This is a genomic window from Cognatundibacterium jejuense, assembly GCF_014284255.1.
Taxonomy (GTDB): Bacteria; Pseudomonadota; Gammaproteobacteria; order Burkholderiales; family Burkholderiaceae_D; genus Undibacterium; species Undibacterium jejuense.
In genome coordinates this window covers 1-57,671 of sequence record NZ_JACOFV010000021.1, presented here as the reverse complement: position 1 = coordinate 57,671, position 57,671 = coordinate 1, and the positions used below count along the sequence as shown (strand labels likewise).

50 protein-coding genes and 1 tRNA gene (1 of these 51 running past the window's edge) are annotated in these 57,671 nt (G+C 46.4%); 30 read left to right on the top strand and 21 right to left on the bottom strand.

The genetic code is table 11. From position 1 onward, the window contains the following. A protein-coding gene (locus H8K32_RS18430) for an alpha-1,6-glucosidase domain-containing protein (RefSeq protein WP_343068077.1) crosses the window boundary here: on the bottom strand, positions 1–907 show its 5' portion. Its footprint begins 1,952 nt before the window's first position; the window shows 907 of its 2,859 coding nt (coding positions 1–907); it begins with the start codon at positions 905–907; its stop codon lies beyond the left edge, outside the window. Positions 908–1,157: 250 nt separating this feature from the next. Here H8K32_RS18430 and H8K32_RS18425 point away from each other — a divergent pair, with 250 nt between their 5' ends. Together H8K32_RS18425 and H8K32_RS18420 are read left to right on the top strand one after the other, a co-directional pair. Beyond that, entirely contained in the window at positions 1,158–2,180 is a 1,023-nt protein-coding gene (locus tag H8K32_RS18425; RefSeq protein WP_343068076.1) for a glucokinase, read from the top strand. 25 nt (positions 2,181–2,205) lie between these two features. Continuing rightward, positions 2,206–3,852 carry an alpha-glucosidase gene (locus H8K32_RS18420; RefSeq protein ID WP_186914027.1) on the top strand — a complete coding sequence of 549 codons (1,647 nt, stop codon included), beginning with the start codon at positions 2,206–2,208 and terminating at the stop codon, positions 3,850–3,852. A gap of 57 nt (positions 3,853–3,909) precedes the next feature. Here the strand turns inward: H8K32_RS18420 and H8K32_RS18415 are convergent, their stop codons facing one another. After that, the gene (locus H8K32_RS18415; RefSeq protein WP_186914026.1) at positions 3,910–4,569 is read right to left on the bottom strand and encodes an energy-coupling factor ABC transporter permease; all 660 of its coding nucleotides are present in this window, start codon (positions 4,567–4,569) and stop codon (positions 3,910–3,912) included. A 187-nt stretch (positions 4,570–4,756) separates the two neighbouring features. Here H8K32_RS18415 and H8K32_RS18410 point away from each other — a divergent pair, with 187 nt between their 5' ends. The 6 genes from H8K32_RS18410 (at position 4,757) to H8K32_RS18385 (ending at position 11,411) form a co-directional block, all read left to right on the top strand. After that, complete coding sequence (locus H8K32_RS18410; RefSeq protein WP_186914025.1) at positions 4,757–5,152, top strand: rhodanese-like domain-containing protein; 396 nt, start codon at positions 4,757–4,759, stop codon at positions 5,150–5,152. A 136-nt stretch (positions 5,153–5,288) separates the two neighbouring features. Next, the gene (locus H8K32_RS18405; RefSeq protein WP_186914024.1) at positions 5,289–6,209 is read left to right on the top strand and encodes a glutaminase; all 921 of its coding nucleotides are present in this window, start codon (positions 5,289–5,291) and stop codon (positions 6,207–6,209) included. Positions 6,210–6,666: 457 nt separating this feature from the next. Next, positions 6,667–7,740, top strand: a complete 1,074-nt coding sequence (gene hflK / locus H8K32_RS18400; protein WP_222613187.1) for an FtsH protease activity modulator HflK — start codon at positions 6,667–6,669, stop codon at positions 7,738–7,740. Then, the gene (gene hflC, locus H8K32_RS18395) at positions 7,737–8,627 is read left to right on the top strand and encodes a protease modulator HflC (RefSeq protein ID WP_186914023.1); all 891 of its coding nucleotides are present in this window, start codon (positions 7,737–7,739) and stop codon (positions 8,625–8,627) included. Before hflK ends, hflC begins: the two co-directional genes overlap by 4 nt. Positions 8,628–8,699: 72 nt before the next feature. Beyond that, complete coding sequence (locus H8K32_RS18390) at positions 8,700–9,932, top strand: NRAMP family divalent metal transporter (protein WP_222613186.1); 1,233 nt, start codon at positions 8,700–8,702, stop codon at positions 9,930–9,932. Between the two features lie 36 nt (positions 9,933–9,968). Beyond that, on the top strand, positions 9,969–11,411 hold the full coding sequence (locus H8K32_RS18385; RefSeq protein ID WP_186914022.1) for a TerC family protein: 1,443 nt from the start codon (positions 9,969–9,971) through the stop codon (positions 11,409–11,411). 11 nt (positions 11,412–11,422) lie between these two features. Here H8K32_RS18385 and bamE read toward each other — a convergent pair whose 3' ends face one another. Continuing rightward, the gene (gene bamE, locus H8K32_RS18380) at positions 11,423–11,941 is read right to left on the bottom strand and encodes an outer membrane protein assembly factor BamE domain-containing protein (protein ID WP_186914021.1); all 519 of its coding nucleotides are present in this window, start codon (positions 11,939–11,941) and stop codon (positions 11,423–11,425) included. A 281-nt stretch (positions 11,942–12,222) separates the two neighbouring features. Here bamE and H8K32_RS18375 point away from each other — a divergent pair, with 281 nt between their 5' ends. Both H8K32_RS18375 and H8K32_RS18370 read left to right on the top strand, forming a co-directional pair. Beyond that, on the top strand, positions 12,223–12,774 hold the full coding sequence (locus H8K32_RS18375; RefSeq protein WP_186914020.1) for a DUF2799 domain-containing protein: 552 nt from the start codon (positions 12,223–12,225) through the stop codon (positions 12,772–12,774). Between the two features lie 154 nt (positions 12,775–12,928). Then, positions 12,929–14,041, top strand: coding sequence for an HAF repeat-containing protein (locus tag H8K32_RS18370; protein ID WP_186914019.1), 1,113 nt, complete (start codon positions 12,929–12,931; stop codon positions 14,039–14,041). Positions 14,042–14,141: 100 nt separating this feature from the next. On the opposite strand, the gene aqpZ is transcribed toward H8K32_RS18370, so the two are convergent. The 5 genes from aqpZ to mutL form a co-directional block, all read right to left on the bottom strand. Beyond that, on the bottom strand, positions 14,142–14,828 hold the full coding sequence (aqpZ, locus tag H8K32_RS18365; protein ID WP_186914018.1) for an aquaporin Z: 687 nt from the start codon (positions 14,826–14,828) through the stop codon (positions 14,142–14,144). A 208-nt stretch (positions 14,829–15,036) separates the two neighbouring features. Beyond that, entirely contained in the window at positions 15,037–17,724 is a 2,688-nt protein-coding gene (locus tag H8K32_RS18360) for a polysaccharide deacetylase family protein (protein WP_343068074.1), read from the bottom strand. A 545-nt stretch (positions 17,725–18,269) separates the two neighbouring features. Continuing rightward, a tRNA-Met gene (locus tag H8K32_RS18355) sits at positions 18,270–18,346 on the bottom strand. Between the two features lie 107 nt (positions 18,347–18,453). After that, positions 18,454–19,401 (bottom strand): tRNA (adenosine(37)-N6)-dimethylallyltransferase MiaA, encoded by a 948-nt coding sequence (miaA, locus tag H8K32_RS18350; protein WP_186914017.1) that lies wholly within the window; start codon positions 19,399–19,401, stop codon positions 18,454–18,456. Between the two features lie 75 nt (positions 19,402–19,476). Beyond that, the gene (gene mutL, locus H8K32_RS18345) at positions 19,477–21,378 is read right to left on the bottom strand and encodes a DNA mismatch repair endonuclease MutL (RefSeq protein WP_186914016.1); all 1,902 of its coding nucleotides are present in this window, start codon (positions 21,376–21,378) and stop codon (positions 19,477–19,479) included. A 79-nt stretch (positions 21,379–21,457) separates the two neighbouring features. Between mutL and H8K32_RS18340 the strand changes: the two genes are divergently transcribed. Next, positions 21,458–22,105, top strand: coding sequence for a VTT domain-containing protein (locus tag H8K32_RS18340; RefSeq protein ID WP_186914015.1), 648 nt, complete (start codon positions 21,458–21,460; stop codon positions 22,103–22,105). 78 nt (positions 22,106–22,183) lie between these two features. After that, positions 22,184–22,504 (top strand): hypothetical protein, encoded by a 321-nt coding sequence (locus H8K32_RS18335; RefSeq protein ID WP_186914014.1) that lies wholly within the window; start codon positions 22,184–22,186, stop codon positions 22,502–22,504. 59 nt (positions 22,505–22,563) lie between these two features. Here the strand turns inward: H8K32_RS18335 and H8K32_RS18330 are convergent, their stop codons facing one another. Together H8K32_RS18330 and tsaE are read right to left on the bottom strand one after the other, a co-directional pair. Continuing rightward, positions 22,564–24,015 carry an N-acetylmuramoyl-L-alanine amidase gene (locus tag H8K32_RS18330; protein WP_186914013.1) on the bottom strand — a complete coding sequence of 484 codons (1,452 nt, stop codon included), beginning with the start codon at positions 24,013–24,015 and terminating at the stop codon, positions 22,564–22,566. Further along, positions 23,979–24,464, bottom strand: coding sequence for a tRNA (adenosine(37)-N6)-threonylcarbamoyltransferase complex ATPase subunit type 1 TsaE (gene tsaE, locus H8K32_RS18325; protein ID WP_186914012.1), 486 nt, complete (start codon positions 24,462–24,464; stop codon positions 23,979–23,981). The genes H8K32_RS18330 and tsaE overlap by 37 nt, the downstream gene beginning before the upstream one ends. A 79-nt stretch (positions 24,465–24,543) precedes the next feature. Here tsaE and queG point away from each other — a divergent pair, with 79 nt between their 5' ends. The 4 genes from queG to H8K32_RS18305 all read left to right on the top strand — a co-directional run bounded on the left by queG (position 24,544) and on the right by H8K32_RS18305 (position 28,999). Next, entirely contained in the window at positions 24,544–25,626 is a 1,083-nt protein-coding gene (queG, locus tag H8K32_RS18320; RefSeq protein ID WP_390312331.1) for a tRNA epoxyqueuosine(34) reductase QueG, read from the top strand. A 336-nt stretch (positions 25,627–25,962) separates the two neighbouring features. After that, positions 25,963–27,429, top strand: a complete 1,467-nt coding sequence (locus H8K32_RS18315) for an APC family permease (RefSeq protein ID WP_186914011.1) — start codon at positions 25,963–25,965, stop codon at positions 27,427–27,429. A gap of 50 nt (positions 27,430–27,479) precedes the next feature. Next, positions 27,480–27,962, top strand: a complete 483-nt coding sequence (locus H8K32_RS18310) for a CreA family protein (RefSeq protein WP_186914010.1) — start codon at positions 27,480–27,482, stop codon at positions 27,960–27,962. Between the two features lie 173 nt (positions 27,963–28,135). Next, positions 28,136–28,999, top strand: a complete 864-nt coding sequence (locus tag H8K32_RS18305) for an HDOD domain-containing protein (protein WP_186914009.1) — start codon at positions 28,136–28,138, stop codon at positions 28,997–28,999. Positions 29,000–29,076: 77 nt separating this feature from the next. Here the strand turns inward: H8K32_RS18305 and H8K32_RS18300 are convergent, their stop codons facing one another. Further along, positions 29,077–29,271, bottom strand: a complete 195-nt coding sequence (locus H8K32_RS18300; protein ID WP_186914008.1) for a hypothetical protein — start codon at positions 29,269–29,271, stop codon at positions 29,077–29,079. Positions 29,272–29,699: 428 nt separating this feature from the next. Here H8K32_RS18300 and H8K32_RS18295 point away from each other — a divergent pair, with 428 nt between their 5' ends. Beyond that, positions 29,700–29,864: a hypothetical protein gene (locus H8K32_RS18295; protein WP_186914007.1), complete on the top strand. Its 165-nt coding sequence runs from the start codon at positions 29,700–29,702 to the stop codon at positions 29,862–29,864. Positions 29,865–30,113: 249 nt separating this feature from the next. On the opposite strand, the gene H8K32_RS18290 is transcribed toward H8K32_RS18295, so the two are convergent. Continuing rightward, positions 30,114–30,926, bottom strand: coding sequence for a hypothetical protein (locus H8K32_RS18290; RefSeq protein ID WP_222613185.1), 813 nt, complete (start codon positions 30,924–30,926; stop codon positions 30,114–30,116). Between the two features lie 749 nt (positions 30,927–31,675). Here H8K32_RS18290 and H8K32_RS18285 point away from each other — a divergent pair. Then, positions 31,676–32,434, top strand: a complete 759-nt coding sequence (locus H8K32_RS18285; RefSeq protein ID WP_186914005.1) for a carbonic anhydrase — start codon at positions 31,676–31,678, stop codon at positions 32,432–32,434. Between the two features lie 161 nt (positions 32,435–32,595). On the opposite strand, the gene htpG is transcribed toward H8K32_RS18285, so the two are convergent. Together htpG and cysS are read right to left on the bottom strand one after the other, a co-directional pair. Continuing rightward, the gene (gene htpG / locus H8K32_RS18280; protein WP_186914004.1) at positions 32,596–34,503 is read right to left on the bottom strand and encodes a molecular chaperone HtpG; all 1,908 of its coding nucleotides are present in this window, start codon (positions 34,501–34,503) and stop codon (positions 32,596–32,598) included. A gap of 208 nt (positions 34,504–34,711) precedes the next feature. Then, complete coding sequence (gene cysS, locus H8K32_RS18275; RefSeq protein WP_186914003.1) at positions 34,712–36,085, bottom strand: cysteine--tRNA ligase; 1,374 nt, start codon at positions 36,083–36,085, stop codon at positions 34,712–34,714. A gap of 453 nt (positions 36,086–36,538) precedes the next feature. Between cysS and H8K32_RS18270 the strand changes: the two genes are divergently transcribed. After that, positions 36,539–37,609, top strand: a complete 1,071-nt coding sequence (locus tag H8K32_RS18270) for a GGDEF domain-containing protein (protein WP_186914002.1) — start codon at positions 36,539–36,541, stop codon at positions 37,607–37,609. Positions 37,610–37,645: 36 nt separating this feature from the next. Here the strand turns inward: H8K32_RS18270 and H8K32_RS18265 are convergent, their stop codons facing one another. Then, positions 37,646–39,067, bottom strand: coding sequence for an aminotransferase-like domain-containing protein (locus H8K32_RS18265; RefSeq protein WP_186914001.1), 1,422 nt, complete (start codon positions 39,065–39,067; stop codon positions 37,646–37,648). A gap of 273 nt (positions 39,068–39,340) precedes the next feature. On the opposite strand from H8K32_RS18265, the gene H8K32_RS18260 reads away from it, so the two are divergent. The 9 genes from H8K32_RS18260 to H8K32_RS18220 all read left to right on the top strand — a co-directional run bounded on the left by H8K32_RS18260 (position 39,341) and on the right by H8K32_RS18220 (position 48,357). Continuing rightward, positions 39,341–39,937, top strand: coding sequence for a LysE family translocator (locus H8K32_RS18260; RefSeq protein WP_186914000.1), 597 nt, complete (start codon positions 39,341–39,343; stop codon positions 39,935–39,937). A 39-nt stretch (positions 39,938–39,976) separates the two neighbouring features. Continuing rightward, positions 39,977–40,870: a DMT family transporter gene (locus tag H8K32_RS18255; protein WP_246447477.1), complete on the top strand. Its 894-nt coding sequence runs from the start codon at positions 39,977–39,979 to the stop codon at positions 40,868–40,870. A gap of 205 nt (positions 40,871–41,075) precedes the next feature. Beyond that, positions 41,076–41,534: a RidA family protein gene (locus H8K32_RS18250; protein WP_186913999.1), complete on the top strand. Its 459-nt coding sequence runs from the start codon at positions 41,076–41,078 to the stop codon at positions 41,532–41,534. Between the two features lie 116 nt (positions 41,535–41,650). After that, positions 41,651–42,844 carry an aminotransferase-like domain-containing protein gene (locus tag H8K32_RS18245; RefSeq protein ID WP_186913998.1) on the top strand — a complete coding sequence of 398 codons (1,194 nt, stop codon included), beginning with the start codon at positions 41,651–41,653 and terminating at the stop codon, positions 42,842–42,844. 322 nt (positions 42,845–43,166) lie between these two features. Beyond that, a complete protein-coding gene (locus H8K32_RS18240) occupies positions 43,167–43,988 on the top strand; it encodes a substrate-binding periplasmic protein (protein WP_186913997.1) in 822 nt (273 codons plus the stop codon). A gap of 28 nt (positions 43,989–44,016) precedes the next feature. Beyond that, on the top strand, positions 44,017–45,999 hold the full coding sequence (locus H8K32_RS18235) for a sensor histidine kinase (RefSeq protein WP_186913996.1): 1,983 nt from the start codon (positions 44,017–44,019) through the stop codon (positions 45,997–45,999). A 101-nt stretch (positions 46,000–46,100) separates the two neighbouring features. Next, positions 46,101–46,823: a pseudouridine synthase gene (locus tag H8K32_RS18230; protein WP_186913995.1), complete on the top strand. Its 723-nt coding sequence runs from the start codon at positions 46,101–46,103 to the stop codon at positions 46,821–46,823. A 130-nt stretch (positions 46,824–46,953) separates the two neighbouring features. Then, a complete protein-coding gene (locus tag H8K32_RS18225) occupies positions 46,954–47,565 on the top strand; it encodes a ParA family protein (RefSeq protein ID WP_186913994.1) in 612 nt (203 codons plus the stop codon). 192 nt (positions 47,566–47,757) lie between these two features. Further along, positions 47,758–48,357 (top strand): lysophospholipid acyltransferase family protein, encoded by a 600-nt coding sequence (locus H8K32_RS18220; RefSeq protein WP_186913993.1) that lies wholly within the window; start codon positions 47,758–47,760, stop codon positions 48,355–48,357. A gap of 178 nt (positions 48,358–48,535) precedes the next feature. Here H8K32_RS18220 and H8K32_RS18215 read toward each other — a convergent pair whose 3' ends face one another. Continuing rightward, positions 48,536–49,615, bottom strand: coding sequence for an acyltransferase family protein (locus tag H8K32_RS18215; protein WP_186913992.1), 1,080 nt, complete (start codon positions 49,613–49,615; stop codon positions 48,536–48,538). A gap of 255 nt (positions 49,616–49,870) precedes the next feature. Here H8K32_RS18215 and H8K32_RS18210 point away from each other — a divergent pair, with 255 nt between their 5' ends. Then, positions 49,871–50,596: a flagellar basal body-associated FliL family protein gene (locus H8K32_RS18210; RefSeq protein ID WP_186913991.1), complete on the top strand. Its 726-nt coding sequence runs from the start codon at positions 49,871–49,873 to the stop codon at positions 50,594–50,596. 106 nt (positions 50,597–50,702) lie between these two features. Here the strand turns inward: H8K32_RS18210 and H8K32_RS18205 are convergent, their stop codons facing one another. From H8K32_RS18205 to thiL, 3 genes are all read right to left on the bottom strand, one after another. After that, on the bottom strand, positions 50,703–51,188 hold the full coding sequence (locus tag H8K32_RS18205) for a CinA family protein (RefSeq protein ID WP_186913990.1): 486 nt from the start codon (positions 51,186–51,188) through the stop codon (positions 50,703–50,705). A gap of 130 nt (positions 51,189–51,318) precedes the next feature. Further along, positions 51,319–51,843 carry a phosphatidylglycerophosphatase A family protein gene (locus tag H8K32_RS18200; protein WP_186913989.1) on the bottom strand — a complete coding sequence of 175 codons (525 nt, stop codon included), beginning with the start codon at positions 51,841–51,843 and terminating at the stop codon, positions 51,319–51,321. After that, a complete protein-coding gene (thiL, locus tag H8K32_RS18195; protein ID WP_186913988.1) occupies positions 51,840–52,808 on the bottom strand; it encodes a thiamine-phosphate kinase in 969 nt (322 codons plus the stop codon). Before thiL ends, H8K32_RS18200 begins: the two co-directional genes overlap by 4 nt. Before the next feature lie 346 nt (positions 52,809–53,154). Here thiL and H8K32_RS18190 point away from each other — a divergent pair, with 346 nt between their 5' ends. Next, positions 53,155–55,467, top strand: a complete 2,313-nt coding sequence (locus H8K32_RS18190) for an NADP-dependent malic enzyme (protein ID WP_186913987.1) — start codon at positions 53,155–53,157, stop codon at positions 55,465–55,467. Positions 55,468–55,530: 63 nt separating this feature from the next. Here H8K32_RS18190 and H8K32_RS18185 read toward each other — a convergent pair whose 3' ends face one another. Next, complete coding sequence (locus H8K32_RS18185) at positions 55,531–56,448, bottom strand: 5'-nucleotidase (RefSeq protein ID WP_186913986.1); 918 nt, start codon at positions 56,446–56,448, stop codon at positions 55,531–55,533. A gap of 52 nt (positions 56,449–56,500) precedes the next feature. Further along, entirely contained in the window at positions 56,501–57,151 is a 651-nt protein-coding gene (gene alkB / locus H8K32_RS18180) for a DNA oxidative demethylase AlkB (protein ID WP_343068068.1), read from the bottom strand. Between the last annotated feature and the right edge of the window lie 520 nt (positions 57,152–57,671).

The following is a 57,671-nucleotide window of genomic DNA, read 5'->3' as shown; positions in this document are numbered from 1 at the left end:
ATGAATACGGGTCGGTTACTGCATTGCGTACCCAGCCAGTACCGGGAATGAAGACGTCCAACAGATATTTATAGTACTGACCGGATAAGTCTTGATTGGCGAGTGCCTCCCAGATGCCTGTGTTCGATTCAAACGTCATCGTCTTGATGGTATTGGCCTTGCTGTCGCCGCTGTTGTAGGTGCAAACAGCAATCTGGCGCACAGTTGGAGCCCATAGCTTGAACTTACTATAAATAGATGGCTTTTTAATATGCCTCCTGCCTTCAGATGCATTCAGACTTACCTTGACGCCTAAATCCTCGACGGTATTCGCTGCGAGATATAAATCGTCTAACACTCCTGGGATTTGGATATAGGTAAAGTCGATAACATCGCCCTGCTCATTTTCCTGCACCAATACGACCTGTTGCTTTAATAAATGACTCAGTGTGGCAGTTGGGAGCGTGTATCGAAGTTCGATACCTTTTCCGGTAAATGCAAAGCGAGTCTGTACATCTGACTGAGTTGCTCTGATTCCCGTGCCAATTTGTAGATCGATGTGTTGTGTGGCGCCTTTTACCTTGGCACCGTTGCGTATGTTGAGTAGTCCTTTATCGGAAGCATACAAATGGAAGCTGCCGGCTGTGTGCTTACCTGGCCAGCGTATTGTGTCGCTGCTCAGCCAATAAGCTCGTGCTGCGCTGGCGTTAAGGGTTGCTTTACTTAAGACGGTTTGATATTGATCTTGATTGCAATCGCTAAGGCTTGGTGCTGAAAGCTTGGCGGCATCAGCGTTATGTGTCGCAAATAGCAGATTAAGCGCCGTAAAAAGCAGACCTGATAGCAAGTACTTGTTGGTAAGCGTCGTCGGTGGTTCGCGGAAATGTGAAGCGGGTACAACAACGCCAGTTGAATTGCTAAAAGTCACTACCGTCTCCTAAATTAAGTAGTTCAACTACATTAATTAATTGTCTTTTTTACTACTTAATGGCAGAAATTTTATTATTATTCTTCATATTTTTGTGAATTCTAACTCATAAATCTACAAAATGTTAGACTTTGGATTTAATCTATGTAGTAATATTACATAAAATATGGCTGCGCAATAATCCAACTTCATTCTTGCATTGCCATAACCATAGACATAACAGAGACATCACATTGATGGTGAAAATCCAGTGCACGATTTAACAAAACATCATTCCTATGCGCCGCGCTTGCTGGCAGATATTGGCGGCACCAATGCGCGCTTTGCGTTAGAGTTTGAGCCACATCACTTTGTCGCCGTGTCGGTACTGGCATGTGCAGCCTATGCTGATCCCCAATTGGCAATTATTGATTATTTGTCCAGTGCCGAAGTAAAAAGCGCCTGGTCTGGCAGTATTGACCATGCGGCGATCGCAATTGCTAATCCGGTAGACGGTGACGTGGTCAGCATGACTAATAATCACTGGATGTTTTCTATCAGTGCTTTAAAGCAATCCTTGCAATTGCAAACCCTGGTGGTCGTGAATGACTTTACCGCATTAGCAATGGCGCTGCCGCATTTGGAGCCTGATGAACGGGTGCAAGTGGGTGGCGGTGTAGCACAAAAAGACAGAGTCATCGGGCTGATAGGACCAGGAACAGGTTTAGGTGTATCCGGTATTATTCCAAATGGGAATCAATGGATACCTTTAAGTAGTGAAGGCGGGCACGTCAGTTTTTCTCCTGCGAATAAAGTAGAAACGGACCTTCTTGAAGTGATTTGGCAAGAGTTTCCCCATGTGTCGGCGGAGCGTTTGATTTCTGGCATGGGACTGGAATTGTTGTATCGCAGTTTGCAGAAGGTCCAAGGAATGGCGCCAGTTAATAACTTATCTGCCGCAGAAATCAGTCGTCAGGCCATTGATGGATCCTGCATTTTATGCGTGCAAGCGGTAGAACATTTTTGTGCTATGTTGGGAACGGTTGCAGGCAATTTGGCATTGACTCTGGGTGCCACAGGCGGCGTTTATATTGGCGGTGGTATCGTGCCTAAGCTCGGTTCGTTGTTTTTTGAGTCGGCATTCCGCCAGCGTTTTGAAGCAAAAGGACGCTTTTCAGATTATCTCGCGCAAATTCCTACGTATTTAATTACTGCCGAGTATCCTGCTTTTCTTGGCGTATCAGCGATGCTCACGGAAAAGTTATTAGCCGCTGGCACTGACAGCACAAATTGAAATTTGAAATTTTTTCCGGATAATAATGTCGACTACTTTGACTACTCAAACAGCGTTAAAACCTGCGTCACAATGGTGGCGCGAGGCAGTAATTTATCAGGTGTATCCACGTAGCTTTTCTGACAGTAATGGTGATGGTATAGGTGACTTACCAGGCATAACCGCTAAGCTTGATTACATTGCCTCATTGGGTGTCGATATCGTTTGGATTTCACCGTTTTTCAAATCGCCAATGAAAGATTTTGGCTACGACGTATCTGATTACTGCGATGTCGATCCACTATTTGGCACGCTGGCAGACTTCGATCAGCTACTCGAGCGCGCGCATGCGCTTGGCTTGAAAATTATGATAGATCAGGTGCTGTCGCATTGTTCCGAGCAACATCCATGGTTTGTAGAAAGCCGTCAGAGTCGTGATAATCCTAAAGCAGATTGGTATGTCTGGGCTGATCCACAAGCTGACGGCACACCTCCAAACAATTGGTTGTCAGTGTTTGGTGGTTCGGCTTGGCAATGGGATGCGCGTCGACGTCAGTACTACATGCATAATTTTTTAGTCAGTCAGCCCGATTTAAACTTCCATCATCCGGAAGTGCAGCAAGCACATCTGGATAGTATGCGTTTCTGGTTAGAGCGCGGTGTGGATGGTTTCCGTTTGGATGCGTGCAATTTTCATTTTCATGACAGGCAGTTGCGTAATAATCCAGCGGCAACCAATCGTGATACTAAGACCGTACAAGATACCAATCCCTACGGTATGCAATCGCATCTGTATGACAAAACGCAGCCAGAAAATTTACCGTTCTTAGAAAAAATCCGTGGATTGTTGAATGAATATGGCGCTATCGCCATTGGCGAAGTCGGGGCAGATGATTCCCTGGGTGTCATGGCCGAATACACGGCGGATGATAACAAGTTACACATGGCGTATAGCTTTAATTTGCTGGTAGCAGATATTTCTGCGCAATACATCCGAGCTCAGGTGGAAGACTTTGAAGCCCGTGTTAAAGGTGGTTGGGTATCGTGGTCAGTTGGTAATCATGATGTGGTACGCGTGATGTCGCGTTGGGGTGGAAAAAATCCTACACCAGCATTTGCCAAGATGATCTTAGCTCTGCAATTAGCGTTAAAAGGCACACCATGCTTGTATCAGGGCGATGAATTAGCACTGACAGAAGCAAGCATCGCGTACGAAGACATACAAGACCCTTATGGCATCACTTTCTGGCCAGAATTCAAAGGCCGTGATGGTTGCCGTACGCCGATGCCATGGAGCGCTTCTGAACCGTATGCGGGATTCAGTAGCGCGAAACCATGGTTGCCAGTGCCGCCAGAACATGCGGCGAATGCTGCCAATGTGCAGGATCAACAAGCTGATTCTGCTTTGAATTACGCACGCCACATCCTGCACTGGCGCAAGCAATATCCTCAGTTAAGTCTCGGTGATATCTTCTTTTATGATGCCCCAGAACCTATCCTTGCAGTAAGACGTGATCTGGTTGGGCACAAGAGTATCGTCGCTGCATTTAACCTGAGTGATCAGACCGTTGCATTTGATTTGCCTGAATTTGAAGGCGCAATGCAATTGGATGCAGTCGGTTTGCCTGGAAGCTTGAAAGGTACGCAATTGCACTTACCTCCGTTTGGTGCTTGGTTTGCTGAACTTGGCTGAAGAAGTGTTCGCATGATTTGAGCTTTAATAAAAAACGCGCATCTTTATCGCGCGTTTTTATTTTCCTCTCAAATAAATCTGATCGTCAAAAGTGAAGACCCATGCCGGTTTATACACCGCAAAAATAGTAATCAGAAAACCAACCAGAAATGCCTCACCCCACGCTAACAATAGCATGTAAGCATACGCATCGTTTGATGTGGGAGGGGAGGGCAATAAAAGACTATGCGCAGTGATTGCAAATAATCCTGTCGCTGCATTGACAAAAAATGCGCCAAAGAAGCCATTTCCAAACAAATAGACAAACATGTGTTGCGGTAAATACCGTTGAGTTTTTCTGAGTATTAAATCGCTGAGAAAGCACGGGAAAATTGCCAGCATTATGATATTGGTGCCGATGTTAAGCCATAGCCCGTCGTATTCACCGGTATAAGCGATCACCGCTAAGGCAGCCCCAAAAGACGCTAATGCGCGTCCAAACATCAATGCCAGAATAGCGACTCCGAGTAAGTGCAAATGCAAATCTGCGTTGACATGAACCCGCATACGCCAAACTAACGTCAACACAATCAGGCTAGCGCACCACGCCGAAAATACGCCGGGCTCTCGCCATAGTTTCCAGGGGATATGTTTAATTTCTCGGAATAGCACAACAACTGACAACAAAATCATCAGCAGATCAAAGGCAGCATCAATTGGTGTGTAAAAAATGCCCATGGGTTGTTAGTCAAAGCGACTTCTTAAGATTTGCACGATGATATACCCGATTTGGTTGTAGGTTTCTGTTCCATATCAGCGAAAGGTTTTATGTTGCAAATAATTCCTTGGCAGAATCTGCTGCTATGATAATAGCGCTAAAAGATTTTACGTATCATTGCTCTTATTGAACCTATGGAGTCAGTCTATGTCTTTTGTTACTGAAGTTGCTGCTGCTGATAGTGTGACCGCATTGGCGCATTTTTCTGCATTACTCGAATTTGAAACTGATTGCTGGGACGTTCATGATGCGCTGACCAGCGACAATCAAGATTTCGTGTTACTCGATGTGCGCAGTCCTGGTATGTATGCAAAAGGACATATTGCTGGAGCGATTAATCTGCCGCACGGCAAAATTGTTACTTCGAAACTCGTTGAATATCCAGAAGACACATTGTTCGTCACTTATTGCGCCGGTCCCCACTGCAATGGCGCAATCCGAGGCGCGATCAGACTGGCGAAGCTAGGCAGAGCAGTTAAAACGATGCCTGGTGGGATTACCGGTTGGCTTGATGAAGGTTTTACACTTGAAAGCTTGGTATAAACAGAATTTTTTACAGGCGCTAATTCAGAGATTTCGAAATAAAATTTGTAGTTAAATGGGATACTTTGCAAGTCGTCGGTATCAATCTTGATCGTTGATGTTGGCCGTCAAAATTTGCAAAGAAAGATCCAATGGAATGACCCCAGATTACCAAGCTATATTGCAAACCATTTATGCAGAAGTGCGGCCGCTCCTGTCTCAAGGTCGGGTTGCATCGTATATTCCGCAGTTATCGACCATTGATCCGCAGCAATTCGGCATGGCGATTTATTGCCTTGATGGCACGACTTACGCCATTGGCGATGCCGAAAAGAAGTTTTCATTGCAAAGTATTACCAAGCTGTTTGCACTGGCGCTGGCGTTTTCACGCGAGGGCGATAGCATCTGGGCGCGTGTCGGGCGAGAACCATCAGGTAATCCGTTTAATTCTTTGGTGCAAATTGAGTATGAAAAAGGGAAGCCCAGAAATCCCTTTATCAATGCTGGTGCCTTGGTAATCAGTGACATTTTGTCTTCCCGGTTTGTGCAATCAGATATCGCTGTGTTGCAATTTGCCCGGATGATCTCAGGGCAGGCAAACGTTGATTTTGACCCAGCTGTCGCAGAGTCAGAACGCGCAACAGCGCACCGTAACTATGCGATAGCGCATCTGATGAAGGATTTTGGAAACTTACATAATCCGGTCGATCTGGTTATCGATAGCTATTGCCGCCAATGTTCTATCACCATGACATGTACCGAACTGGCTCAAGCTGGCAGTTTTCTGGCACAACACGGCACGATTCCGTGGAACGATACTTCCATTCTTGATCCAAGTTCAGCTAAACGCCTCAATGCTTTGATGCTGACTTGTGGCACCTACGATGCCGCGGGAGATTTCGCCTACCGTGTTGGCTTGCCTGCAAAAAGTGGCGTGGGCGGTGGAATTCTTGCCTTGGTACCAGGAGAATTGGCGGTTGCCGTGTGGTCGCCAGGATTGGATGCGACTGGCAATTCTTTAGCCGGGACATATGCTTTAGAACGTTTTACGACCTTAACGGCACGCTCGATTTTTTGATCTTCTTTGCTGCTGTTTAGTCGTGATCACGTCGCTGATATATGTAGTAGTTGTCGGTGGCCGCAACCTGCGCCGCACCTAGTTTTGGCAGAAATTGGCGGGTTGCACCTGCCCACATAATTGCCAGCGAATAGAAATGCTTACTTGATCCTGATCAAGATCAAGTAAAGCAAGACCACAAATGGACTGTTGTCCGGTTGTCACTGAAACAGTAGGGTAGTAAGATGCTTGCTCTTAAGATAGTTTGACATCCATCACGCCAAGGTATCGAAAGGCATGCAGGATCTATCAGTCTGTTGTCTGGCAAGCTATCCGTGCAGGAAGCGAATTTCCCTACGACAAACAGAAAAAAATCGGCTTTTACATTGGCCAGCACCTGTTTTGCCCGATTTAATTGATTTTTTGTTTATGATAGTGGCTCGTCACCATTCTATGCTTCAAGGAAACGGAATCCATCATGTCTTCAGCTTCACCCGAAGAGCAGCAAGCTGCGTCACCTGAATTATCGAAGGTAGATACTTTGATGCAGACCGTGCAGATGAAAGCAGCACGGTTTTATATTGCCCTCAATGCCAAGGGCTTGGGATTGATCGCCGCTTTAATCGGCGTGGCATGGATATTTTCAGGTATCTACAAAGTTCAACCGGAAGAGCAAGGGGTGGTTCTGCGTTTTGGCAAATGGATAGATACCACCGAATCTGGCCTGCATTATCATTTGCCGTATCCGTTTGATACCGTACTTTTTCCGAAAGTGACACAGGTCAATGAATTAAAGTTGGGACGTACACGCGCCAGTTCTGCCGATAGTTCCAATTCGCATGACGATCAGATGTTGACTGGCGATGAAAATATCGTCGAAGCCGATTGCGTGGTTTTTTGGAAAGTCAAAGATGCTGGGCGCTATTTATTCCAGATCAAAAATCCCGAACAAGCGATAAAGATTGCTGCCGAAAGCGCTTTGCGTGAGGTGATTGGACGTACCCCGATTCAGGCAGCAATGTCTGACAAGCGTCAGCAAATTGCAGATGAAACCAAACAGCTATTGCAGGTTCTGCTTGATAACGAGCTCTCTGGTATTTACGTCACGCAGGTGCAATTGCAAAGAGTCGATCCACCCGTTGCGGTCATCGATGCATTCAACGATGTGCAACGTGCACGCGCCGATCAGGAGCGCGCGCGTAATGAAGCTGAAGCCTATCACAATGACATTTTGCCGCGCGCACGTGGTGAGGCTTCTCATATCATTCAGGATGCCGAAGCCTATAAAACACAGGCTGTCAATTTAGCCGAAGGTGAAGCTAAAAGCTTCTTGTCGGTTTATCAGAGTTACGCGCAAGCCAAAGACGTTACCGCCTGGCGCTTATATCTTCAAAGTGTTGATGCGGTATTGAAAAAATCTGGCAAGGTGATCATTGATTCTTCCGGTAAAGGTGTTTCTGGCGTTGTGCCTTACATGTCAGTGTCTGAAAAAAATGCGAACAGCACGACGAATGCAAACAATACTGCAACCAGTGGCGAGACTAAAAAATGAATAAAAATACGCTCAGACTAGGTGCCGCTTTCTCGGTATTGCTTGGCTTGTCATTGTTATCTTCGGCTTTTTATACCGTTGGTGAAGATCAGCAAGCTCTGGTCGTGCGCCTCGGCGCACCGCTGGGCGCCGTCAGTGAGCCGGGCTTGAAAACCAAGATTCCTATGCTCGATACGGTGATCTACTATGATCGTCGTTTGCAGACGCTGACACCGCGTTCTGAACAAGTTATTTTGGGCGACCAAAAACGGATCGAAGTCGAAACCTATACCCATTTCCGTATTGTGAATCCTCTGCGTTTTTATCAGTCAGTACGTACTTTTGATCAAGCCGGTACGCAATTATCTCAATTGGTGAGCTCGTCGCTACGCCGCGAATTAGGGCAGGTCGTGCTGCCCTCATTGCTCTCAAAAGAACGTCCTAAGATTGTTGAACGTATCCAAAAAGAAGTCATAGAAAAAGCTAAACCCCTGGGTATAGAAGTGACGGAAGTACGTTTTCATCGTGCTGACTTGCCTTTGGAAACGAGTCAGGCGATTTATGACCGGATGAAATCTGAACGTGAACGTGAAGCCAAAGAATTGCGTGCGCAAGGTTTTGAATGGGCACAACAAATTCAGGCATCCGCCGATCGTGAACGGGCGATTATTTTGTCCGAAGCGCAACGTCAAAGTAATATCACACGTGGTGAAGCCGATGCACAGGCGAATCAGATTTTTGCGGCCGCCTTCGGTAAAGATCCTAAGTTTTATAAACTCTATCGCTCGTTGCAAACCTATCGCACGTCATTGGCTGACTCTGCGCCAACATTGGTGTTGTCGCCAGATGCAGAATTTTTACGCGATTTCAAAACTGGCCCGGTAGAGGCGCCGAATGCGAAGCGTTAATCAATAGCTGGGCATTAATAGCTGGGCATTAACGTTTTTTATTTTTTCGGCTTTCTCTTTTTAACAGGTCAGATGTCAACTCAAGCTAATCTCAGCAAACGCTTTTTACGCATCGCCATGACGGTCGGCCCCGGCTTGGTGGTGATGTTCGCTGACGCCGATGCCGGTAGCTTGATCACCGCAGCACAAAGCGGAGCCGAGTGGGGTTATCGTTTGCTATTGATGCAAGTGATACTGATTCCTCTGCTATACATTGCGCAAGAATTATCGATCAGGTTGGCATTGGGAACGGGTAAAGGCTACGGCGAGCTAATTCGTCAACGCTTTGGACGTGGAATGGCGTTTCTGTCTTTGTCGACGCTGATCATTAGTTGTTTTGGTGCTTTGTTGACGCAGATGAGTGGGTTGGCTGGGGCAGGACAGTTGTTAAACATTCCGATCTGGCAAACCATTTCTATCGTGGTGGTGTTGATTTTTACGATGATGTGGACAGGCTCCTATCGCTCCGTTGAAAAAATTGCGATTCTGTTTGGTTTGTTTGGTCTGGCATTTCTTTTGGTGGCGTGGAAAGCCCATCCGGATATGACACAACTAGTACAGCAAATACAAGAAATGCCGATGCGAGATAACCGGTTTTTGTATTTAATGGCGGCCAATCTGGGCACCAGCATCATGCCCTGGACCTTGATTTATCAGCAATCTGCGCTGCTTGATAAGGGCTTGTCTTTATCTCATTTAAAAATTGCCAGAGCAGAAACAGCGATCGGGGCAACCTTGTGCCAGTTAGTACAGGCTGCAGTACTAGTGGCCGCTGCCGCTTCTTTTGGTCAACATGGTGTGACGCTGGAAACCGTGCCGCAAATTGCCGATGCTTTTACGGCGGTGCTGGGACATACGGTCGGGCATATTGTATTTGTGATTGGCATGACTGGCAGCGCCATGGTCGCTACCATTGTTGTGTGCCTGACGGCTGCATGGTCGGTCGGTGAAGTGATTGGTGTCCGTCACTCTTTGGAACAACATCCTCGGGAGGCACCATGGTTTTACGTGGCATTTGCTGTCATGTTAGTCGCTGGCGGCTTACTGGTTTGTTCTGGCATTAATTTGATTCATTTATCGATTGCGACGGGGGTCATTAATGCACTCTTGTTGCCGATCGTACTAGGATTTTTGTATTCTCTGGCCCGTACAGAGCTACCGCAAGCGTTACGCTTACAAGGGTTTTACGCAAAACTGGTGGCGGTACTTTTTGTCTTGACCGCAGGTTTTGGGCTCTATGCCGGGATAGCAGGAATTTTTACATGATACATGTTTCGATGATGGCAATCCAAAGGAGAAGTGATGGGATTTGATGGCATCATGCACGCGATAGCGATGACGCTACAGGTGTTCTTTCTCGATCTGGTATTGAGCGGTGATAATGCTGTGTTGATTGCACTCGCGTGTCGCCGCTTGCCGCAAAAGCAAATGCGTCAGGTGATTCTGCTAGGAACTGGGTTTGCGTTTTTCTTACGAGTGGTTCTGACCACGGTCGTCAGCTTCTTGTTACAGGTGCCTTCTTTACGCCTGATCGGTGGCGTCGCGCTGGTGTATATCGCGCTCAAGTTGCTGGTGGATGACGAGCAAAATCGCCTGGATGGTGAAACCTTCAATCATGAATCTGAACAGGATGCGACAAACCGTTTATGGTCTACGGTTGGCATTGTGGTGGTTGCTGATCTGGTGATGAGTATGGATAACGTGGTCGCGCTGGCTGCGGTGGCACAAGACAATGTCTCATTTTTAGTGTTCGGTTTGTTGTTGAGTATCCCCTTATTGATGTATGGCAGCCTTTTTGTTACTGGTTTATTGAACCGTTACCCGATTTTGGTTCCAGCTGTGGCTGCTTTATTAGGTTGGATCGCAGGGGATATTGCGGTTGCTGACCCATTGATTGCAGATTGGATCAATACCCAATCGCCAGGACTGACGATCGTCATGCCTTTGCTGTCCGCTATTTTTGTTTTGATGCAAAGCCGCATCGTAAAAGAGTTGAGGCAGGCGTGGGGCATCAATTTGGACAGCCATAAAAAAGCAGATATGTCGGCGCGAATTTTAGCGATGACGCAAACGCCAGTTGCAGACAACTACCCTGAGGCTGTGGGGCCAGTAGCTGAATCTGAAGCCAGTGAAGAAAAACAAACCAGGAACCATGAAACGTCAATAGAATTGCCCACTGTAGCCTTAAATGCGGTTGCAGCAGAACATAGTGTGATTAGCTTGAATGCTGAAAGAACACAAGATCAAGTGCTCCCTACTCCAGCAATTTTCGCAAAGACAGACGTTGAGGAAATCAACGAAGATGAGTCAGAAGAAGATGAATATGAAGACGGTGACGAATCTATCGAGGAACAATCGGAAGCTTCGGGTCTAATCCGCAAATTGCGTGAAAATGGCCTGCTCATCGGCGGCTTATGTCTAACAGGGTTAATGATTTTTGTGTTCACGCATTTTGGTAAGAGTTTTATTCCGGCACCAGCACCGATGACGCAATTTGAATGTCCAGGTTACACCGGAAAATTTTCTCTCTACTATAAACACGGCGGAGAAAAAATTCAGATCCGTACCGCGGGGCGGGTGATCAACGGCACCGTCAACTATGGCAAACTACAATGGGAAAACTACGCTGACATCAGCACGAATATAGGCTTTAGTTTGCCCGTAGAAATCGTCTCCGATTCTGGTCGTTCAGTGCAAATCAATGGCGGCAGCTTCCGGCAAATTAGCTGTTCACGAATTGATTAACTGTAGCATTGTCAGCGGCCTCTGCCACGTCCCCGTTCTTCATGATCGAATGCTGGATCGGGGCCGTTCTCTAATTTTCTGACGATACCGTTACTGTCAAAATACACCGCCATCAGAAAATTCCATGCGCCGTCTTGCTTAAACGGATAAGACCAGGCTTCCAGTCCGGTTCTGGAGTAGAAATTAGTCAGACTAGGTGCGCCAATGAGTCTTAATACGGCGTCTTTATTGGATACATCAACGGTAATCTTCGAAAAGTTTTCCATCGTTAAAACCTGTTGGTAAGAGATGAGCTTACCATCTGTACCAAAGATCGCCATATGGGTCGCCTGGCCCATTCTACCGCGCATGTATTCCAGTGTGAGTTGGTCGCCAAGACGGTAAATATGCGTAGGTTGTCCTAGTTGCGCAATCACTTCGGCTTCAGTTTGTCCGGGTTTAACAGCGCCGACTCCCCAGCTTTGGCATGCACATAAGCTAGACAGAAGTACCGCAATCGCCCCCAATTGATAAAGTTTTTTGCCCAACATAGAATTCTCCTACGTGAAAGTGGCAATATAGACGCAATATAGACGCAATATAGACGCAATATAGACGCAATATTGCCACCAAACTACTATAAAGGCTTCATTTATCCTTTGTTTTGATGTATTCCAGGCGCCAGAAATTCGTTGAGTGATCTGATTTTTGTGGTGCACATAGACGGGTAAAAAGAAATGTTTCCCCAATGATATAAGCGTGATTATAATATTGTTAATTTCATGCCATCTTTTGCTTTTCTCGTTCCATCACCTATTTATTATTAACTATCATGGCTAACAATTTCTATCGCTCAGCGATTATCGTGCTCTCAGCCTCTGCTGCCTTATTACTCAGTGCTTGCGAGAGCATGAGCCCTGAACAATGCAAGGTGGCAGATTGGGCGCGTACAGGACGAGAAGATGGTTCTAAGGGCGAGTCCAGATCCAATCTGGCGGATTACACCAAAGATTGCGCTAAAGTGGGCGTAACGCCTAGTCCTAGTGCCTATTACTATGGATGGGATCAGGGTATAGCGACTTTCTGCACGCCACAACGTGGTTGGCGTGAAGGTATGGATGGCAACGGTTTTAAACGTGATGCCTGCGCTGGACAAGCTGGTGAACCTGGCTTTGTGATGGCGTTTGATCGTGCCTACCAGATCTACAATATCAACCAACAATTAAGTAATATTGCCTCGACTTCCCGTGATCTTGAGAGAAGATTATCCGAAGCCAAAACCGATGACGAACGTAACAGTTTGCGTAGACAATTGCGCGACCAGGACAAAGCCGCAGAAAATTTGCGCTTTAACTTGCAATTGATGAATACCGTTCAACCTTAATTTTTTTCTTCACCATCAACTGAGCGCATTTGCGCTCAGTTCGTTTCGCTGTTGCTTCCGCCTTAAAAGTTGTTCGCTCGCATTTGCTGTTTCTTTCGCTGTTTGTGCTGTCCAAGATATTGATCAGTACTTCGCTCAAAAAAAGGAGAATCGCATGCATCACCGTTTATTCCGGTTTGCTTTATTGTCGTTAGTTGTATTGAGTAGTGAAGCCTTTGCTATCAGCAATTCGGTCGGTATTTCGCGTCAGCAGTATGGTGAGTCAATCGCTTACGACATGAATGCGTCCGGTCAGATTGCTGCTGTTATCAAAGAAAAAAATGGTACGCCGCATGCTGTTTTCTATGACAAAGGTCAGTTGATCAAGCTAGAGCTTCCTGGAGAAACAGAAAGCGAAGCCAAGCACATCAACGACCGTGGTGAGGTAATTGGCTATTCAAAAATCGGCAACATTGCCAGCGCATTTATCCGTGATCGTAACCATCATCAACAAGAGATTGGCACATTAGGCGGCCCAAACAGCTGCGGTGTTGCTATTAATGACGAGGGTGTCGCCACAGGTTTTGCTGACACCGTCGATGGTGATTGGCACGCCTTTTTGTACACACCGGGAGAGGCTTTAAAAGATCTGGGCACCCTGGGTGGTAAAGTGAGCTATGCAGGCGGAATCAATAATCAGGGGCAGGTAGCTGGCACAGCGACGACTGAAGATGGATCACGCCATGCGTTTTTATACGACAAAACGACCGGCATGAAAGATCTTGGAACACTGGGTGGTCGCTATAGCTCCGCCACAGGCATCAACGATCAGGGCGTTGTGGTTGGAACAGCAGAAACCAAAGATCGTCGCTGGCATGCGTTTGTTCATGACGGCAAACAGATGATCGATCTCGGTGAAAAAATTGGCTATGGCGATAGTTTTGCCACTGGCATCAATAAAGAAGGTCATGTGGTTGGTATTGTTGATCTTGCCGATATACGTTACACCTTTGTCTGGCGTGACAACAAAATTACTATGCATCCTAGTGGTAAAAGTCTTTACCTGACCAATGCGATTAATAATGCTGGTCAAGTGATTGGTGCCAGTTATGATCATGGCCTCAATGCCGCGACCATGCCTTCTAACGCTATTCCATTTGTTGATCTTGGCGGTAGCAAAATTCTCGGCTTCAACCTGCTTGTTGTATTGATGGCGCTGCTGATGGCGATTTATCGCAAGCGTTTGAAAGGATTATTTTTTCAGGATCGACCATTTTTTGGAGCATGATCCGTATCAATAAGAGAGTTAAAAAGCCCGGCGCTCAATAAGTAGCGCTGGGCTTTTTTAATGTGTTCCGCGTTTTAAAGCAAACGCCAGGATTTAAATATTACTTGTCACTGCCGATAAATTTGTAGATCAATCCACCAAGCACTGCGCCAATGATAGGTGCAACCCAGAACATCCATAATTGCGAAACAGCCCAGTCACCCACATACAACGCGACTGTGGTGCTGCGTGCAGGGTTGACGGAAGTGTTTGTCACCGGAATGCTGATCAAGTGAATCAAGGTCAGACCTAAACCGATTGCCAGCGGTGCAAAACCTGCTGGCGCACGTTTATCTGTTGCACCAAGAATGATGAACAAAAACATCATGGTCATCACCACTTCGCAGATAAAGCCCGCAACCATCGTGTATTGACCCGGGGAGTGTTCACCAAAACCATTTGATGCAAAACCGCCAGCCACATCAAAACCAGCTTTGCCGCTGGCGATTAAATACAGAACACCGCCCGCCGCCAGACCACCAATGACTTGTGCAACGATGTAAGGGATCACTTGCTTAGCCGGAAAACGACCGCCTACCCAAAGTCCAACGGATACCGCCGGATTCAAATGGCAACCAGATATGTGGCCAATCGCATATGCCATCGTCAATACCGTGAGGCCAAATGCCAAAGAGACGCCAACAAAACCAATGCCCAAACCAGGAAAGCCAGCCGCCAGAACAGCGCTGCCGCAACCGCCTAGCACTAACCAAAAGGTCCCAATAAATTCTGCTCCGTATGCTTTCATATTGTTTGCCTTAAATTCAAATTTGAAAAATGTGAAATTTCATTCATTGTCATCGAGACAATGGTCGGCAGTATATATCAGATTTTTTTGTAAAATAAGTTTCAATCAGAAATTTAACAATGTTTGATCGTGAGAGAAATATTTATGAAATAATAACCACAGGTAGGGTCGCCACCTGTGGCTTTTTGGAAAGAAGGGTAGCTATTTATCAGAGCTTTTCTATCTGCTGTTTCGCATAGGTCGCAGAGGGTGAATTGGGGTTTAATTCCAGATAGGTCTGATATGCTTTTTTCGCTTTGGCGTTATCCCCCACATGGAAGTAGGAATCGCCCAAATTCAGATACGCAATCGCACGCGACGGATCGATTTTGACGGTGTTTTCAAACCAGCGTGCCGCCTCGGCGTATTTTTCGCGCTTGTAATAAACAAAGCCCAGATTGTTGGCGGCAAGGGCAAAGTCAGGGCGCAGTTTTAATGCTTCCGTAAATTGTGCTTCGGCTTCATCGTAGTGCTTTTCTTTGTAAAACTGCAGCCCACGATCATTCGCATGCTGTGCCATTTGCCGGGCAGAGACGGGGATGGCAACAGGTGTAACGATGGTTTGTACCGTGCCCTGTAAATCTTTAATCTTGACGACTGGCGCTGATTTCGCACCAGTGTTTTTGCTGTCAGCAATGGCTTCAGGTCTGCTTGAATCGAGTTTGCTATTGAGCGCAATCGCGTCATTGGACAGTTGTGCCGTAGAGGTATTGAGGTATTCCGTTTCAACCGGTAATTCAAATACAAAATCGCCACCTTCAGATCCTGGCAAGCTACCAAAAGCAGGCGTTTGCTTTGATACCGCCGCTACTGCTGGCGCCACGTAAGCGGCAAGCTCGGTTGCCGTGATAATGCCGTCACCATTCAAATCGGCTTTACCAGACAATCCTTGCATCAAGGTCCAGGTAAATACCGAATGACCATTGGGCCCGCCGTCTGCCACCATTTGATCGGTGCCGCCTGCTGTCAACATCTGGCGACCGATACGCTTGGCGTTATCACGCAGGTAGTTAGAAGCCCCGCCACGGGTTAATCCCAGCCCGCTGTAACACGCATCCATCACAAAGAGCACGTGCTTCGAGGTCAGGCTTTCTGAGATATTTTGAATCTCCGTCATCGGAATCGCATCAGCGGCAAATTCATTCGGATCAGAATCCACCGGAACGATGTAGCCCAGATCGCGTCCAGAACTTAACTTACGAGTTGCCCCATGACCCGCAAAAAAGACAAAAATCCGGTCATTTTTTTGAATACTAGAATTTGCCAGCCGATCATGGAAGGCCGCCAAAATTCCGTTACGTGTCGCCTCGCCATTTTGGAGCGAGAACACATGATCAGCAGGGAAGCCAAGTTTCTCAATCAGGATTTGACGCACACCCTGCGCATCTTGTACCGCATATTGCAGCTTAGGCCATTTCGCGTAGTCATTAATGCCAATCACCATCGCCCAAGAGTTGCTATAACCTGCGCTGACAGAGACTTTTTCTGGGGCTGCTTTTTCGCTTTTAGCGACCGTAAATGTGCTGCCATCCCAGCCGGCAAACTTATAGCCATCAGCGACCAATTTGTCCATAATCACAGGCAGCGCCTTGACTGCGCGGTCATGAATATCGTGGAACAGAATGATGCCGTGGCCTTGCTTCTCAACTGCTTTTAAAACACGATCCGCAATCGAACTAGGAATGGGATCAGCCCAGTCCAGCGAATCAATATTCCACATCACCGATTGCAGATGCGCTTTTTCCAGGGCTTGCAGACCTTCCTGATTGTGTGCACCATACGGGAAGCGGAAGAGCGGCGAGCGATTCGTATCCATGCTCTTCAACAAGGCATCCGTATTAAAAATTTCTTTGTTCAGCGAGTCGCCGCTTAATTTGGATAACTGGGCATGAGAGAAACTATGATTGCCAATGACAAAGCCTGCATCACGTAGCTTCTGACTGATCTTGGCTGTTGCTGCCAGCGTCGCGGTGCCATCCGCATTGACCGTACCCAGATTTTGACCAACATTAAAGAAGACCGCTGGCGCTTCATATTGTTTAAGAATCGCAGCGATTTCTTCGGTGTATTGTTTGTGCGGGCCATCATCAAAAGTCAGTGCGATCGTTTTTGGTGGCAGCTTGTCGCCGAAGATTTCACGTTCAGCCTTTTTGCTGTCGGCGTCAGTGGGGTCATCTTTGACGGGGGCAGGGAGCACCGTGCCGTAGTCCTTGAGGATTTTCTCACGCGAATATTGCTCCTTCAGATGCGCAACATAAGCGTCCCATTTCTCACGTTTCAGAACGATCCCGCGCTGATCAAAATGACCGAAGATCTGTCCCAATTCTTTTTCGTAATTGCGCTCGATTTCATTTAACGCATCCAGATCCTCAGAAATGCGCTTATGCATTTTGATCGCCGTCAGCGAGCTATCTTTAGTTACCGAGCTTTGCAGCGAAGTCAGCACTTCTTTAAACGCAAGGCGATCAGCGTCAAACAAGCTGTTGTCAGACTCAACGTAATCCAGCAAACGATTGATGGTCTCAAAACGCTTGGCATCAGCGGACGTAAAGAGCTTATCTAGCGCGTTTTTCAGGGCAGTTATTTTGTCCTGATTCTCATGAAACACTTGTTGACCGACGTTGACACTCGCCGCCAATTCCGGCTTAGACATCTTCTCCTCGTCCGCCACCAGAACAATGATCTTGCGGTAATTGGCGAGGACCTCTTTCAATTGATTCTCAAGTACCACATCATTCGACGACGCAACGACGGAACCCTCAGGCACGTTGGCTGACTTGCCCCGATAATAAAACGCCGCTCCAGCGGCAATCGAAATCAAGACCAGAGTTATTGCACTTATTTTAATAATTTTCACGATGGAGCCATGAGATGAGATGGGATATAGAACCGAAGATATAGAACCGAGATTTCTCAGTTCTGAATAGACGCAATTTTATCGTGAAATTATAAAATACTAATAAATGCCTTCATGTTAGCTTCATCTTGCAACCAGAAAGCAACAAAGCGAAAAGTCACAGTACATTAAAAATCTATGTGAGTCATAGCTTTATCAAGTAAAGACATGGATCACTACTTATTGCATTTGATGGTGATAACGAAGATGCATGTTTGATGCGTTTTTTTTAGATAATGATTAATAATATATTTTGGGGAACTAATAGATGACGGAAATTAATAAAAATCTAAACGAGCTATTGGATATCTCTAAGAATTCAAAAAGTGTTGGCGCTGATTCCCCCGCCTATCGGTTTTGAAGGTATGACAATATACCGTCAAATATACCGTCAAAAGTTGCGGATTTCAACGAACGTTAAAATACCGTAGAGAACAAAAAACCCGCTGTAGCCTAAGCTAGAAGCGGGTTTTTTGTACGTTACTGAACTAGTCAGAACGAAATTCTGGTGGTGATAGGTGGACTTGAACCACCGACCCCAGCATTATGAGTGCTGTGCTCTAACCAACTGAGCTATATCACCAAGAAGCCTGAGATTATGGCAGGATGCGCTTGTGGTGTCAATACTGAGGTCCATCTTTTTGCTGAAAACGCCTGCGAATATTTAAAAAGACAAGCTTTATCTCTGATTTATTTCGTTGCTGGCAGGTCAAGTTGCTGTTGCGCTAATTGCAGAATCTGCGCTGGTGGATTGGGGCTCAGGCAGTCGATGACGATGCGTTCTGGCATGGAACGTAGCCAGGTGAGCTGGCGTTTGGCCAGTTGGCGGGTGGCGATGATGCCGCGTTCGCGCATGTCGTCGTAGCTGATCAGTTGGTCGAGATAGTCCCAGGCCTGGCGATAACCGACGCAGCGTATCGATGGCAAATTGGCGTGTAGCGCTGGCCGTTGCTTGAGCATTTTCACTTCATCGATAAAGCCGTTTTGAAGCATCAGATCAAAGCGTAGCGCGATACGCTGGTGTAAGACGCTGCGATCAGACGGTTCTAAGGATACGGCGAGCATATCAAAGGCGGGGCCTGCTTTGGTTTGGCGGGCGAACAAGGTCGACATGGTTTCGCCGGCGATGGCATAGATTTCTAAGGCGCGTTGTATGCGCTGGCTATCGTTGGGTTTTAAGCGTGCCGCGGTGTCGGGATCGATTTCTGCCAGGCGGGCATGCAGGCCGGGTACGCCTATGCGTTCGGCTTCGGCATCGAGTTCGGCGCGGATTGCCGGGTCGGCGCCAGGTAGGTCGTCCAGGCCATTTTTTAAGGCATTGAAATACATCATGGTGCCGCCGACTAAGATGGGCAACTTGCCACGGGATTGTATGTCCTGGACTAAGCGTTCGGTATCTTTACGAAATTGCGCGACGGAATACGATTCTGCCGGATCGATGATGTCGATCAAATGATGTGGTGCGCTGGCCAGTTCTTCGGCACTGGGTTTGGCGGTGCCTATATTCATATCGCGATACACCAATGCCGAATCCACCGAGATAATTTCGGATGGAATATGCTTGGCGATTTCTAAGGCAGCAGCGGTTTTACCCGATGCGGTAGGGCCCATGATGGCGATGACTTTGGCCTGGTTCATGATGCTGACTTTCTGTATGAAACTGCCGCCCTGCATTAACGGTGCAGGGCGGCGTGAAGGTGCTAACGTGGTGATTTACTGCCCACGTAAAAACATTTTATCGAGGTCATTCATACCCAATTGCACCCAGGTTGGGCGACCGTGATTGCATTGGTCGGCGCGTTCGGTGTGTTCCATCTGGCGCAACAGGGCGTTCATTTCTGGCACGGTGAGGCTGCGATTGGCGCGTACCGCGGTATGGCAGGCGAGGGTGCCAAGCAATTCATTGCGGCGATCGATCAACACTCGCGAGCCGCCAAATTCACGCACTTCGCGCAAGACATCGCGTGCCAGTGATTGGGCGTCGGCGTTTTTGAGTAACGCGGGTACGGCACGCACTGCCAATGTGGTGGGCGAAATGGCGCTCATATCAAAGCCCAGAGTTTTGAGGGTCTCCTGATGCTCTTCGACGGTGCCAACTTCAACGGCGTCGGCATAAAACGTGACCGGAATCAGCATGGGCTGAACGGGCATGGCGTTCTCATCGAGCGCGTTTTTGAGTTGCTCGTACAAGATGCGTTCATGTGCCGCATGCATGTCCACCAACACCAGGCCTTTGCTGTTTTGTGCCAGCACATAGACACCATGCAGCTGTGCCAGTGCAAAGCCGAGTGGATGATCATCTTCTGGCAACGTGCTGGTTGGCGCTAATGGCGCTAATGCCGCTGAAGGAGCATCAAAGGAGTTATTGGTGTTGTCACTCTTGAAAAACGCACCATAGCTTTGCAAGCTTTGGGCGACGCCATGTTCATTCTTGCTGCCAAAATGATTGTAGTTCTGACTGCCACCAAAGCCGGATCCATTATTTCCCGCATACGGTGAAGGTGTCGCAAATTGGCTGGCGAATGTGGTTTGCTCACCAGCAATCCACGGCGTTTTACCTGACAGGACGGCAGTTGCAGATGCCGCCGTGGCTGGCGCAGGTACTGTACCAAATGCCGTGGCCGAGGTTTGCGCTAATGCACGGCTGACGGCATGAAATACAAACTGATGCACGGCGCGGCTATCGCGAAAACGTACTTCAATTTTAGAGGGGTGTACATTGACGTCCACCAATGCCGGATCTAAATCGAGCGCCAATACATAGGATGGATAGCGGTCGCCATGCAGCACATCCTGATAGGCAGCGCGCACGGCGTGGGTCAACAATTTATCGCGGACAAAACGGCCGTTAACATAAAAAAACTGGGCATCGGCACGCCCACGTGAGGCCGTTGGCAAACCGACAAAGCCATGTACACGTAAAGGGCCAGCGCTTTCATCAAGTGGCAAACGGGCGCTGGAAAACGCATCGCCCAGAATCTGCGCGCTACGCTTATCAATCGCGCTGACATTCCAGTGGTCGACGGCTTTGCCATTGTGGGTCAATGAAAATGAGACGTCTGGTCGCGCTAATGCAATTCGGCGCACAACTTCGGCACAATGACCAAATTCAGTTTGTTCTGATTTTAAAAATTTACGTCGCGCCGGGGTGTTGTAGTACAGGTCTTGTACGTCAACGGTGGTGCCAATAGCGCCAGAAGCGGGCGAAATTTTACCGGCTTCGATTTGCCACGCATGCGGCGCGTCGGCGGTGCGCGTCGTCAGTGTGAGCAAAGACACCGAGGCAATCGATGCCAACGCCTCACCACGAAAACCTAAGGTGGCGACATTTTCTAATTCAGTCAGCGACGATATTTTGGAGGTGGCATGACGCGCTACTGCCAATGGTAATTGCTCTGGCGGTATGCCGCGCCCGTTGTCACAAATGGCGATACGTTTGACGCCGCCTTCTTCGAGGCGAATCGTGATATTGGTCGCACCGGCATCCAAGGCGTTTTCTAATACTTCTTTGACCACGGCAGACGGACGTTCTACCACTTCGCCAGCGGCGATCTGGGAAATCAGGTTGTCGGGCAGGGCCTGGATAGGCCGGTAAGCAGGTAAATTCGTATTCATCCCCCGATTATACCTGTCTGTGCTTGCGCGTAATACGCCATAGTGTATGATTGCGTCGGCTTCATTGACTAGGATGATAATGGATTTAATGCAATTATTTGACATGATCTTGCATGTCGACAAAATGCTGGATGCGGTAATCAAGCAATATGGGACATTGGTCTATTTTGTCTTATTTGTAATTATTTTTTGCGAAACGGCGTTTGTTATTTTTCCGTTTTTACCTGGTGATTCTTTATTGTTCATCGCCGGCACGTTCAGTGCTACCGGTTCTTTGAACGTCTGGGGCATCATTGTTTTATTCTTACTTGCGTCAATTTTGGGCAATACGGTCAATTATTGGATAGGTAGTCTGATTGGTCATAAAATTCTGGAAAAGAATTACAGTTGGCTAGATAAAAACGCCCTGATGAAGACGCATGAATTCTATGAAAAGCATGGCGGTAAAACCGTGGTGCTGGCGCGCTTTATTCCTATCGTCAGAACGTTTGCGCCGTTTGTTGCCGGCATTTCTGATATGACGCACAAAACTTTCCAGACATTCAATGTGCTTGGCGCTTTGTTGTGGATTTTTTCTTTGGTCTTGTGCGGCTATTTCTTTGGCAATATCCCAATGATTCGTGATCATTTGAATACCATCGTTTTATTTGGCGTCGGTGTGGCGATTATTCCGGTGGTATTGGGTACGCTGTGGAAGTTGTTGACGGGTTTCCGTCGTACATCCTGATTTTGTAGGGTGGGTGTCACCCTTCCGAAGTATCGATATCAACGTATCGACATTGCTATCAGGTCAATCTTGAAAAACATGACGACTTCTTCCAAGCTGATCTGGCTGCACCAGTATGCGCCAGATAAGCCTGAAGTCGGGCAGCCTTGTAACGGCTGCGGCGTTTGTTGCGCTGCCGAACCTTGTCCGGTGGCGCTATTTTTTTTGTGGCAACGCACTGGTCGTTGTCAGGCGTTGGTGTGGGATGAATCGCAGAAGATGTACCGTTGCGGCATGTTGATTCAGCCTTCAACGTATCTCGTGTGGCTGCCGTTACGTTGGCAGAGTTGGTTTGCGCGGCGGGTCAGACGTTGGATTGCTGCAGGTGTGGCTTGCGATTCATCTGCTACGATTGAATAAAAAAGCCCGGGTTTGCAGTTCACAAGCCGGGCTTTTTTTTCTATGATCAGCGACGAAGATCAGGTAAATCGACTCTTCGCCAGCGGCGGATTACGCGAGAAATATTTTTTGACCCCTTTCAATATCGCCTCAGCCATTTGATCCTGATAGGCGTCATCTGTCAGTTTGGCTTCTTCTTCCGGATTCGAAATAAACGCAGTTTCAATCAAAATACTAGGGATATCTGGCGCTTTTAATACTGCAAAACCAGCTTGTTCTACAGAGCCTTTATGCAGCTTATTGATACCGCTGATTTCTGATAAAACGACTTTGCCGAGTTTTAAACTGTCATTAATCTGTGCGGTGGTAGACAAATCGAGTAAGACGCTGGCGAGTTGTTTGTCGTGGCTCTTGATATTGACGCCACCAATCAGATCGGCAGCATTTTCATTGTCTGCTAGCCAGCGTGCGGCGGCAGAGCTGGCACCTTTGTCAGACAAGACAAAAACCGACGAGCCTTGTGCGGAAGAATTCACAAATGCATCAGCGTGGACGGACATAAACAAATCGGCCTGCACCGCACGTGCTTTTTGCACCCTGACATTCAACGGAACAAAAAAATCTGCATCGCGGGTCAACATGACGCGCATATTTGGTTGTTGTTCAATTTTGGCTTTTAAACGTTTAGCGATCGACAGCACCACGTCTTTTTCACGGTTGCCACCGCGGCCGGTCGCACCCGGGTCTTCGCCACCGTGGCCAGGATCAATCGCAATCGTAATCATGCGGCCGTTAGATGCTGATTTTTCCTGGGGGGGGAAATCGGCTTTGGGTTCTGGTTTAGGTTCGAATTTGGGGTCAATCTTTGCTTCTGCTTTGCTATCGTTCCTGGCAATCGTAGTCGATGTATCGTGCTTTGGAACATTGGCGAGCGGCGGATTGACGTTCGGGATCGTTGGAGCAACTTGAGTTGGCTTGTTGTCGCTTTGCCATTCGCCTTTTTCTATCATTGCCATAATCGGATCTGGTGCCGATGCCGGATACAGATCAAATACCAGGCGATGCTTGTAAGTACCTACAGGTTGTAGCGTAAATACCTGCGGGCTGACTTCTTCTTTCAGGTCGAATACCAGACGAACCACATTCGGTTTATTTTGACCGACTCTGACTTGTTTGATATACGGGTCATTCGATTGAATTTTGGCGACCAACTCTTTTAAGGTTGGATTAAGTTCCAGACCTTCTATATCGACCACCAAACGCTCTGGATTTTTGACCGTAAAATAATTGGTCACCAGCTCACTGTCATTTTCCAAAGTAACACGCGTGTAGTCTTCGGCTGGCCAGACGCGCACTGCGAGGATTTTTGCGGCTTGTGACACTTGCGGAACAAAGACTGAGAGCAGTAAAGTGCCACCCGCTTTGATGAAAGTGCGGCGTGTTTTTGCCAGGCGCGTGGCGCTGGCTGCGGTGGCGTCAGGATTAAATTCTGTGCTTACAGATTCGGGGCAAATTGGAGTGATGCGAGACATGCGGTACCTTTGACTGACAACGCCCGCAATTCTACCTCACGACCGTCGCCTTTGACGCTTAAAAATACATGCAAATCGGGTTCGGGTAGCAGACCATCGGCTTTTTCAGGCCATTCAACGATGCAAACATTCTTTTCGTTAAACTCTTCTCTGAAGCCTGCTTCGGTAAATTCTTCTGCACTGATCATCCGGTATAGGTCAAAATGCATAATAGTGCTTGCCTGACCTTTGATTTGTACAGCATATGGCTCTGCCAGCGTATAAGTTGGACTTTTGACAGTACCTGTATAACCCGCAGCGTGAATCAAAGAGCGGGTCAGTGAAGTTTTGCCAGCACCCAGATCACCGTGCAAAAAAATGCTCATGCCAGGACTTAGGTGATGCGCAAGACACTTACCTAATGCCTGAGTTGCAGCTTCATCGTGCAGTGTAGTTTTATAATGTGACATTTCCAGCCTGACCTCTATCCATGAATTCGCTAAACATAGCATATTGCCCAGCCCTTGTGTATCCGCCGGAGTGTAAAGCGTGAACTTGAATGAACAAGCATTAGCTGATTTATCGATGCAAATAAAGCGTTGGGGTAAGGAGTTCGGCTTTGCTGAAGTTCGTATCGCTGATGTCGATTTAAGTCATGCGGAAGCCGAATTACAGCAATGGCTGGACGCCGGTTACCATGGCGAGATGGCGTATATGGCATCCCATGGTACCAAGCGCAGCCGTCCTGACGAATTAGTGCCAGGCACAGTACGCGTGATTTCGGCACGCATGAATTATTTGCCTTCGGCTGAACAATGGCGGGAAGCGGAAAAAAAACATGCTCCCGATACCGCAGTTATTTCAGTGTACGCGCGTGGGCGCGACTATCACAAAGTATTACGAACCAGGCTGCAACAGCTCGCCGACAAAATCAAAGCGGAGGTAGGCGAATTTGGCTATCGGGTGTTTACCGATTCCGCACCGGTGATGGAAGTGGCGCTGGCTGAAAAATCCGGTCTGGGCTGGCGTGGTAAGCATAGCTTGCTATTAAGTCGTGAAGCGGGCTCGATGTTTTTTTTAGGCGAAATACTGATTGATATTCCGCTGCCAGTGGATCCTCCGGTAGCTGACCATTGCGGTCAATGCCAATCATGTATGGATGTTTGCCCGACCAAGGCAATTGTGGCACCGTATCAGGTTGATGCGCGACGTTGCGTTTCGTACCTGACGATAGAATTGCATGGCAGTATTCCCCTTGAATTGCGTCCCCTGATCGGTAATCGCGTCTATGGTTGTGACGATTGTCAATTATTCTGCCCTTGGAATAAGTTTGCACAAGAGGCGGCGGTTGACGATTTCGAGGTAAGACATGGCCTTGATCATGCGCGGATGGTACATTTATTGCAATGGACAGAAGAACAGTTTCTGCGAATGATGGAGGGCAGTCCCATCCGCCGTATCGGGCACGAGCGCTGGCTACGCAATATCGCGGTCGGTCTTGGCAATGCGGCAAGCACAATGCGTGGTGATGCGGAGATCGTTGCTGCTTTGACAGCCAGACTTTCTCATCCCTCGGAGATAGTACAAGAGCATGTGCGATGGGCACTGGATCAGCACATACCTGTAAATTAGTTGAACCGCAATTTTTTTGAAAGACAATGTCGCATTCCAGGTGCTTGTGGTGCGCGCATCGACGAAAGACCTTAAAAATAGGTCGTCGATCAGCATCCTAAGGAAATTTACCGCTATGATTGCGGTTTTGGTGTAACACAAATGAAATACTTCAGGCATCAAGCCAGTCAGCCTTAGGTTGGATTGACTGAATTTTTGTCGGTTCTATGACATTGTTACGTATATTCTGCGTTCGTAAGTGGTACATAGTATGAATGAAAGCGCCTCTTAAAACGCACATTCATTTATTCACCTGAACTTGAACATCAGCATTGAACATAAGAACAAGGATAGATCTTGAGACAACCATCATTTTTACAGCAATTAACGCGCACCAAGGCGGTTGAAGCACATGACATTATTTCTGAAGATCAACAGCAAAACAGTCTGCACCGGTCCTTAGGCATATTTTCCCTGACGATGATAGGTGTCGGAGCCACGATCGGTACCGGTATTTTCTTTACTATGGTTGAAGCGGTCCCCAAAGCAGGGCCTTCTGTCATTTTGTCATTTTTAATTGCGGCCATGACTGCCGGTTTGACTGCTTTATGTTATTCCGAACTGGCAGCACGGATACCGGCATCCGGTTCTTCTTATTCATTTGCGTATGCGACAGTGGGTGAGTTTGCGGCGTTTGTGGTGGCCGCTTGCTTGCTGCTTGAATATGGTCTGGCTGCGAGTGCGACTGCGATCGGCTGGTCGGCTTATCTCAATAATTTTTTGCAGAATGCGATTGGTTGGCAAATTCCGGAAATATTACGTTCGCCTATGGTTGTTTCAGGCCCCCATGGTGTTGAAATACATCCCGGACAATTCAATCTTCCCCCGGTCGCCTTGGTCGCCATTTGTTGTATTTTGCTTTTGCGTGGAGCCAAAGAGTCGGCAACCGTGAATGCGATTATGGTGATGATTAAACTGGTTATATTGATCTTTTTTTCAGTGATTGCTTTCTCGGGTTTTAATATTGAGCATTTCACTCCGTTTTTTAATACGGATAACAGCAAGGGCATGGCGGGCATGGCTGGTGTGACTGCCGCTGCGGGTACTGTGTTTTTCTCATTTATTGGTCTCGATACAGTGGCCACTGCAGGTGCCGAGGTCAAGGATCCTAAGCGTAACGTGCCGCTCGGCATTATGGCTGCGCTGATTGTAGTGACGGTGTTTTACATGCTAGTTGCTGTTGCTGCAGTTGGTGCACAGCCAGCAAATTTATTTGAAGGCCAGGAAGCCGGTCTGGCAGTGATTTTGCAAAACGTCACAGGCAAAGCATGGCCTGCCCTGATTTTATCTGCGGGAGCAGTGATTTCGGTGTTCAGCGTAACGCTGGTGACTATTTACGGTCAAAGCCGGATTTTGTATGCGATCAGTAAAGATGGTTTGATTCCGTCCTCATTCCAAGTCGTCAATCCACGTACCAGAGCACCTGTTGTCAATACAGTACTGGTTTGTATCGCGGTGGCCATAGTTGCTGGTCTGGTCGATTCTACCTTCTTGTGGGACATGGTCAGTATGGGTACCTTGGTTGCGTTTATCGTTGTGTCATCGGCGGTACCAGTGATTCGAAGTAAAGGTATAGGTCATGGCAGCGACGGCTTTCGCGTGCCATTTGGACCGTATCTGATTCCTGGTTTGAGTATTTTTGCTTGTTTGTATATTTTAAAAGACTTGTCCGACACCACATTCAAGGTATTCTTTATCTGGATGTCAGTGGCGGTCGCTATTTATTTTATCTATAGCAAACGACATTCCAGATTGAATAAGTAAAACGGACGAGATACCACTCCTTCATTGGAAAACAGAAAATGGTGATAAATATGAAATCAGCAGTTCAGGTTGTTACGTTGTTTGCGTCATTATTTGTTGCCAGCACCCAGTTGGTGAGTGCAGAAAATATTGGTAGTGTCGATACCGCATTTAAATTGATAGGCCCAGATCATAAAGTGGTGGTTGAGGCTTATGATGATCCTAAAGTCAACGGGATTACTTGCTACGTATCACGGGCGAAAACGGGCGGTATTTCTGGTGGTTTAGGTTTGGCCGAGGACAAGTCGGAAGCGTCAATTGCCTGCCGTCAGGTCGGCCCTATTAGTTTTACGGGACCATTGAAGCAGGAAGAAGAAGTTTTCAATCAAAGCTTATCGATCTTGTTCAAAAAATTGCGTATTGTTCGCATGGTGGATCAAAAGCGTAACGCCTTGGTTTATCTGACATACTCAGATAAACTGGTGGACGGCTCACCTAAAAATAGTGTGACTGCAGTCGCTGTTGATCACTCTACCGTCATTCCAGTTAAATAAAGTTGTGCTATTGTTCAGGGCTATGATCAAGGACGGATTAGTGATGCCAACGAAATGTTAAGCATCGTTAGCTTTCCTTGATTACGCTGGGTTTCCATTAGCAATAAATTTCTTCACAGTAATGGATACGTTAAAATGCTGCTCGCCAGAAATGACCCTTTCTTCGTTTTAACATGACACCTTCGAGCATTTCCTCCGCTGCCAATGATCAATCCGTTGATTCTTTGATCAAAACGATCCGTATTCCACCACGTCCCAGCATGTTAATTGATGTGCAAACCGAATTGGCATGCAAGGAACCCGATCCACGGCGTCTGGCAGCAACTATTGCTAACGACGTTGCATTGGCGGCCTCGCTGTTGAAGCTGACAAATTCATCGTTTTTTGGTTTGCGTTTGAAAGCGAGTTCAGTCGAACATGCCGTGAACCTGCTCGGAATGCGCCAATGTGGTTTGTTGATGACCGGCATTATCGCGCGGCAATCTGTGCAAGTAGAAAAAGTGTCATTGGTTAAGTTTTGGGATTTTTCTTCTAAAAGGGCACAAGCAATGTCGCATCTTGCCGGGCAGATGCGCATTTGTTCTGCCGATATGGCGCATACTTTTGGCCTGTTTTGCGACATCGGCATTCCCTTGTTGATGGAACGTTTTCCAGACTATCAGCAAACTTTGGATATTGCCTCTCAACAATTCGAGCATAAATTTACCGAAACAGAACAACAGCGTCATAGCACCAGCCATACTTCGATTGGGGCTTTGATGGCGCGTACCTGGGGTTTGCCTGAAGAGGTATCTACCGCTATTCTGTTGCATCATGATTACGAGGTGCTGAATGATGGCGCGACCTCAGAAACGGTCCGTTCCTTGATTGCTTTGGCATTGGTCGCTGAATACAGCATCCACAAATACCATGGTGAAGAAACACTTGCTGAATGGGAAAAAGGCGGTCAACTGGCCACAGATTTTCTGGGCCTATCTCATGACGAATTAGAGGACTGTTTTGAGGAGCTGCACGAGATTTTTAATCACGTACACTAATCATTCAAAGCTATCCTATTTTCAGCAATGCGAGTTGCTTTGTTTGTAGTGATTTGTTGTTGTGATCACTATCCTGATCACAACAAACTATTCACCATTTTTGCTGGCAAACGCACTATCGCAAGCAGTAACTCGAAGACGCCATCTACTGCTATTCCTAGTATCCGCAGAGGTAGTAGCAGCAACCATATCAATGGGTAGAGAATGATTGCCATTAGTGCGAGCGGCCAGCAAAATACAAACAACATCAGCCAGATCAAAAATGTGAGCATGATCGTTTTATCCTGCAATCACACGTAACAAATTACTCAACATGACGAGAGCAATCGTGGCGATGACTACGGCATCCATATTAGCGCTGAGGTTCATGATTTTTCCTTTCAATTTCGTGTTGGGGTGATGTCACTTTAATCCACGAAAAATGGGAGGGCGAGGCACATGAGACCAAGCGTCAATTTGCTATGACAGAATGCTTTTAAATGCGATAAGCAGGAGCGTCCAAAATTTTGGGAGGGGCAACCCGCCAATCACGATTGCTAACGGCAATTTAATGAAGCTTCACACGCCTGTATCAACTTCCAGGCAATGAAAAATCAAATGTATAAAAGTGCTGATTGTCTTTTATTTCTATTTGCATCAATCCACTGAGTCCAATCAATTCTTCACTGCCGCGATTAAAGAAGGATGGCACGAGGAAAAGTTGAATGCCAAAAACAAAGAGGCGGAAAAACAGGCGAAGCGCAAGGCAGTTAAGGATGCCGAAGCAGAACGAGAAAAAGCAGGCGCCGCAAAAATCCAAGATGCAAAAAATGCGAAAGCGATGGCTTGGGAGAAGTTCAACACCTTGTCTGACGATGAGCAATGAACCATTCAGACCGCGTACCTCAGCCAGGCTACAGAGCCTGAAATTGCCGTGTTTAGGAAGCTCAGCACAGACTCTCCGGCGTTTCGGATTTTCTTGCCGAAAGCTATTGCAGATTTAGGATAGTCAGTGAATAGGCAATGGATTGCTCGTGTGTAGACTAGCTTTCCATATCTTCCTAATATAAGAGTGAGACAGAGGATAAAGGCTGTGACAAAGTGTGAGAAATATTTTTTTTGCAGTCTTTACGCTTCACTCAAACAGTCCACCAATTAAAAGCGGTGTAGTTTCGGTAATAATTTCCCCAGTGTCAGCTTCAGTTGGGAATTTATATAAAACTCCTACTTCGGATCTTTTTGAGCTAGGTATTAATTTATCTAATTTAGTTAATTTACCTTCTGAATCTCGAAAAAAAATAGATGGATTTCCCATGGTTTTTGGATAGCTGAACTCTATCCCTTTGCAATCTTTTCCAATATATTGCAATCTATACTTAATGCTTCCATCGCGTAATACAGACAGTAATTGATTGCAGGCCACGCGCAATTCCTTTACTGGGTACACGCCGTTAGCATTTAATTTAATTGATCCAGTATTCTGAAAAAAATATGTCCCAGCTCGCCGATTTATTCTGAATTCTGCGTCTTCCTCGTAAGCTTCTTTGAGTTTTGGAATCGTGACATGCAAGCCAGGTTCGAATGGCAAAAGCATTCTCGTTTTTTCGCCGACCAATTCGAATTGCACGCCTTCGGTTGACTCGTTTAAATCTTTCGGCCACAGCTGAAAAGTCAACCTAATGAAATTCTTAGGTTTCGGGTAAGATTCAAGCCACTCTAGGGTGTAATGTGCTTTGCGATATGACATCCACTGAGGATCTCTTGTCGAAGCAACGGTGACTGACTGCGGTACGGCTTCTTCGTTTTGGGCCTTAACAATGGACGGTAATGCTAAGGGTACGAGAAAACTTAAAAGCGAATAGCAAGTTCTAGATGTTGGGAATTTCATGCCGACTTTTTGTTGAAGTGATGAGCAGACCTTGCTGCAAAAAAGAAACAAGGCTTGCATATTCAATCTGACGCTCTACGTCAGTGAACGTACTGATTAGCTTGCGCTAGCGATGCCAGATTCAGTTGCGTAGAGATAAAATGCAACTGCCAACAGCAATTCCAAAATAAAACCACCACCAACTTGCTCAACTTCCATCATGTTCATTTCTTGCATTTTAAGCTCCAGAAAATAAGTAAATTACCGCAACATTGTTATTACGGCAAGCAAAGTATTGCAAAAATAAGCATATGATTACGTCCTAGTTGCGCACTCTCCGTGCCCTCTGCGGCCGGTTGGGGGGGCTAGTTTTACTTCAAAGCTTCCGTTAATTTGTGTCATTTTCGCATCCTATTTTGATCTGCAAATTGCTTCTGGCGTGTCGATTTTACGATTCTTGTGGTAAAGAATGTGCCTTAACAGTGCACCCAACAGTAAAAAGAACGCAATGTGATGGCGATCGGAATATGGTTAGTTAAGGTTCGTGGAATAAATATCTTTCACATAGCATATTGATTGCCAAAGGATGAGTAAATAAATTGCAAAAAAAACATTAAAATAGCTACAATAATGTACAATGTAAAATGTTTTGAAAAAGATAATTCGGAAGTCACGGTTCAGAAATAGTAATCATGTATAAACATTGTTATCTTTAAAGATCGTTTTTACTCATTTGCTTCCGAGGTAATTTTTAGAAATTGAACTCACTGACTTTGAGTCTGTGTTTTTAGCTGAAGGTATGTTGCATCCCTATTTTATGGAAATTGAAAATGAATAAAAAATTAATCGCCGCGATGACTTGTACTGCGTTTGCCCTGTCATTCGGTATTGCAAATGCATCTGATAAAGGTGCTCCTGCACATTGGAGTTACGACGGTAAAACTGCTCCGGCTAAATGGGCAGAACTGGATGAGGCTAACTCTGCTTGCAAAATCAGTAAAGAGCAATCTCCAATTGATATCGTTAAATCAAAAGTGACAAAAGCTGCTTTGCCAGCACTCGATTTTTCTTATAAATCTGGTACAGCAGAAGTCGTTAATAATGGTCATACAATCCAGATTAATTTGCCAGCAGGTAGCAGCTTGAAAGTTGGTAATGACGAAGCGGCGCTGTTGCAATTCCATTTCCATACACCAAGTGAAGAAAAAATTGATGGCGTTAATTACCCAATGGTGGCGCACTTTGTTCACAAAAATGCAGATGGCAAATTATTTGTAGTTGCGGTCCTGTTTAAAGCTGGCAAAGAAAATGCGACGTTGGCTCCAATATTTTCTGCGCTTCCAGCAGAAGGTACACCAACTAGTTTAGCAAGTTTTGATCCATCCAAAGTTTTACCAGGTAAGCTCGCTTACTACAAATTCATGGGCTCTTTAACGACACCACCTTGTAGCGATGGCGTTCGCTGGCACGTACTGAAACAGCCAGTAGAGATCTCCAAAGCACAGATCGCAGCATTCAAAAAAATGTACAAAATGAATGCACGTCCTGTGCAACCTCTGAACGGTCGCGTTGTTGAAGTGAGCGAATAAATTGTAATATGCTCAGAGGGACAGGATATAGTGGGTCACCTAAACTCACACCTATTTTCTTTCTCTTGCTAGCCTGAAAAAAAGCCCGGCGACAATTCTGTCCCCGGGCTTTCTCATTTTATGGCTGTGTTTAGATTAGCAGCCGATTATGTGTCGCTTATTTACTTACTCAACAGCATTTCATTCAAACGTTTTACGAAGCTGCTTGGATCAGCCAAGGTGCCGCCTTCTGCCAGCAAAGCCTGATCAAACAAAATGTGTGACCAGTCACTGAATTTGGCTTCTTCGTATTTCAGTTTTTGCAGCAAAGGATGATCTGGGTTGACTTCCAGAATTGGTTTCGACTCTGGTGCAGCTTGACCCGCTGCTTTCAACATGCGCGCCAGATTGCCGGACAAGTCGTGTTCGTCCGCCACAAGGCATGCTGGTGAATCGGTCAAACGGAAAGTGACGCGCACATCTTTGGCCTTATCTGCCAGCGCCGCTTTCATTTTTTCTACCAGATCCTTGAACTCGGTTTCAGTTTCTGCGTGGTGTTTTTTCTCAGCTTCATCTTCCAATGTGCCCAGATCCAAACCGCCTTTCGCCACAGAAGCCAATTCTTTGCCTTCGAATTCACTCAGGAAAGACAACATCCATTCATCAACGCGATCGGTCAGTAACAAGACTTCGACGCCTTTTTTGCGGAAGATCTCTAAGTGCGGGCTATTTTTAGCTGTCGCATAGCTCTCTGCCGTGACGTAGTAGATCTTGTCCTGGCCTTCTTTGGCACGTGCCAGATAGTCAGCCAATGACACGTTTTGCACGTCGCTGTCGTTATGTGTCGAAGCAAAGCGCAACAGTTTCGCGATGCGATCTTTATTGGTCGCATCTTCACCGATGCCTTCTTTCAATACCTGACCGAATTCTTTCCAGAATGTCGCGTATTTTTCGTGTTTAGCTGCTGCTTCATCGCCTTCGGCATTCGCTAAATCTTCCAACATGCCCAGTACGCGCTTGGTAGAGCCATCGCGTATGGCTTTGATGTCACGGCTTTCTTGCAGAATCTCGCGAGAAACGTTCAGTGGCAAGTCGTTGGAGTCAATCACACCTTTGACGAAGCGCAGATACACTGGCATCAATTGTTCTGCATCGTCCATGATGAAGACACGTTTGACGTACAGCTTGATGCCGCCACGCTTGTTGCGATCCCACAGATCAAATGGTGCACGCGCTGGGATGTACAGCAGTTGGGTGTAGTCGCTGCGACCTTCAACGCGGTTGTGCGTGTGTGTCAGTGGCGCGCTGTAATCATGGGAAACATGTTTGTAGAACTCTTCGTATTGTTCCGGTGTGATTTCGGATTTGCTACGTGCCCACAATGCGCTGGCTTGATTGATTGTTTCGAATTCATTAGTGATGACTTGTTCTTTTTTCTCTTCGTTCCATTCTTCTTTCAGCATTTTGATAGGCAGAGAGATATGGTCGGAATAGGTGCGGATCACGGACTTGAGTTTCCATGCGGACAAGAATTCGTCTTCGCCTTCGCGCAGGTGCAAGATGATATCAGTACCGCGGCCTGCTTTAGTGATGTCTTCAACGCTGAAGTCACCCGCGCCTTCGGATTCCCAACGCACGCCTTCAGAAGCAGACGCGCCAGCACGACGAGATTCAACAGTGATGCGGTCAGCAACGATAAAGCCAGAATAGAAACCCACACCGAACTGACCAATCATGGCGGCGTCTTTTTGCTGATCGCCAGACAGTTTGCCAAAGAATTCTTTGGTGCCAGATTTAGCGATGGTACCCAGATGTTCGATCGCATCGGCTTTGCTCATGCCGATACCGTTATCAGAAATTGTGATGGTACGTGCCGCCTTATCGAAGGTCACTTTGATTTGCAGCTCCGCATCGTTTTCAAACAATGCAGCGTTATTGATCGCTTCAAAACGCAGTTTGTCGGACGCGTCCGATGCATTGGAGATGAGCTCGCGCAAGAAGATTTCCTTGTTGGAATACAAGGAGTGAATCATCAATTGCAGTAATTGTTTGACTTCGGCCTGAAAGCCCAGAGTTTGTTTTTCTGACATGTTTTTCCTCGGAAATTAGGTTAGGAAGGTCGTTTTAAATAAAATTGAATCAAATGAATTAAATGTGAATCAAAAAACTAGCTCTCCCGAGGTGGGGACGTAGCACGAGATTTCAAGTTTTTCGATGCAATAAACCTTGCTTGTTGACGTAAAAAAACGCCGGACTTTTCAGTCGCGGCGCTTTATCGATACGGAGCTGGTGCTGGGATTACAAACGTTTGATATTCATGCTGCCAGCTTTGTCTTCGACTTCAAAGCCCAGTGCATGCAATGCGGCGCGTAAGCGATCGGCTTCTGCCCAGTTTTTAGCTGCGCGTGCTGCCTGACGTTGCTCTGCCAATGCTTGCACTTCGGCTGGCACTTCTAATGCTTGCGGCACCCAGTTGGCCAGACCTAGACCAAAAATTTGATCGAATTCAGCGACCGTTGCTTTTTTATCGGCATCAGAAATGTCGGCTTTCAACATTTCCCACACCAATGCCAGTGCGCGCGGCACGTTTAAGTCTTCATTCACAAAAGTCGTGAATTTTTCTTTGAATTCAGCATTCACACTGCCACCAGCTGGCCAGGCGTAGAAGGTATCGCGCAAACGTTGTAGAGCGGTTTGCGCTGCTTGCAAAGCTTCAAAGCTGAATTGCATCTGGCTGCGATAGTGTGCAGTCAGGCACAAATAGCGATAGGCAAGCGGATCGATGTGTTGATCCAGCAAGGTTTGTAAGCGCAGGAAATCACCGCTGGATTTGGACATCTTGCCAGAATCAATTTGCAAGAAATAACCGTGCATCCAAAAGTTCGCTAGGCGCGTGCCGTGGCAAGCCTGGTTCTGTGCGATTTCATTGCTGTGATGAATAGAAATATGGTCTTCGCCACCGCAATGGATATCGAACCACGGTGTCAGATATTTAGCTGACATCGCCGAGCATTCAATATGCCAGCCCGGGAAACCGCGGCCCCATGGACTATCCCATTCCATTTGGCGCTGTTCGTTTTCCGGACTAAATTTCCACAGGGCAAAATCTGTCGCATTGCGTTTTTCGCCAAGTTCAACACGGCTACCAGCTTTGATGGCGTCGCGTTTGATACGGGCGAGGTAGCCGTAGTCATCTTGCTTGCTGGTATCAAAATAAATGCCATCACTGGTGCGATAGGTAAAGCCTTTGCTTTCGATGCAAGAAATAAAATCGATTTGCTCAGCAATGTGATCTGTTGCTTTGCACCAGATGCTTGGTTCCAGGACATTTAAACGCTGCAAGTCTTGCTTAAAGGCAATCGTAAAACGCTCAGCAATTTGCCATGCCGATTCACCGGCTTTGCGGCTGCCTTTTTCCATTTTGTCTTCACCGTCATCGCCATCTGAGACCAGATGACCCACGTCAGTGATGTTAATGACGTGACGGACAGTATGGCCGTTCCATTCTAACGTGCGACGCAGCAGATCTTCAAATAGATAGGTACGCAAATTACCGATATGCGCGTAGTCATACACGGTAGGGCCGCAGCAATACAATCCGACCCAATCAGTACGCAGAGGTGTGAAAGGGCGCAGGCGGCGTTCCCAGTTATCGTAAAGAAGTATGTCCATCTTGGTTTAACAATGAAAAAGAGTAAGAAATTGAAAGAACTTGGTGCGCGCGATTAACGGATTTTCGTCACGGTGTTAATCGGCAATAGATAATGCAGACTCAACAGCAACAACAACGCAAGTCATTGCTGAAAACAGGTGGAAAACCTGTAAAAATGTCAGCAAACTGCGATGTGAAGGGCATAATGTGCATAGTGAGCGCGTAAAAAGGTGGATGAGAATGTAGCATAGATATGTGCTTTCATCCTAAAAAACCATAATTTTCTATCTAAAATACCGAAGTGCGCCGCCAGAATATCTGTGACTTGCGAGTGAGTGCAATGAATGATGCGCATCGTTGTCGAAGCAAATTTGCGGCAGATCCGATAAACATTGGGATCTGAGCTTAGGTAGTGATATAGTTTGTAATAATGTTTTTTTAATAATAAATCCTGAGTATGATAGGTATTTAAAATGCAAACGACGTATCAAGAAATTCCTGATGAACAATACCGAACCTATTTCCAGAATCAAGACAGAATCCAGGCACGCTTGGTGGTGCGGGTATTGATGTGGTCTTTGCTGCCACTTAGCTTTATCGATTTGTTGTTCCACGAATTTTCTGTGACTTCGGTAGTGTTGTTGTCGATGCGAGGTTTTGTTCTGGCCTGTTCCTGGTGGTTTTTACAGCAATTGAAGGTGCTGGGTACGGCGCCTGTCATCGATAAATATTTACTCCGTTGGGTGGTGCTGGTCATGCTGATGCAACTGGTCAGTAACGCCTGCACGCCAAGAGATTACTTCGGACATTACCTCATCGATATTTGGGGTTGTCTGATGACCTTCATTGTGGTGCCGCTGCCTCTGAAGATGTTGCGTCTACCGGTGGTGAGTTTTGTGATTGTTTCACTACTTCTGATGGTATTCAAGCATGCACTTTATTATGGATATTCGCTTGGCGTTGCTATGATGTTGCCAGCGAGTGCTGTGACTGGTCATGCCATTGCCAGTTACGTGCATCGCTATCGCCGTAAGTTGTTAAGTGCCGAGCAAGAATTGGAACGTCAGGCAAGTATTGATCCGGTAACGGGTGTGGCCAATTGGCGCGAATTTATGCGAATTGCCGAAGCTGAATTACAACGTCATGCGCGTTTGACAAAACCGATGTCAATGTTAGTGCTGGATGTTGCAGATTTTAAAAAAATTAATGATGAATACGGCCCGGAAACTGCCGATATTATTCTTGTCGAGGTAACCCGCCGTATTAAGCGGGTTATGCGGTCTTACGATAATCTGGCGCGTTACGGTAGTGATGAGTTTTGTGTTTTGTTGCCTGAAGCAGCGGCAAACGATGCAGAAAAAATCGCCGGACGTACCCGTACCACCGTTGTGTCTATGCCAGTGACAGTATCCGGCAAAGAAATTAAAATTGATGCCACGATAGGTGTGGCAACGATGCGCGAAGGTGACAATGTGTCAGCTTTATTGCATCGTGCCGGCGATGCTCGTGGCAAGGGTAAAGTGTCGACTTTTATGGTTGCTTAAATTGTTCTACATCACGCAACTTGGTTAAAAATTTTTTTAGCGCAGTTCTTTTTTCAAAAAGTCCCACACCCCTGCATCTGACATCGCAGCGATGTTGATACGCATTTTGGTCGACGGTGCCTGGTGGGGGGAGAACAAACTACCTGGCGCAAGCAGGTATCCTTGCTCGAGGGCTTTCTCGGTGAGCTTGTTGGTATCCACACCAGTTTCTGTCCACAAAAACATCCCCGCCGGAGTGCGGTAATCAACTTTGATACCGATATGTTCGAGTCGCTTGGTGATGTCATCTCTGACCCCATCGAGCTTCACACGGATACGATCAACATGTTTTCGATAGTGACCTTCGGAGAGAATTTTGTACACGACACGTTCGCCGATTTCCGTTGTCGTGAGTGTTGATAGCATCTTGCGATCGGATAAGCGTATAGCCAGTTCTGCTGAAGTCGCGATAAAACCAACGCGCAAATTGGCGGCCAGTGTTTTAGAAAATCCGCCCAGATAAATGACACGGTTTAGTTGATCCAGCGCAGCGATGCGGGTCGCTGATTGTACGGCACTGCCGGGATGCATATCGCAGTAAATATCATCTTCCACCACAATGAAGTCATGTAACTCCGCAGTTTTCAACACTTGAAATGCTTTGGCCGCTGACAATGAAGTCGAGGTCGGATTGTGCATGACTGAGTTGATGATATACAACTTCGGTTTGTGTATTGCTGCCAGCTCTGCCAATTTAGCGACGTCGGGACCATCATGCAGGCGCGGAATGCCAATCACCTTGGCACCAAGAATCGCAAACGATCCAAACATCAGAAACCATGCGGGATCATCGACAAAAATGGTATCACCAGGACGTGTAAATTCACGGGCGACCAGATCCAATGCTTGCGTCACGCCAGTTGTCATCACGATTTGTTCTGGCGCTGCCGCGATTTCCAGCTCAGCCAGTTTGAGTTGCAATTGCTGACGCAGCGGCAGAAACCCTTGTGGCGTACCGTAATGCAGTAACAAATTTTGATTCAGACGACTGATTGCCCGTAAGCCGTTCGCGACCAATTCACCATCGAGCCAATCATGTGGTAACACGCCGGAACCCGGCATTTTTTGCGGTGGTAATTGGCGAAACATATTGCGCACCAGCCAGACCACATCCATTTGCTGCGAGCCAGTTACGACCTGCGTTGCGACGGGGGCACTACTCAGCATCGATGCTCGTTCACGGACAAAAAAGCCTGCGCCGCGACGTGATTCCAGATAGCCCTTGGCGACCAACCTGTCATAGGCTTCGACCACCGTGAAACGTGAAACATGCTGTTCATCAGCAAATTGCCGGATCGAAGGCATACGCGCACCCGTACGCAGCAACTTGTCGTCGATACGGTTGGCAACTGCTGCCACAATTTGTTCTACCAGAGAATCCCCGGAGTCGCGCGAAATATAAAAGGTAGGCGTTTGCATGAGCTTTTCTTCGTTTCTTCGTTATTGGTAGTCTGTATTGGGGAATTGACCAGAACAGTGTGGTGATTATCGTTTTTTGTGTATTGGTACTGTATTGGTTTTTGCGTTTAGGATAGCACAAACGCTGATGAAAAAGAGTGCAGTGCCGAAGATGGTTCTGTCGCCAATGCGTATTCTGTTTCAGATTGCATTCGTCGATGACAAACACCATTAGCATTGAACATAATTTAAAAACAAAACGCGCGAAATTTGCCGAAGGAAGCAGAACACCACATGCCATTTACAGAATTTATCGCCTTTTCCATCTTCGCCTGGATAGGCTCTTTTACACCCGGTCCGAATGTGGCGATTGCTGCCACTACTGGCGTCAATCACGGTTTGCGCGCGGCATTGCCGCAGGTGATGGGTGTGCCGTTGGGATTTGTGCTCATGATGTGGGCGATTGGCCTCGTTGGAGCGTCAGTTCTGTCAGGTCATCCGCACTTGGTATTACTCATGAAGATTGCAGGCAACGGGTATCTGTTGTGGCTCGCATGGCGTTTGTGTTTTTCTGCTACCTTGTCTGACAGCAAGAGCATGCAACCGTTGAGCGTCAAACAGGCCGCCGTGTTTCAAATGGTGAACCCGAAAGCATGGATGATGTTGGTTGCCGCAACCTCAACCTATGCAATAGGACAAAGCGAATTTTTTGCTCGTATGGGGTGGATGAGTCTGGGTTTTGCTTTGCCTAGTGCGCTAAGTTTGCTTACGTGGGCATGGATGGGCGATAAATTACGTCATTGGTTGTCAGTCGGGCAGCGCCTACGTCGCTTTAACCTGTGCATGGGGATATCGCTGGCGTTGACTGCGGTCTGGATGTTTAGTCTATAAACAATTTCTGAAACTGACATCGAATTGCATTGGAAAAATATGAGCACCCTCGCATTGAAACAACAAAAACTGGAAGTCAAAGGTATGTGGCTGGGCTTTGTGGGCGTTGCTATTTTTAGTCTGACTTTGCCTTTCACACGACTTGCCGTGGCAGAGCTTAATCCCGTGTTTGTTTCGATGGGACGTGCTGTTGTAGCGACAATTTTGGCGGGCTTGATGATGTGGTTGCAAAAAGCACGTCTACCACAGCGATCTGAATTGAAATCATTATTTATCATAGCCTGCGGCGTCGTTTTAGGCTTTCCTTTGTTGAGTACTCTCGCAATGCATCAAGTACCCGCTGCGCATGGCGCGATCGTGCTGGGAATTTTACCGTTGGCGACAGCACTATTTGCGGCACTACGTTTTCATGAGAGGCCTTCTTTAGGATTTTGGTTGATGGCGGTGATGGGTAGCGGATTGGTGCTGGGGTTTGCCTTCATGCAAGGTGCAGGTCGTTTGCAATGGGCAGATTTCGCGTTGTTCGGGGCCGTCGTTCTGGCAGCGATGGGCTATGCCGAAGGTGGCAGATTGGCGCAAAGTATGAGTGGTTTGCAAGTCATTTCTTGGGCGCTCATCTTGATTTTTCCTGTGACCCTGAGTCTGAGTATCTGGAGTTATTTACAGTACGGCTTGCACGCATCCACTGCGGCCTGGGGTGGGTTCGCCTATGTGTCGGTGTTTTCTATGTTTGTCGGTTTTTTGTTCTGGTATAAAGGCCTGGCGACTGGCGGTATTGCAAGGGTAGGGCAGGTGCAATTATTGCAGCCGTTTATGAGCTTATTAGGTGCGGCAATGATCGTCGGCGAGTCCTTGAATTTGATCAATATGCTATTTGCCGTGGCGGTGGTCGTTACCGTCAGTCTGGGGCGACAAATGAAGATTCATCGTTAGAGTAGGGCAAAATTGCAAGCTGACCAAATAAAATCAATAAGACCACTTGAATTTGGGGGTATGAATCGGGCAATGGCAGGCATACAATAGAGAGCTATGCGTAGCATCTACGTGTGTTTCAAATTGCCTTATTGGCATTGCATTATTGCACCGTATTTGTTTTTACCACTCTGGTTGGCTGCGCCACCACTTTTTTGGAATGACCATGTCCTTTTACGAAAAACTCCAAGCACTGAATATTGAATTGCCTACCGTTGCAGCACCAGCCGCTGCTTACGTGATGTATGTACAGACTGGTAATACCGTGTTTCTGTCCGGTCATATTGCCAAAAAAGATGGTAAGGTCTGGGTTGGTCAGTTAGGTAAAAATATTACAACAGAAGAAGGTAAATTGGCTGCTCGCGCTGTCGCGATTGATTTGATGGCAACATTGCAAGCTGCGTGCGGTGGCGATCTCAATCGTGTTAAACGCATTGTGAAGCTGATGAGCCTGGTTAATTCGACGCCTGATTTTACCGAACAGCATCTGGTCACTAACGGTGCCTCTGAATTGATCGCGGAAATTTTTGGTGATCAAGGCAAACACGCCCGTTCCGCATTCGGCGTAGCGCAAATCCCTATGGGAGCGTGTGTAGAAATCGAAATGATCGTGGAACTTAACTGATCAGATTCGTCACATAATTAGCACTAAATATGACTGAGGCAATTTCAAGATATTTGTCTCAGTTTGAACGATAACAATATTTTGCCAGACATGGCATGACTTCCAGTGAGACCAGCATGAAACTTGAAAATCCTACCCCTATCAATTGGAAATTCTCAGAACGCGCCGAGCAACTGCAAAGCTCCGTTATTCGTGAGATTTTAAAAGTGACCATGCGTCCGGAAGTCATTTCGTTTGCTGGTGGTTTGCCATCACCTGAAACTTTCCCAGTTGAACGCATGAAAGCCGCGTTTGACAAAGTGTTGTCAGAACAAGGTAAAACGGCATTGCAATATGGCCCGACCGATGGCTACGCACCTTTGCGCGAATTTATTGCAGCCTCATTGTCCACCGCAGATTGCAAAATTTTGCCCGAGCAAATTTTGATGGTATCTGGTTCGCAGCAGGGTTTGGATCTGTTGGGTAAAGTATTGGTGGACGAAGGCAGCAAAATTTTGGTCGAAACACCAAGTTACCTCGGTGCTTTGCAAGCATTTTCTGTGTATCAGCCGCAATTTGAATCGGTCGATACGGATGAACATGGTCTGATTCCTGCATCCGTTGCCGCAAAAGGAGAGGGCGCACGTTTGATGTATGCCTTGCCTAACTTTCAAAACCCGACTGGCCGAACCTTGTCGATAGAACGTCGTATGGAGTTGGTGGAGACCTGTGCACGTATGGGTATTCCGCTGATCGAAGATAACCCTTACGGTGATTTGTGCTACAGCGGCGAGCCTTTGCCAAAAATGTTGAATATGAATCCTAACGGCGTGATTTACATGGGGTCGTTCTCTAAGGTATTAACGCCAGGTATTCGTTTGGGGTATGTGGTCGGTCCGGTTCCCCTTATTCGTAAATTAGAGCAAGCGAAACAAGCAGCTGATTTGCATACGGCACAACTGACGCAAATGGTCGTTTATGAAGTGATTAAGGATGGTTTCCTCGGTGAGCACATTCCGACGATTCGTACTTTCTATTCACGCCAGTGCGATGTCATGCTTGAGGCAATGACGAAGTTCTTCCCGCAAGGCGTCACTTGGACCCGTCCAGAAGGCGGCATGTTTATCTGGGTCACTTTGCCTAAGCACATCGACAGCAAATTGTTGTTGGATGAAGCGATTCAACACAATATCGCTTTTGTTCCGGGTGGTCCTTTCTACGCCAACGAAGCAGAAAAAAATACGCTGCGCTTGTCCTTCGTTACTGTATCGCCAGAACGCATCAACGAAGGTATAGAAAAATTGGGCAAGTTAATTAAAGCCAAAATGTGAAGATTGCCTTATTGAATTCGGTAGAAAAAAATATAAAAACCCGCTTTGAGCGGGTTTTTATATTGGCGGATTCATTGAACAATGCATTTTTTATTCAGAGGATGCGGAATTTTATGTCAATTCATTGAATAATCGGATTAGCTTTCATTGCATTTTTACTACAAATTTGTGCTGCGTTGATCTCTAAGCATATCAGAGTTATTGTTGCTTGAAAGAACAGTTGGTTGGAGGTGTCTTTTTTATTTGAAATTGTCATCTTGCCTCGCGACTATTCAGGCGTTAGACTGAATCAAATTCTTCTATCATAATAAGAGGTGTTGCAATGAGGCCATATTTTAGAGCAGGCAAGTTGTTATACGTGGCTAGTACCTTTTTTCTGATAAGTTTACAACTACTTGCTGCTCCCTCCCAGGCTCAGGAGGTATGTAAAAAGTTGTTAGCGACCGGGAATCCAGAATACCCGCCTTTTTTATGGCGAGATGCGCAAGATGAAAGTCATTTGATCGGTGCGAATGCAGAATTGATGCAAGCCTTATCGAAAGAAATTGGCGTGCCGATTGAGGTAAAGTATCTCGGACCTTGGGCCAGAGTACAGGAAGAAGCAAAATTGGGCCATGTCGACTTAATTGCCGGCGCGTTTTTTACCTTGCCGCGCCTTGATTACATGGATTATTTTTATCCGGCGTTTCGCGAAACCAGGACGGCTATCTGGACCAAAAAAAATAGTAAATTGGTCTACCGTAAATGGAGTGATCTGGTTGGCAAAAATGGCATCACCGTGATTAATAATAGCTTTGGCGAAGATTTTGATCGCTATGCCAAAGAGTCTCTGAAAATCGTTACCGTATCTAGTCTGGAGCAAGCCTTGGCTATGCTCAATCTATCCAGGGCGGATTATTTGATCTATGAAGAGGACCCAGGTCTGGCGTACGTTGCTAAATTGAATATGAATGATGTAAAAACATTGCCAACTGCGGTTGCCAACGAAAATTTATATTTGACGATGGCGCATAAATCTCCCTGCAATACACCAGAAATGCGAGGTCGTATTGCTAAAGCTTTATACGTATTGGACAAGCAAGGTTTGATGAGTAAATTGGTGACATTCAATATCCAATTGTGGCGTAAGCAGCAGTCCAAATAATCCTAGGGTTTCCAGATTGAGGTTAATTTTGCGGAAACTTTCGTTAAGACAAATATCTATATTAGGCGTCGCACTCGGTATCTTATTGCCAGCCATGGTGTTCGGTTACTTCATGACAGTGGCGAGGTATGAGCGTGAATTACAGCTGCGCATACGTGTGCCGATGGCGCAAAATGCCGATATGTTATCTAAAGCGATGGAAGTTCCGCTTTGGAACGTCGATAAAGAAGTTAGTAAGCAATTCGTGCAAGCAGTCATGCGAAATCGTGAGGTGATCAGCCTGGTTGTGACCGACGAAGCTGGTAATGTTTTTGTTCGCAGTGATAAAGTCCGCAAGTCCGGTATTCATACCCTAAAAGAAGAACGTCCAATTTACCTCGAAACGAAAGTGATTGGTAAAGTCGTCCTGGAAATGACAACTGAATATGTCAATCGGGATTTGTTAGATGACATTTTTAAACTTGGTGCAGGTCTTGTCGCACAGGTAATTTTCTCGTTCGTATTAATTTGGTTTTTATTTGACCGGCGTATCGTGCGTCCTATTCAAGCACTCCAAGCCGCTACTGCAAAGCTCGCCAGCGGCAAACTAGATGAGCCCTTAGTGTTACAACGTCAGGATGAAATCGGAAATTTAGCATCCGGTCTGAATCAAATGCGACTCAATCTTGGGCAACTGATTTCTGAAAGAGAACAGCAAAATATTATCTTGCAACAAGAACTCAAAGAGCGTTTACGCGTTGAGCAGGCCTTGCGTGACACTGAAGAAAAATTCATAGGAATTTTTCAGGCTTCGCCGGTAGCGATGAGTGTTTTGCGTAAAAATAATCAGTACCGGATCGTCGACGTTAACGATGCTTGGGTGAGGCAATTTGCGTGGTCGGCTGAAACGATACTCAGCAATCTGGAAATACAAGAAGACCTATGGCGCAATTCCGAAGATTATGCGCAAGTCCTGCGGCTACTTGAGCGAGATGGCGAGTTGCAGGGGTTTGAGGCATGGCTACGTTGTGGCACAGAAGATAAGACGTTGTTATGTCAAATATCCGGACGTTTAATTCGCTTTGGTGACGAGCCATTTTTGATACTTGTGCAAGAAGATATCACCGAAAAACGTCAGAATGAAAAAGACATTCTCAACATGAATGTTACGCTGGAACGTCGTGTCTCAGAAAGGACGCACGAGCTGGAAGAAGCAAATAATGAACTCACAGTAGTGCTTGAGAACTTGCAACGCGCTCAGCAAGAGTTATTGCGAACCGAAAAAATGGCAGCTCTTGGATCACTGGTGGCAGGTGTTGCGCATGAACTCAATACACCAATCGGTACCAGCGTCACAGTTGCCAGTACCTTACAAGAACAAACAGATGATATTTTGCAGCAGTACAGTCACGGCTTACGTAAATCTGCATTAGAAGAGTATTTAAAAAATGCCAGAATGGGAACAGATTTGCTTCTGCGTAATTTGAGTAAAGCTTCTGAACTGGTTACTAGTTTTAAACAAGTGGCGGTTGATCGTACCAGTGCCAACCGGCGCGTTTTTGCCCTCCATGAAATGGTGAGCGAACTGATACTCACCCTCGGCCCCATGATACGTAAAACCAAACACGAAGTGGTTTCGGATATTCCAGAGAAAATGATGATGGATAGCTATCCGGGCGCGATGGGACAAGTCATGACCAATCTGATTAACAATGCATTCATTCATGCATTTGGGGGCGAAAGTAGAGGAACGGTGACGATCAGTGCACGTTTTTTTGATATTGATCGAATTGAAATTATCGTTAAAGATAATGGTAAAGGGATAATTCCAGTCAACTTAGGACGTATTTTTGATCCATTTTTTACAACTCGGCTTGGGCAAGGTGGTAGCGGATTAGGTTTAAATATTGTGTACAACCTGATTAAAGACGTACTGGGTGGGGATATTTCTGTCGATAGTATCGTGGGCAAAGGAACAAGTTTTACCATTGTGCTTCCTCGCATTGCAAAAATTACAGATGAGCAAAACTAATGTCATTTAAATACTTATACTTGTCACTTGTATTGATTTGAAGTATTGATTTGGCTTTTGCGCGCTAGCCTTGCGTGGGTCTGATCTGCTAAAGTTGCAGTATGAGTAAATTATCCTTAGATCGTATCCTGCAATCGCAGGGCTTTGGTTCACGCAAATATTGCCGTGAACTGATATCCGACGGCGAAGTCAGTATTGCTGGCGAATTCGTTGATGACTATAAACTGACCGTTGAGACGGAAGGCTTGGTATTTCGTATTTTTGATGAAGACTGGGAATATCGCGAGCATATATATATTGCGCTCAACAAACCCGCGAATTTTGAATGCTCTCGCAAGCCTAGTCATCACCCCGGAGTGTTGACTTTATTGCCGGAACAATTTACTTGGCGCGATGTGCAGCCAGTCGGACGATTAGACCATGATACGACTGGCATGTTATTAATGTCGGACGATGGGCCTTTTATCCACGCACAGTCTTCACCTAAACGGCACATTCCTAAAGTTTATCAAGCTACTACGGCAGAACCAGTAACTACTGAACTCGTGAATTCTCTGTTGAGTGGTGTGCAATTACATGACGAACCCGCACCGTTAGCTGCGCTGTGGTGTCGTCAATTGGATACGAATCAGATAGAAATTGTCCTGGAACAAGGTAAATATCATCAGGTCAAGCGTATGCTCGCTGCTGCAGGTAATCATTGCGCAGCCTTGCAACGTACAGCGATCGGGCAACTGAAGTTGAGTTCTCTGAATTTACAAGAAGGCGAATGGTGTTACCTCAGTGTTGAGCAAATGGCGTTATTGGTTGCCGATCAAAACTAGCAAAATATGCTGGCAATAAAATCTAGTTGCCCAATATCTGAGAAGGTGAAGTTACAAACATGCTCTCTTTGAGTCAAGCTGAATACATGTAAATATTGATATCTGATTTCAACTTGTGGGGAATGTCCGTATGCCAGTCATCGTCGTAGCAAATCCTAAAGGTGGCGTAGGTAAAAGTACGTTTGCGACCAACCTTGCAGGCTATTTCGCCTCGCAAGGGCATAAAGTGATGCTGGGCGACATTGATGCCCAGCAATCTTCCCGTACCTGGTTAGCTCTCAGACCAGAACATTTTCCTGCTATTTCGGCGTGGGAAATTGATGCCAATGCGATTGCTAAACCGCCGAAAGGTACGACACATGTGGTTTTGGACACGCCAGCGGGTCTGAAAGGAAATAAACTCGATGCCGTATTAAAGTTGGCGGATAAAGTGGTTGTTCCATTACAGCCATCTATCTTTGATATTTTGGCAACCGAAGAGTTTTTTAAGAAACTAGCCAAGCGTGAGCAAAAATGCGAAATCGGTATTTTGGGTATGCGAGTCAATGCCCGTAGTCGCGCAGCTGATCAACTTACGCACTATGTGCAGCAATTAGATTTACCCGTATTAGGCTATTTGCGTGATACCCAGAATTATGTCCAGCTCGCGGCTCACGGAGCCACGCTGTGGGATGTCGCACCGTCCCGGGTAGAGAAAGACTTACTCCAGTGGGATGACATCCTTCACTGGATACATAAATAATAAGCTTTCGCTAGATTTTGCTCGTTTTTGCTTTTGGTGAAATTTCTATATTGCCGATAAATTGACGTTCATCGGTAAAAAAATAGTCCAGTCGTACTAAAGAAAAATTTCCCCCTTTTAAGATATCTCCCTATAATGCCGTCTCGTTCTGGAAGGGGACGAATTTCTCTTTTGATATCAAAGACTTACGGCATGCATTTAACTATTTTTGAAACCCCGTTGATTAATTCTCTGGCACGCTGGATTTCCGTCACTATGTTGCGCTTGCTAGGGTGGCGTATTGAGGGGCAAGCTCCCATCGAGCAAAAATACGTGCTCATTGCGGCACCACATACCAGTAATTGGGATTTTCCATACACCTTGATGGTTTGTTTTGCGCTGCGCTTACGTGTTTATTGGATGGGGAAGGCAAGCCTATTTCCGCCCGTTTTCGGTCACGTAATGCATTGGCTGGGCGGGATTGCCGTTGATCGTAGCCGCTCGGGTAATCTAGTACAAAGTACAGTTGATGCATTTCATGCCAATCAACGTCTGACAGTGATTGTTCCACCGGAAGGAACCCGAGGTAAAGTGACACACTGGAAAACCGGGTTTTATTATATTGCTTTGGGCGCTGGTGTACCAATTGCACTCGGATATCTCGATTTTTCTCTTAAAACTGCCGGTATCGGAAAAATGTTTATGCCAACCGGTGACCTGCTTGCCGACATGGAAGAAATTAAGAAGTTTTACAGTGGTATCCACGGTAAAAATCCGCAGCAATTTGATGGCGATAATATCCAAACTAAGTAACAGTTAGTGAATTAAAAACTGATGATTGATCAGTCATCGCACATAAAAAACGCCTTGGTTTCAGAAATGGAAATTTTGAAGCGAGGGCGTTTTGTCTTTTTCGCTTAACAGGTAACAAGTAAAAAAGTAAAAAGCAAAAAAGCAAAAAAGTAAAAAGCGTGCTCAATTGCAGCAAAAATTATTCAGCAGCGATCGATTTCTTCGGTAGCGTTTCTGCTGGTGACGCCGCGAGTTTTTTTATGCGACCTGTTAATAATGCCGCCATTGGTTGCAAGATTATTTTTTGCGTCAGGCGTTCGCAATAGGGGTGCGCCGTCAGGTATACGATCACAGCGCTACATAACAAGGAAATTGACAGTCTGGCGGTAGGCTCCATGCGCAATATGGCAGGTAAAATCCCAGATTGCTGCAAAATGATTAAGGTCATACCGTGCCACAAAAACACATACATCGATTGCTTACCTATCCTCGATAATCCCAAGTCTTTGCGGCTCAGTAAGTAGAGTAATGCTAAGCCAAGTACGCAAGATACGGTGTATTGCAGCATCTGATATAGCGTCCCGGTTATATTTGCCATCCCGAGGCGATTCAAAGAAAAACTGCCGTACAACCAACGGTAATCGAATAGCGGCGGTAAGAAGAAAATGCTTGAGATTGCAATAGCAACGATCAGCAAGGAGATGATGATCAATCGTCTATCATTTTCTTTAGATGAGAATAATTCGGGACCAATCACTGCACCCACCAAAAAGTAAGGGAAAAATAACAAGGTACGAGAACTGCTCAACAAATACCCTGCATGTTCAGAATAACTTGTTCCCAAGGCCAGAATTAATGACAGTGCAACCGGAAACTGCATTCTCAAAAATAGCGGTAACATCAGGCGCCATGATAATAAACTCATCAGATACCACAGCATCCAATAGGGAGCGACTAAGCCGGCGTAGACACTGAATTTGCCAACTAACACATATTCCGTGCATTCGTAGATCAGTTCAAAAGCAATCAGCGGTGCAACGATATTTTTGATGAGTTGTAATGCTTGTTTTTCATCGACGATTGTTTTGGAGAATATCCCAGATACCAACGCGAACATTGGCATATGAAACGCATATACAAAGATCCAGATTGGACGTAAAAAACTATCATTGGCGATATGCAATTCGATGAAATGTCCAAATACGACCAAAAATATCAGTACCCCTTTGATATTATCTAAAGCGGAATTTCTTTCTGTTGAGGAAAAAGTAGGAAGCATTGGCGGGACTGTAGCAAATAAAAAAAACAGCACATCATAATCGAAACAGCGAAGGATATAATATCCTTAGTTTGTAACGTGCTGCGCTGCATCTAGATTCGGCCGCTTTGCAAATTCTTAGCTATTGAGCAATTGACTTATTTAAATAGAAATTTCCCTTCCTTTAAAATTCATGAACTTTTTGCTATGATAAGTTTCCTTCGTGAAATTTTATTTGGGTTACAATCGCTGGTTGAATGAATTCCTGATTTCATTATGCCGAACGAAAAGAACAAAGCGAGCTTGTTGAGTGCGCAGCTAGATTTTGAAGGCGTAGCTAGTCCCCCAGCCAAATCTGAGGCACTGGATTTTTTCGACCTTGATATTGATGCTAACGCGCGCACCGATATGCTTGAGGAGTATCTTCCGTCACCTCTGCTACCCGATTCGCCTGTTGCTGAGCCGCAAAGCTCTGCTAATACGGTGAGGACTCCATCTACCGTTGTCAAGGAACCCGTTGTTCCAGAATTGCTGAAACCGCAGAAGTCTGTTTCCAGATCGAATAGTTCCAATAAATCAAGCAAGAAAAAAAAGGAAGGCAAAAGCGATAATTTTGCTTTGTATGCTGCAATTGTCGCGTTATGTGGATTTTTAGCAGTTTTTGTCGCTATTTTTTACGTCAAGGTCATTGCTGACGACGGCGAGACCCCGACCTACCTGACTTTACCTGAGACCGTGGTGAACGTTGACAACAACGTGGTCAGGATAAAAATTACTTTACAAGTCGAAAAGAAAGATAGGGGGTGGCTCAACACAAATAAAGTAACTTTGATGCAGCTTTTACCGATTGTCATGACAAAAATCGATCCAAATGATCTTCATTCTGAAGAAGGCTTCGATTTAGTTCGTGAAAAATTACGCGTAGAACTTAATCGGGAAATGAAAACCGATAAAATTCAATCGGTTTTATTGGATCAATTGTTAATGAAATCTCGTGATTAATATCAGCTTCGGTAGCGTGCGACCACAACTTGGTTTTTAAGTATGTGTTAAACCGTAGTGTATCGGAACGATTCCAGACACTAAGATAGTCTGTTAAATCTGCGAATTACATCTCACGCAGGTAGCGCAGCAACCTGTCGAGAGCGTGAGCAATTGTCTGTTCCCTAACGGCACGTCGGTCGCCAGAAAATATCCGACGTTCGGTGTGCGTTACACCGCCAACTTTCCAGCCAAAGCAGACGGTACCGACAGGTTTTCCGGGTACCGCGCCAGTAGGACCTGCGATGCCTGTTGTGGATAAGGAGACATGGGCTTCTGAATTTGCAATGGCACTTTCAGCCATCGCTGCGGCGATCTCTTCGCTGACAGCGCCATGTTGTGCAATTAGTGCCGCAGAGATATCTAGTAACTCGGTTTTAGATGAATTGGAGTAACTGACAAAGCCACAATCAAACCATTCAGAAGAGCCTGCTACCTCAGTAACAGCGTAGGCAATCCCGCCGCCTGTGCAAGACTCAGCAACAGCCAGTAAGAGCTTTCTTGATTTGAGTTCTTCACCGACCTGTATTGCAAGTTCAATAGCATTTAGCATGATGTCTCCCCTAGCTGTTTTTTGGCTGCTTTTTGGTTCTATTGCAGACTTACTTTACCACCATGTGCGCAGCATTTGAAGTCTGTTATCAATGAATAGTTTATTTGCAGCGCACATTTACTCATCGTTGCTAAAAGTGTCTCCACACTGCAAAACTAAGCAAGGTAAAAAATGCCGCTACGATGTCATCGAACATGACCCCGAAACCACCTTTAAAGCGCTGATCAAAATAACGAATAGGCGGTGGCTTCACCATGTCAAAAAAGCGAAAAATGATAAATGCGTAAAACTGTGTCTTGAGATCGGCTGGCGTGACTAACAGCAGAACCAGCCAAAACGCAATAATTTCATCCCAGACCATGCTGCCGTGATCAGCCACCCCTATATTTTTTCCGGTGATCTTACACGCCCAAACGCCCACAAAAAAACCGATGGAGATAATCCAAAACCAATGACTAGGCGTAAAAATATCCGGCCAGCGTTGGCTAAAAAGATCGAATATCAACCACGCAAATAATGTACCGGCCGTACCTGGCATAATGCGGGAAAGGCCGCTACCAAAGCCTTGCGCCAGAATATGTGCCGGATGGCTGAACATAAATTGAGCTGTCGCTTTTTTTATTTTGCTACTTTGCGCTGGAGCTGTACTTGTCATGGCGTGGTGAAATGGTCGAAGGATTGTAAAGAGAGGCAAACCGGATTGGCATGCTGATCCAGAAAACGTAAGCCAGGTTCCGCATCGATGCGTCCGACGCGTGTAACCAGGGTATTCGCAGAGGCCGCCGCCGCGACGACCTCTGCCCGCCGTTCTGCTGGTGCAGTAAAACATAGCTCGTAATCATCCCCACCCGACAACGTGAATTGGCGTCGCAATGCTGGCGGAAAATGCTGCAATATTGGTCCTGCTGGCATAGCATCAATTGCTAAGCTAGCGCCTACACGTGAAGACTCAAGAATATGGCCGAGATCGCCGACTAAGCCATCTGAAATATCGAGTGCAGCATGGGCAATTCCACGTAGTGCGATACCGAGTGCAACCCGCGGTGTCGGCTGGTGCATGCGTGTTGCCGCTTGCAATTGGTCAGCCGGGCTAAGCTCCAGCTCACGCCAGTAACCAGCTAGTGCCAGACGGGCATCGCCAAGATTTCCAGAAATCCAAATATCATCACCAACTTGAGCGGCGTCACGACGCAAGGCCATCGAGAGCGGTAATTCGCCAAAAATAGTAATGCAGATATTTAGTGGACCCTTCGTTGTATCGCCACCAATCAAACGGCATTGGTGTTGATCGGCAAGCGCAAATAAACCTTGCGAAAATTTCTCCAGCCATGCTGGATTGGCTTCTGGTAAAGAAAATGCGAGCGTAAAACCGACGGGCTTGGCACCCATCGCCGCCAGATCCGATAAATTAACTGCCAGGCATTTGTGCCCAAGCAGGTAAGGATCCGCATCAGGGAAAAAATGACGCCCAGACACCAACATGTCGCTGGAGATCGCCATTTGCATGCCAGGTGTGATGTTTAATAATGCACAATCATCGCCTATACCTAGTGCAAGATGTTCATCGGGCTTTGTATGTCGCGCAAAGTAGCGCTTTATTAAATCGAATTCTGAGAGCATACGGGCATTGTACTCAAGGAAGTTGCGGTGTCCAGATGGAATCGTTCATTCGTTAGAAAAACTCATTTTACGTTGAGATTGTTGATGAAATTTAAGTTGTAGATTAGACGTGCAATGTACTGAGCAATTTACAGCGAGCCGACTATCCACAATCGTTCGTCACGTCAACATCTTAAACTGCTTGTTTTTAGGATATTTCGTTTTCAATTTAACAATATCATGTATATCCTTATGCGCTAAAAGCATAGAAGTCGTACAAATACGTATAAAGTTAGAAGATTCCCTCTGATAGAATCACAGGCAAACTTCAGTTTTCCGTAAGCAAAATAGAAAAAAGGCCTACCACATGGATTCGTCAGCAGATCAAAAAGAGCAAATACGTCAACAATTGCGCCAGGCAGCACTCGAATATCACGAGCATCCGACGCCAGGAAAAATCAGCGTCACGCCAACCAAGCAGTTGACGAATCAACGCGATTTGGCACTTGCGTATTCTCCTGGTGTTGCTGCTCCTTGTGAAGAAATTGTCGCCGACCCGGCCGCTGCTTTCAAATACACAGCACGTGGCAACCTGGTTGGTGTGATCACCAACGGCACTGCAGTGTTGGGCTTGGGTAATATTGGCCCACTGGCATCCAAGCCAGTGATGGAAGGTAAGGGCGTTTTGTTTAAAAAGTTCGCTGGCATCGATGTGTTCGATATCGAAATCAATGAACCTGATCCAGACAAGCTGGTCGATATCATTGCCTCTCTGGAACCTACTTTCGGTGGTATTAACCTCGAAGATATTAAAGCACCAGAATGCTTCTACATCGAGCGTAAGCTGCGCGAACGCATGAAGATCCCCGTCTTCCATGATGATCAACATGGCACTGCGATTATCGTTGGCGCGGCAATCATGAACGGCTTGAAAGTTGTTCAAAAAGATATTAAAACAGCTAAATTGGTGGTTTCCGGTGCTGGCGCTGCTGCGTTAGCTTGTTTGGATCTGATCGTCGATCTTGGTTTTCCAATTGAAAATATTTTTGTGACTGATCTGGCTGGTGTGGTTTATAAAGGCCGTGCTGAGTTGATGGATCCGGACAAAGAACGTTTTGCGCAAGACACTACAGCGCGCAGCTTACGCGATGTGATCCCTGGCGCAGATATTTTCCTGGGCTTGTCTGCTGCAGGCGTATTGAAGCAAGACATGGTCACGCAAATGGCGCCGCGCCCTTTGATTTTGGCATTGGCGAATCCAACGCCAGAAATTTTGCCGGAAGAGGTTAAAGCCGTCCGCGATGACGCTGTCATGGCGACCGGACGTTCTGACTTTCCTAATCAGGTGAATAACGTCTTGTGCTTTCCGTATATTTTCCGTGGTGCACTCGATTGCGGTGCAACGACGATCACCCGTGAAATGGAAATTGCCGTGGTACATGCGATTGCTGAGCTGGCACAAGCAGAGCAGTCCGATATCGTGGCATCGGCCTATGGCATCAGCAATTTATCGTTTGGACCTGAATATCTGATTCCTAAGCCATTTGATCCACGTCTGATGATCAAGATCGCACCGGCCGTTGCGAAAGCTGCTGAAGAGTGTGGTGTCGCTGCGCGTCCGATCAAAGACATGCAAGCCTACATAGAAAAACTGCAGCAGTTCGTCTATCACAGTGGCACTTTCATGAAACCACTGTTCCAGATCGCTAAAAAAGCGCCAATGGAACGTAAACGCATCGTCTTTGCTGAAGGTGAAGAAGAGCGTGTATTGCGTGCCGTGCAAGTGATCGTCGACGAAAAATTGGCAGCGCCAATTCTGGTTGGTCGTCCGCATATTCTGGAACAACGCATAGAAAAATTCGGCTTGCGTCTGCGTCCTGACGTTGACTTCAAAGTCATTAACCCTGAGTTTGATCCACGTTACCGCGAATACTGGCAAGCGTACTACGAAATGACTTGCCGTAAAGGTGTCACTGAACAATACGCAAAATTGGAAATGCGTCGTCGCCATTCCTTAATCGGTGCCATGATGATCCATAAAGGCGATGCCGATGGCATGATTTGCGGCACCTTTGGTACTACAGGCCTGCATTTGAATTACATCAATCAAGTCCTCGGCAAGCGTGAAGGCGTGAATGTCTATGCAGCGATGAACGGTCTGGTATTGCCGGATCGTCAGTTGGTCTTAGTTGATACCCATGTGAATGAAAACCCAACTGCTGAACAAATCGCCGAAATTACGATTCTGGCAGCAGAAGAAATGCGTCGTTTTGGCTTGTTACCAAAAGCGGCTTTGCTGTCCCATTCTAATTTTGGTTCCAGCAACAGCGAGTCCGCACAAAAAATGCGTGCCGCTTTAGCGATCATTCAACGTGATGCGCCGGATCTGGAAGTTGATGGCGAAATGCATGGCGACACCGCCTTGGATGCTAGCTATCGCAAAAAAATGATGCCGGGTTCCAGTTTGAAAGGTGATGCGAATTTGTTGGTGATGCCAAATATCGATGCGGCGAATATTGCTTATAACCTGTTGAAAACAACGGCGGGTAACAATGTCGCGATTGGTCCGATCTTGCTTGGTTGTGCAAAACCAGTACATATCCTGACGCCATCTGCGACTGTTCGTCGTATTGTGAACATGACGGCACTGTGTGTAGTGGATGTTGTAGCGCAGCGTTAATTTTTGATGATTGTTTAAGAAGCCGGAGCGCCAAAAACGCTCCGGCTTTTTTATTTGAATAAATTAATTTTTTTGCTCGGGTGTTTGCTTAATGGGGACGCGTCCAGTCGGAACAACATCGGATGCTTTCAGACAGTGACCATGCTGATCATCAAAAAACATATGCGGCTTAAAGGCGGATAAGACCGCTGATTTATTCACGCCACCCATAAAGAAAGTTTCGTCGATGGCAATGTCCCATGCGCGCAAGGTGCGAATCACGCGTTCATGCGCTGGAGACGCGCGTGCCGTGACGAGTGCTGTGCGCAGTGGGAATGCTCTCCCGTCTGGTGCTTTGAAATGATTTTGCAAATACGACAGCGCTCGCAGTAAACGTGCAAATGGACCATCCGGTAAAGTCTTTTTAGCGTTTTCTCGCTCGTGCGATTCAAATGCTTCTACACCTTGTTGTTGGTAGATTCGTTCGGATTCATCCGAAAAAAGTACCGCGTCACCGTCAAAGGCAATCCGAATTTGCTCCATATCCGCAGCGTTGGGAGGCATAGGGTAAAGCATCGCTGAGGCGACTCCAGAATTGATGGCTGCTTGCACATCATCTTCATGTAAGGACAAAAATAAACTGACGTTAAACGCATTCAGATAGGGGGCCAGCGGTGCGCCACCAGTCAATGCAGCGCGAGTAATGTCCAATCCGTAATGTTGGATGGAGTTGAAAATACGTAACGACGTTTCAGAAGAGTTGCGTGACATCACCACCACTTCTACCATTCTGTGCCCGGGTATGAGTGCATTTAACTTTAACAGTGCTTTGACTAAAGCATAGCCGGCACCTGGTTTAAGGATGGTGTTTTCATTCTCTAGTTGATGTTGACGAAATGCGTCCAGACCTTGGCTTTGAAAAATTGCATCTTCCGCTTCCAGATCAAACAAGGCGCGTGAAGAAATTCCTATGACCAGCAAATTATCGAGTGAAAATGCCATGAGCCTGTCTCAAGTTGTATATATGTTTGCAAGTATCGCATAGATGCCGGACTTATTTTGCACGTCGAAAAGTTAGGTTAATGCGCTGAGAGCCCAGTGTGCCATGCGGCTGATCTTTGACGGATTTGACACCATGAAACAGCAGACGCGCAGGACCACCCCACACCAGAACATCACCATGTTCGAGTTTAATACTGCTGAGTGGGTCGCTACGTTGTAAGCCGCCAAACACAAATATTGCAGGCATTCCTAATGAGACGGAAACAATAGGATGATTAAAATCCAGTTCATCCTTATCTTGATGTAGTGATAGTTTTGTTCCGGGCAAATAGCGATTGATCAGGCAACTATCAGGGATGAACTTGTCGAATCCCGCCGCTCGAGCTGCGTCGATTGCCAAATCTTTGAACCCCTGTGGCATCGCTGGCCAAGGGGCTTTTGAGATTGGGTCGAAACGAATATAGCGATAGCCGTGTGTATCCGATATCCAGCCGAATTCCCCGCAGCTGCTATTTTGAACGGCAATAGTGCGACCGCCGGGCGTTTTCATTTGGCGTAGCGGCGCTTGTCGAAGTATTGCATCCAATTCAGAGATCAGCGTATCCGCACGTTCAACTGCGTACCGCCTTAGTATGACTGCTCCGGGAAATAAAGTTTCAGTCCAGTGAGTGTCCAATTGTTCGTCGAATAGTAAATAGTTCACGATGCTGTTCGATCTCTCATATTTCTAATGAAAGCGTAGTAATTGATGAGTAATCAGAATAGTAGACCAAGTTTAAGCATTCGTTTTGATGACGGGTTCTATGTAGGCTTAGCCTTTCTTTAAGATATAAATCATTTTCCAAATTCCCCTTGCGTAACAGCACTAAACTTTGCTATAGTTCGCCTCCCGCTAAAACGGGAAGCAAGAAGAAAGCAGCGGCCAGCAACTCCGGCGATTTGATCAGGTAGAAATGACGCGAAAGCGACATGTTTCACCAGAAAGAACAGCAAAAGCAATCAGGGAGTTGACAGGGTAAATAAAGTGCTGCATAATCTCGCTTCTCTGCTGCAAACGAACACAACGCTTCGTTGCTAAACCAGGTAAATAAATGCCTCGGTTTGAGCGGAAAAGAATTTAAACCATTCGGTTCTTTAACAATTAACAGTCAATAAATGTGAGCACTTGATGAAAGCGCACCGATTAGTTTCTAACTGATCGGAATGCTTAAAAAATATCAAAT

What these genes read in the sequence shown, in the direction of transcription:
- aqpZ (WP_186914018.1), bottom strand. Translation starts at nt 14,828, where the DNA reads ATGAAAGCATACGGAGCAGAATTTATTGGGACCTTTTGGTTAGTGCTA.
- H8K32_RS18330 (WP_186914013.1), bottom strand. Translation starts at nt 24,015, where the DNA reads ATGTCTCGCATCACTCCAATTTGCCCCGAATCTGTAAGCACAGAATTT.
- H8K32_RS18190 (WP_186913987.1), top strand. Translation starts at nt 53,155, where the DNA reads ATGGATTCGTCAGCAGATCAAAAAGAGCAAATACGTCAACAATTGCGC.
- H8K32_RS18415 (WP_186914026.1), bottom strand. Translation starts at nt 4,569, where the DNA reads ATGGGCATTTTTTACACACCAATTGATGCTGCCTTTGATCTGCTGATG.
- H8K32_RS18220 (WP_186913993.1), top strand. Translation starts at nt 47,758, where the DNA reads ATGCATTTAACTATTTTTGAAACCCCGTTGATTAATTCTCTGGCACGC.
- H8K32_RS18250 (WP_186913999.1), top strand. Translation starts at nt 41,076, where the DNA reads ATGTCCTTTTACGAAAAACTCCAAGCACTGAATATTGAATTGCCTACC.
- H8K32_RS18245 (WP_186913998.1), top strand. Translation starts at nt 41,651, where the DNA reads ATGAAACTTGAAAATCCTACCCCTATCAATTGGAAATTCTCAGAACGC.
- thiL (WP_186913988.1), bottom strand. Translation starts at nt 52,808, where the DNA reads ATGCTCTCAGAATTCGATTTAATAAAGCGCTACTTTGCGCGACATACA.
- H8K32_RS18375 (WP_186914020.1), top strand. Translation starts at nt 12,223, where the DNA reads ATGGCTAACAATTTCTATCGCTCAGCGATTATCGTGCTCTCAGCCTCT.
- H8K32_RS18270 (WP_186914002.1), top strand. Translation starts at nt 36,539, where the DNA reads ATGCAAACGACGTATCAAGAAATTCCTGATGAACAATACCGAACCTAT.
- H8K32_RS18310 (WP_186914010.1), top strand. Translation starts at nt 27,480, where the DNA reads ATGAAATCAGCAGTTCAGGTTGTTACGTTGTTTGCGTCATTATTTGTT.
- hflC (WP_186914023.1), top strand. Translation starts at nt 7,737, where the DNA reads ATGAATAAAAATACGCTCAGACTAGGTGCCGCTTTCTCGGTATTGCTT.
- H8K32_RS18385 (WP_186914022.1), top strand. Translation starts at nt 9,969, where the DNA reads ATGGGATTTGATGGCATCATGCACGCGATAGCGATGACGCTACAGGTG.
- bamE (WP_186914021.1), bottom strand. Translation starts at nt 11,941, where the DNA reads ATGTTGGGCAAAAAACTTTATCAATTGGGGGCGATTGCGGTACTTCTG.
- miaA (WP_186914017.1), bottom strand. Translation starts at nt 19,401, where the DNA reads ATGAACCAGGCCAAAGTCATCGCCATCATGGGCCCTACCGCATCGGGT.
- H8K32_RS18215 (WP_186913992.1), bottom strand. Translation starts at nt 49,615, where the DNA reads ATGCTTCCTACTTTTTCCTCAACAGAAAGAAATTCCGCTTTAGATAAT.
- H8K32_RS18370 (WP_186914019.1), top strand. Translation starts at nt 12,929, where the DNA reads ATGCATCACCGTTTATTCCGGTTTGCTTTATTGTCGTTAGTTGTATTG.
- H8K32_RS18200 (WP_186913989.1), bottom strand. Translation starts at nt 51,843, where the DNA reads ATGACAAGTACAGCTCCAGCGCAAAGTAGCAAAATAAAAAAAGCGACA.
- H8K32_RS18285 (WP_186914005.1), top strand. Translation starts at nt 31,676, where the DNA reads ATGAATAAAAAATTAATCGCCGCGATGACTTGTACTGCGTTTGCCCTG.
- H8K32_RS18255 (WP_246447477.1), top strand. Translation starts at nt 39,977, where the DNA reads ATGAGCACCCTCGCATTGAAACAACAAAAACTGGAAGTCAAAGGTATG.
- H8K32_RS18230 (WP_186913995.1), top strand. Translation starts at nt 46,101, where the DNA reads ATGAGTAAATTATCCTTAGATCGTATCCTGCAATCGCAGGGCTTTGGT.
- H8K32_RS18390 (WP_222613186.1), top strand. Translation starts at nt 8,700, where the DNA reads ATGTCAACTCAAGCTAATCTCAGCAAACGCTTTTTACGCATCGCCATG.
- H8K32_RS18205 (WP_186913990.1), bottom strand. Translation starts at nt 51,188, where the DNA reads ATGCTAAATGCTATTGAACTTGCAATACAGGTCGGTGAAGAACTCAAA.
- hflK (WP_222613187.1), top strand. Translation starts at nt 6,667, where the DNA reads ATGTCTTCAGCTTCACCCGAAGAGCAGCAAGCTGCGTCACCTGAATTA.
- mutL (WP_186914016.1), bottom strand. Translation starts at nt 21,378, where the DNA reads ATGAATACGAATTTACCTGCTTACCGGCCTATCCAGGCCCTGCCCGAC.
- H8K32_RS18405 (WP_186914024.1), top strand. Translation starts at nt 5,289, where the DNA reads ATGACCCCAGATTACCAAGCTATATTGCAAACCATTTATGCAGAAGTG.
- H8K32_RS18410 (WP_186914025.1), top strand. Translation starts at nt 4,757, where the DNA reads ATGTCTTTTGTTACTGAAGTTGCTGCTGCTGATAGTGTGACCGCATTG.
- H8K32_RS18300 (WP_186914008.1), bottom strand. Translation starts at nt 29,271, where the DNA reads ATGCTCACATTTTTGATCTGGCTGATGTTGTTTGTATTTTGCTGGCCG.
- H8K32_RS18210 (WP_186913991.1), top strand. Translation starts at nt 49,871, where the DNA reads ATGCCGAACGAAAAGAACAAAGCGAGCTTGTTGAGTGCGCAGCTAGAT.
- H8K32_RS18265 (WP_186914001.1), bottom strand. Translation starts at nt 39,067, where the DNA reads ATGCAAACGCCTACCTTTTATATTTCGCGCGACTCCGGGGATTCTCTG.
- H8K32_RS18225 (WP_186913994.1), top strand. Translation starts at nt 46,954, where the DNA reads ATGCCAGTCATCGTCGTAGCAAATCCTAAAGGTGGCGTAGGTAAAAGT.
- cysS (WP_186914003.1), bottom strand. Translation starts at nt 36,085, where the DNA reads ATGGACATACTTCTTTACGATAACTGGGAACGCCGCCTGCGCCCTTTC.
- htpG (WP_186914004.1), bottom strand. Translation starts at nt 34,503, where the DNA reads ATGTCAGAAAAACAAACTCTGGGCTTTCAGGCCGAAGTCAAACAATTA.
- H8K32_RS18335 (WP_186914014.1), top strand. Translation starts at nt 22,184, where the DNA reads ATGACGACTTCTTCCAAGCTGATCTGGCTGCACCAGTATGCGCCAGAT.
- H8K32_RS18260 (WP_186914000.1), top strand. Translation starts at nt 39,341, where the DNA reads ATGCCATTTACAGAATTTATCGCCTTTTCCATCTTCGCCTGGATAGGC.
- H8K32_RS18290 (WP_222613185.1), bottom strand. Translation starts at nt 30,926, where the DNA reads ATGCAAGCCTTGTTTCTTTTTTGCAGCAAGGTCTGCTCATCACTTCAA.
- tsaE (WP_186914012.1), bottom strand. Translation starts at nt 24,464, where the DNA reads ATGTCACATTATAAAACTACACTGCACGATGAAGCTGCAACTCAGGCA.
- H8K32_RS18305 (WP_186914009.1), top strand. Translation starts at nt 28,136, where the DNA reads ATGACACCTTCGAGCATTTCCTCCGCTGCCAATGATCAATCCGTTGAT.
- H8K32_RS18240 (WP_186913997.1), top strand. Translation starts at nt 43,167, where the DNA reads ATGAGGCCATATTTTAGAGCAGGCAAGTTGTTATACGTGGCTAGTACC.
- H8K32_RS18420 (WP_186914027.1), top strand. Translation starts at nt 2,206, where the DNA reads ATGTCGACTACTTTGACTACTCAAACAGCGTTAAAACCTGCGTCACAA.
- H8K32_RS18185 (WP_186913986.1), bottom strand. Translation starts at nt 56,448, where the DNA reads ATGGCATTTTCACTCGATAATTTGCTGGTCATAGGAATTTCTTCACGC.
- H8K32_RS18340 (WP_186914015.1), top strand. Translation starts at nt 21,458, where the DNA reads ATGGATTTAATGCAATTATTTGACATGATCTTGCATGTCGACAAAATG.